The organism is Enterococcus sp. DIV1682a (assembly GCF_051711005.1).
Lineage (GTDB): Bacteria > Bacillota > Bacilli > Lactobacillales > Enterococcaceae > Enterococcus_B > Enterococcus_B hirae.
This window is the reverse complement of record NZ_JBIOLT010000001.1, coordinates 924,215-981,885: the sequence shown is the minus strand read 5'-3', so window position 1 is coordinate 981,885 and position 57,671 is coordinate 924,215. Positions and strand designations below refer to the sequence as shown.

The 57,671-nt window shown below is 38.1% G+C and carries 48 protein-coding genes (2 of these 48 running past the window's edge); 6 read left to right on the top strand and 42 right to left on the bottom strand.

Annotated elements, in window-relative coordinates; all coding sequences use genetic code 11:
- Window positions 1-108 carry the 3' end of a LysR family transcriptional regulator gene (locus IGJ23_RS04550; RefSeq protein WP_053765615.1) on the top strand. 795 nt of this gene lie to the left of the window's left edge, so only the last 108 of its 903 coding nucleotides appear in the window; the start codon falls outside the window, past its left edge; the stop codon is at window positions 106-108.
- A gap of 255 nt (window positions 109-363) precedes the next feature.
- Here the strand turns inward: IGJ23_RS04550 and pyk are convergent, their stop codons facing one another.
- The 3 genes from pyk to dnaE all read right to left on the bottom strand — a co-directional run bounded on the left by pyk (window position 364) and on the right by dnaE (window position 6,713).
- Window positions 364-2,148 carry a pyruvate kinase gene (gene pyk, locus IGJ23_RS04545; RefSeq protein WP_010719640.1) on the bottom strand — a complete coding sequence of 595 codons (1,785 nt, stop codon included), beginning with the start codon at window positions 2,146-2,148 and terminating at the stop codon, window positions 364-366.
- 120 nt (window positions 2,149-2,268) lie between these two features.
- Window positions 2,269-3,231 (bottom strand): 6-phosphofructokinase, encoded by a 963-nt coding sequence (gene pfkA, locus IGJ23_RS04540; RefSeq protein ID WP_010719641.1) that lies wholly within the window; start codon window positions 3,229-3,231, stop codon window positions 2,269-2,271.
- Window positions 3,232-3,398: 167 nt separating this feature from the next.
- The gene (gene dnaE / locus IGJ23_RS04535; protein ID WP_207433211.1) at window positions 3,399-6,713 is read right to left on the bottom strand and encodes a DNA polymerase III subunit alpha; all 3,315 of its coding nucleotides are present in this window, start codon (window positions 6,711-6,713) and stop codon (window positions 3,399-3,401) included.
- Between the two features lie 224 nt (window positions 6,714-6,937).
- Here dnaE and IGJ23_RS04530 point away from each other — a divergent pair, with 224 nt between their 5' ends.
- The gene (locus tag IGJ23_RS04530; protein ID WP_010719643.1) at window positions 6,938-7,126 is read left to right on the top strand and encodes a YjzD family protein; all 189 of its coding nucleotides are present in this window, start codon (window positions 6,938-6,940) and stop codon (window positions 7,124-7,126) included.
- 272 nt (window positions 7,127-7,398) lie between these two features.
- On the opposite strand, the gene IGJ23_RS04525 is transcribed toward IGJ23_RS04530, so the two are convergent.
- Window positions 7,399-8,595: a multidrug efflux MFS transporter gene (locus tag IGJ23_RS04525; protein WP_010738119.1), complete on the bottom strand. Its 1,197-nt coding sequence runs from the start codon at window positions 8,593-8,595 to the stop codon at window positions 7,399-7,401.
- Window positions 8,596-8,947: 352 nt separating this feature from the next.
- On the bottom strand, window positions 8,948-10,384 hold the full coding sequence (locus IGJ23_RS04520; protein ID WP_178286489.1) for an NCS2 family permease: 1,437 nt from the start codon (window positions 10,382-10,384) through the stop codon (window positions 8,948-8,950).
- Window positions 10,385-10,694: 310 nt separating this feature from the next.
- Between IGJ23_RS04520 and IGJ23_RS04515 the strand changes: the two genes are divergently transcribed.
- A complete protein-coding gene (locus IGJ23_RS04515; RefSeq protein ID WP_010738121.1) occupies window positions 10,695-11,504 on the top strand; it encodes a Cof-type HAD-IIB family hydrolase in 810 nt (269 codons plus the stop codon).
- Between the two features lie 71 nt (window positions 11,505-11,575).
- Here the strand turns inward: IGJ23_RS04515 and IGJ23_RS04510 are convergent, their stop codons facing one another.
- The 6 genes from IGJ23_RS04510 to IGJ23_RS04485 form a co-directional block, all read right to left on the bottom strand.
- Window positions 11,576-13,729, bottom strand: coding sequence for a peptidoglycan D,D-transpeptidase FtsI family protein (locus IGJ23_RS04510; RefSeq protein ID WP_010738122.1), 2,154 nt, complete (start codon window positions 13,727-13,729; stop codon window positions 11,576-11,578).
- Window positions 13,730-13,988: 259 nt separating this feature from the next.
- On the bottom strand, window positions 13,989-14,837 hold the full coding sequence (locus IGJ23_RS04505; protein WP_034700537.1) for a MurR/RpiR family transcriptional regulator: 849 nt from the start codon (window positions 14,835-14,837) through the stop codon (window positions 13,989-13,991).
- A gap of 360 nt (window positions 14,838-15,197) precedes the next feature.
- On the bottom strand, window positions 15,198-16,052 hold the full coding sequence (locus IGJ23_RS04500) for a hypothetical protein (RefSeq protein WP_438774654.1): 855 nt from the start codon (window positions 16,050-16,052) through the stop codon (window positions 15,198-15,200).
- A 274-nt stretch (window positions 16,053-16,326) separates the two neighbouring features.
- Window positions 16,327-18,267, bottom strand: coding sequence for a threonine--tRNA ligase (gene thrS, locus IGJ23_RS04495; RefSeq protein WP_034700539.1), 1,941 nt, complete (start codon window positions 18,265-18,267; stop codon window positions 16,327-16,329).
- A 326-nt stretch (window positions 18,268-18,593) separates the two neighbouring features.
- Window positions 18,594-18,773: a 2-hydroxymuconate tautomerase gene (locus IGJ23_RS04490; RefSeq protein ID WP_002287649.1), complete on the bottom strand. Its 180-nt coding sequence runs from the start codon at window positions 18,771-18,773 to the stop codon at window positions 18,594-18,596.
- 113 nt (window positions 18,774-18,886) lie between these two features.
- A complete protein-coding gene (locus tag IGJ23_RS04485) occupies window positions 18,887-20,680 on the bottom strand; it encodes a heavy metal translocating P-type ATPase (RefSeq protein WP_207433207.1) in 1,794 nt (597 codons plus the stop codon).
- A 198-nt stretch (window positions 20,681-20,878) separates the two neighbouring features.
- Between IGJ23_RS04485 and helD the strand changes: the two genes are divergently transcribed.
- Entirely contained in the window at window positions 20,879-23,158 is a 2,280-nt protein-coding gene (helD, locus tag IGJ23_RS04480; protein ID WP_010738125.1) for an RNA polymerase recycling motor HelD, read from the top strand.
- A 111-nt stretch (window positions 23,159-23,269) separates the two neighbouring features.
- Here the strand turns inward: helD and IGJ23_RS04475 are convergent, their stop codons facing one another.
- The 25 genes from IGJ23_RS04475 to fabT all read right to left on the bottom strand — a co-directional run bounded on the left by IGJ23_RS04475 (window position 23,270) and on the right by fabT (window position 47,973).
- Complete coding sequence (locus IGJ23_RS04475) at window positions 23,270-23,908, bottom strand: hypothetical protein (RefSeq protein WP_010719653.1); 639 nt, start codon at window positions 23,906-23,908, stop codon at window positions 23,270-23,272.
- A 295-nt stretch (window positions 23,909-24,203) separates the two neighbouring features.
- Complete coding sequence (locus IGJ23_RS04470; protein ID WP_063626840.1) at window positions 24,204-24,923, bottom strand: YebC/PmpR family DNA-binding transcriptional regulator; 720 nt, start codon at window positions 24,921-24,923, stop codon at window positions 24,204-24,206.
- A 282-nt stretch (window positions 24,924-25,205) separates the two neighbouring features.
- On the bottom strand, window positions 25,206-26,360 hold the full coding sequence (locus tag IGJ23_RS04465) for a nucleotidyltransferase (protein ID WP_207433203.1): 1,155 nt from the start codon (window positions 26,358-26,360) through the stop codon (window positions 25,206-25,208).
- 373 nt (window positions 26,361-26,733) lie between these two features.
- Entirely contained in the window at window positions 26,734-27,474 is a 741-nt protein-coding gene (locus tag IGJ23_RS04460; protein WP_010719656.1) for a class I SAM-dependent DNA methyltransferase, read from the bottom strand.
- Window position 27,475: 1 nt separating this feature from the next.
- A complete protein-coding gene (gene rsfS / locus IGJ23_RS04455; RefSeq protein ID WP_010719657.1) occupies window positions 27,476-27,799 on the bottom strand; it encodes a ribosome silencing factor in 324 nt (107 codons plus the stop codon).
- 56 nt (window positions 27,800-27,855) lie between these two features.
- Window positions 27,856-28,443, bottom strand: coding sequence for a bis(5'-nucleosyl)-tetraphosphatase (symmetrical) YqeK (gene yqeK, locus IGJ23_RS04450; protein ID WP_096709466.1), 588 nt, complete (start codon window positions 28,441-28,443; stop codon window positions 27,856-27,858).
- On the bottom strand, window positions 28,433-29,080 hold the full coding sequence (locus IGJ23_RS04445) for a nicotinate-nucleotide adenylyltransferase (protein ID WP_126344383.1): 648 nt from the start codon (window positions 29,078-29,080) through the stop codon (window positions 28,433-28,435). The genes yqeK and IGJ23_RS04445 overlap by 11 nt, the downstream gene beginning before the upstream one ends.
- A 12-nt stretch (window positions 29,081-29,092) precedes the next feature.
- The gene (gene yhbY, locus IGJ23_RS04440; RefSeq protein ID WP_010719660.1) at window positions 29,093-29,404 is read right to left on the bottom strand and encodes a ribosome assembly RNA-binding protein YhbY; all 312 of its coding nucleotides are present in this window, start codon (window positions 29,402-29,404) and stop codon (window positions 29,093-29,095) included.
- Window positions 29,405-29,419: 15 nt separating this feature from the next.
- On the bottom strand, window positions 29,420-30,529 hold the full coding sequence (gene yqeH / locus IGJ23_RS04435) for a ribosome biogenesis GTPase YqeH (RefSeq protein WP_207433201.1): 1,110 nt from the start codon (window positions 30,527-30,529) through the stop codon (window positions 29,420-29,422).
- A complete protein-coding gene (locus IGJ23_RS04430) occupies window positions 30,526-31,053 on the bottom strand; it encodes a YqeG family HAD IIIA-type phosphatase (RefSeq protein ID WP_010719662.1) in 528 nt (175 codons plus the stop codon). Before IGJ23_RS04430 ends, yqeH begins: the two co-directional genes overlap by 4 nt.
- A 276-nt stretch (window positions 31,054-31,329) precedes the next feature.
- Window positions 31,330-32,064, bottom strand: coding sequence for an amino acid ABC transporter ATP-binding protein (locus IGJ23_RS04425; RefSeq protein ID WP_278250439.1), 735 nt, complete (start codon window positions 32,062-32,064; stop codon window positions 31,330-31,332).
- A 13-nt stretch (window positions 32,065-32,077) separates the two neighbouring features.
- Window positions 32,078-32,767 carry an amino acid ABC transporter permease gene (locus IGJ23_RS04420; protein WP_010719664.1) on the bottom strand — a complete coding sequence of 230 codons (690 nt, stop codon included), beginning with the start codon at window positions 32,765-32,767 and terminating at the stop codon, window positions 32,078-32,080.
- A 12-nt stretch (window positions 32,768-32,779) separates the two neighbouring features.
- The gene (locus IGJ23_RS04415) at window positions 32,780-33,607 is read right to left on the bottom strand and encodes a transporter substrate-binding domain-containing protein (protein WP_207433199.1); all 828 of its coding nucleotides are present in this window, start codon (window positions 33,605-33,607) and stop codon (window positions 32,780-32,782) included.
- A gap of 981 nt (window positions 33,608-34,588) precedes the next feature.
- Complete coding sequence (locus IGJ23_RS04410; protein ID WP_438772353.1) at window positions 34,589-38,257, bottom strand: immunoglobulin-like domain-containing protein; 3,669 nt, start codon at window positions 38,255-38,257, stop codon at window positions 34,589-34,591.
- Between the two features lie 1,030 nt (window positions 38,258-39,287).
- Entirely contained in the window at window positions 39,288-40,073 is a 786-nt protein-coding gene (locus tag IGJ23_RS04405) for an acetyl-CoA carboxylase carboxyl transferase subunit alpha (RefSeq protein WP_010738133.1), read from the bottom strand.
- Window positions 40,066-40,935, bottom strand: coding sequence for an acetyl-CoA carboxylase, carboxyltransferase subunit beta (gene accD, locus IGJ23_RS04400; protein ID WP_010738134.1), 870 nt, complete (start codon window positions 40,933-40,935; stop codon window positions 40,066-40,068). Before accD ends, IGJ23_RS04405 begins: the two co-directional genes overlap by 8 nt.
- Window positions 40,936-42,315, bottom strand: a complete 1,380-nt coding sequence (locus IGJ23_RS04395; RefSeq protein ID WP_010738135.1) for an acetyl-CoA carboxylase biotin carboxylase subunit — start codon at window positions 42,313-42,315, stop codon at window positions 40,936-40,938. It lies immediately after the preceding gene.
- Between the two features lie 7 nt (window positions 42,316-42,322).
- Complete coding sequence (gene fabZ, locus IGJ23_RS04390; protein WP_010719672.1) at window positions 42,323-42,742, bottom strand: 3-hydroxyacyl-ACP dehydratase FabZ; 420 nt, start codon at window positions 42,740-42,742, stop codon at window positions 42,323-42,325.
- A 23-nt stretch (window positions 42,743-42,765) separates the two neighbouring features.
- Window positions 42,766-43,260, bottom strand: coding sequence for an acetyl-CoA carboxylase biotin carboxyl carrier protein (gene accB / locus IGJ23_RS04385; RefSeq protein ID WP_010738136.1), 495 nt, complete (start codon window positions 43,258-43,260; stop codon window positions 42,766-42,768).
- Between the two features lie 2 nt (window positions 43,261-43,262).
- On the bottom strand, window positions 43,263-44,498 hold the full coding sequence (gene fabF, locus IGJ23_RS04380) for a beta-ketoacyl-ACP synthase II (protein WP_010719674.1): 1,236 nt from the start codon (window positions 44,496-44,498) through the stop codon (window positions 43,263-43,265).
- A gap of 17 nt (window positions 44,499-44,515) precedes the next feature.
- Window positions 44,516-45,253 carry a 3-oxoacyl-[acyl-carrier-protein] reductase gene (fabG, locus tag IGJ23_RS04375; protein ID WP_207414787.1) on the bottom strand — a complete coding sequence of 246 codons (738 nt, stop codon included), beginning with the start codon at window positions 45,251-45,253 and terminating at the stop codon, window positions 44,516-44,518.
- Complete coding sequence (gene fabD / locus IGJ23_RS04370; RefSeq protein WP_438774653.1) at window positions 45,244-46,179, bottom strand: ACP S-malonyltransferase; 936 nt, start codon at window positions 46,177-46,179, stop codon at window positions 45,244-45,246. The genes fabG and fabD overlap by 10 nt, the downstream gene beginning before the upstream one ends.
- Before the next feature lie 110 nt (window positions 46,180-46,289).
- Window positions 46,290-46,514 carry an acyl carrier protein gene (locus IGJ23_RS04365; RefSeq protein WP_438774652.1) on the bottom strand — a complete coding sequence of 75 codons (225 nt, stop codon included), beginning with the start codon at window positions 46,512-46,514 and terminating at the stop codon, window positions 46,290-46,292.
- 46 nt (window positions 46,515-46,560) lie between these two features.
- On the bottom strand, window positions 46,561-47,523 hold the full coding sequence (locus IGJ23_RS04360; protein WP_438774651.1) for a beta-ketoacyl-ACP synthase III: 963 nt from the start codon (window positions 47,521-47,523) through the stop codon (window positions 46,561-46,563).
- Window positions 47,524-47,532: 9 nt separating this feature from the next.
- Window positions 47,533-47,973 carry a fatty acid biosynthesis transcriptional regulator FabT gene (gene fabT, locus IGJ23_RS04355; RefSeq protein WP_010719678.1) on the bottom strand — a complete coding sequence of 147 codons (441 nt, stop codon included), beginning with the start codon at window positions 47,971-47,973 and terminating at the stop codon, window positions 47,533-47,535.
- A gap of 345 nt (window positions 47,974-48,318) precedes the next feature.
- Between fabT and IGJ23_RS04350 the strand changes: the two genes are divergently transcribed.
- The gene (locus tag IGJ23_RS04350; protein ID WP_438775068.1) at window positions 48,319-49,191 is read left to right on the top strand and encodes a GIY-YIG nuclease family protein; all 873 of its coding nucleotides are present in this window, start codon (window positions 48,319-48,321) and stop codon (window positions 49,189-49,191) included.
- A gap of 343 nt (window positions 49,192-49,534) precedes the next feature.
- Here IGJ23_RS04350 and IGJ23_RS04345 read toward each other — a convergent pair whose 3' ends face one another.
- The 6 genes from IGJ23_RS04345 to IGJ23_RS04320 form a co-directional block, all read right to left on the bottom strand.
- Window positions 49,535-49,765, bottom strand: a complete 231-nt coding sequence (locus tag IGJ23_RS04345) for a YkuJ family protein (RefSeq protein ID WP_010719680.1) — start codon at window positions 49,763-49,765, stop codon at window positions 49,535-49,537.
- A gap of 86 nt (window positions 49,766-49,851) precedes the next feature.
- Window positions 49,852-50,739: an NAD(P)-dependent oxidoreductase gene (locus tag IGJ23_RS04340; protein ID WP_088775583.1), complete on the bottom strand. Its 888-nt coding sequence runs from the start codon at window positions 50,737-50,739 to the stop codon at window positions 49,852-49,854.
- A gap of 89 nt (window positions 50,740-50,828) precedes the next feature.
- Window positions 50,829-52,052, bottom strand: a complete 1,224-nt coding sequence (locus IGJ23_RS04335) for a glycosyltransferase family 4 protein (protein WP_010719682.1) — start codon at window positions 52,050-52,052, stop codon at window positions 50,829-50,831.
- 17 nt (window positions 52,053-52,069) lie between these two features.
- The gene (locus IGJ23_RS04330; RefSeq protein WP_438774650.1) at window positions 52,070-53,113 is read right to left on the bottom strand and encodes a glycosyltransferase; all 1,044 of its coding nucleotides are present in this window, start codon (window positions 53,111-53,113) and stop codon (window positions 52,070-52,072) included.
- A gap of 173 nt (window positions 53,114-53,286) precedes the next feature.
- The gene (ptsP, locus tag IGJ23_RS04325; protein WP_010719684.1) at window positions 53,287-55,014 is read right to left on the bottom strand and encodes a phosphoenolpyruvate--protein phosphotransferase; all 1,728 of its coding nucleotides are present in this window, start codon (window positions 55,012-55,014) and stop codon (window positions 53,287-53,289) included.
- Window positions 55,014-55,280 carry a phosphocarrier protein HPr gene (locus IGJ23_RS04320; RefSeq protein ID WP_010719685.1) on the bottom strand — a complete coding sequence of 89 codons (267 nt, stop codon included), beginning with the start codon at window positions 55,278-55,280 and terminating at the stop codon, window positions 55,014-55,016. Before IGJ23_RS04320 ends, ptsP begins: the two co-directional genes overlap by 1 nt.
- A gap of 553 nt (window positions 55,281-55,833) precedes the next feature.
- Between IGJ23_RS04320 and IGJ23_RS04315 the strand changes: the two genes are divergently transcribed.
- Window positions 55,834-57,671: the 5' portion of an ATP-dependent Clp protease ATP-binding subunit gene (locus IGJ23_RS04315; RefSeq protein WP_034867873.1), read on the top strand. The gene runs 400 nt beyond the window's last position; 1,838 of the gene's 2,238 nt are visible here — the first part of the coding sequence; it begins with the start codon at window positions 55,834-55,836; the stop codon falls past the right edge of the window.

The window sequence follows — 57,671 nt, the reverse complement described above, 5'->3', positions numbered from 1 at the left end:
CTGATTTCACTCGCTAAGCGTACTCAGCAAATCCCGACTCCTTTACAAGAAAATGTGGTTGAGGTCATCCAACAATTTATGAAAACTCAAAAGAAGAACAAATCTTAATTGAATGGCTATTAATAGAAATGAATAATAATTAACACTTTTGAATAAACAATAAATAATGGTTGTACGGTAGTCTGCTCGTTCCCCTCTAATTGACACTTTAAGAACATCAGAAAAATTTCGTTTTAAATCCGTAGACTAAACACTACGACGATCATTCTGCCACAACGAATGTTATCTCATGATTTCTCTAAAAATCAACAAAAAAAGGATAAGACCTAGGTCTTATCCTTTTTTGATGATCAGCGAAGCCAATTAGATTGCTGTTGTTTCGCCACGGTATACAATACCACGACGTGAGTCTACAGTTACTAACTCGCCATCAGTGATTGTTGAAGTTGCATCTTGTGCACCAACGATTACAGGAATGTCTTGTGCAATTCCTACAACTGCTGCGTGTGAAGTCAATCCGCCTTCTTCAACGATAACTGCTGCTGCTTTTTCAATTGCAGGCATATATTCTTTATCAGTTGTTGGAACAACTAAAACCATGCCGTCTTTTGCTTTTTTGATTGCTTCTTCAGCTGATGAAGCAACAACTGCATTTGCAACGACTGATTTTTGACCAACGCCTTGAGCTTCTAATAATTTTGAACCAATCATTTGAATTTTCATTACGTTAGTTGTTCCACGTTCACCAACTGGTACACCAGCAGTGATCAAGATCAAATCGCCTTCTGAAGCAAAGCCTAAGTCAACTGCTTTTTGAGCAGCTAATTCAAACATTTCGTCAGTTGTTGTTGGTTTTTCAGCAACTGTTGGGTAAACACCCCAGTTAAGCATCAAACCACGTTTTGTACGTTCGTCAAAAGTAACAGCCAAGATGTCAGCATCTGGACGGTATTTTGAGATCATTTTAGCTGTATAACCAGATTCAGTTGCAGCTACGATTGTTTTAACGCCTAAGTTTTTAGCAGCGCGTGCTACAGATAGACCGATTGTTTCAGTCACATCAGTTTTATCAAATTCGTTTAATTGGAAAGTACCTAATTCTGATAATGCATTTTCAGCTTGTTGGTCAATACGAGCCATTGTTGCAACAGCTTCTACAGGGTAGTCACCGTTTGCTGATTCTCCTGATAACATTGTTGCATCAGTTCCGTCAAATACGGCATTGGCAACGTCAGAAGCTTCTGCACGTGTTGGACGTGGGTTTTCTTGCATTGATTCCAACATTTGTGTTGCTGTGATTACTGGGATACCAGCTGCATTACATTTTTTGATAATACGTTTTTGAACCATTGGAACTAATTCGGCAGGAATTTCAACACCCATGTCACCACGAGCGATCATTACACCATCAGAAACTTTGATGATTTCGTCGATGTTGTCGATTCCTTCTTGTGATTCAATTTTAGGGAAGATTTGAACGTGTGTCATATCTTTTTCTTCTAAAATTTCACGAATATCTAAAACGTCTTGCGCTTTACGTACAAAACTTGCAGCGATAAAGTCGATATCGTTATCTAGACCAAAACGAATATCATCTGCATCTTTAGGAGTAATCCCTGGTAAGCTGATTGAAACGCCTGGTGCATTAACCCCTTTACGAGATCCTAGCATTCCAGCATTTTTCACTTCTACAACTAATTCACGAGTTGCTTCGTCTTTTTCAATGATTTCCATATCGATCAAGCCATCATCGAATAAAATGTGTCCACCTACATGAACGTCTTCAAATAGTCCAGGGTAAGTAACAGCGATTTTTTCTTTTGAACCTACATGTTCAGGATCCATTGAGATACGAGTTTTATCTCCTACTTCAAATTTGATGTATCCTGCACGACCAAAATCAGCTTCAGTTGTGCCTTGAACAGTTGTACGAATTTCAGCACCTTTTGTATCTAAAAGGATACCTACATCTTTACCTGTTTTTTTAACTGCTTCACGGACCATTGTCATACGTGATAATTGTTCTTCATGATCACCATGTGAAAAGTTAAAGCGGAAGACATTTGCCCCAGATTCAATCAATTTAGAAATAGTTTCTACTGAATTACTTGCTGGTCCTAATGTACTAACGATTTTGGTTTTTTTCATTTTACAAAACTCTCCCATTCAATTTTGTTTATTTAAAGCTGGTTAAAGCCTAAATACAAAGATAACAAGCTATACCTATTTTTAACTATAGCTTAAATTTCAAATAACAGGCTTTCAATCTTAGAATGAAAGTGAGTTATTTAAGTCATAAAGTGATAAGTCTGGTTTGTGTTTGTTGCTTTCTAGTGTTTCGATGATATCTGCAGCGACCATTTCATTGTCGCGGATACCCACACATAGACCACCTTTACCTGCACGAAGCAAGTCAACAGCATAAGCACCAAATTTGCTTGCTAACACACGGTCACGTGCGCTAGGTGAGCCACCACGTACTACGTGTCCTAAAATGGATACACGTGTATGGTAATCACCATATTCAGAAAGTTTTTCGGCAAATTCATTTCCGCCCATTACGCCTTCTGCTAAGATGATCAAGCAATGTTTTTTACCACGATCGCGGCCTTCTTGGATTTTTTTAGCCACAGATGCCATATCAAAATCATGTTCAGGAATGATAATTTCATCTGCGCCACCGGCAACACCTGACCATAATGCGATATCGCCAGCGTTACGTCCCATTACTTCAATAACAAACGTACGAACGTGTGAAGTTGCTGTATCACGAATACGGTCGATTGATTCTAAAACTGTGTTGATTGCTGTATCAAAACCGATTGTGAAATCAGTTCCTGGAATATCGTTGTCAATCGTTCCTGGAACACCAACAGCTGGAAATCCACGTCTTGTCAATGCCATTGCTCCATGGTAAGAGCCATCTCCACCGATAACAACTAAACCTTCGATACCGAATTTTTTCAATTGTTCGATCCCTTTTAATTGACCTTCTTCAGTCGCAAATTCAGGGTAACGTGCAGAGTACAAGAATGTCCCACCACGTTGGATTTTATCACCCACATCTGCAACATCTAGACGACGAATATCTCCTGCAACTAATCCAGCAAATCCATAGTTGATTCCATATACTTCGAGCCCTTCATAAATCCCTTTACGAACAACGGCACGAATAGCAGCATTCATTCCAGGTGCGTCTCCGCCACTGGTCAAAATTCCAATGCGTTTCATAATAATCATTCACCTCATTAAAATACTTTATCCTAAGCAATGCTTAGGTTAATAACCTTCTTTGCGTTAACCACGACTAACATTCTAACATTATTTTTAGCAATTGTCTTGATTTACTGATAAAAAAATGAAAAAAAATGAAAGCAAATAGTATATTTTACCGTAAGTTATTTGAAAACAACATTTTCTGGTTGGAGCAAGTAAGCTAATTGACTCTTCAAGCTCTTACTTCCATCGACCCAATAAGCTTCTGCCAGCACTACTTTCCGTTGATTCTTTTCATGATACATCACGACTGGAATGTACCCAGAATGTTTCTGAAAAATAGTTTGCAATTGTTTCATCGTTTGCGGATCATCAAATTCTTCTTTGATTCGTAAGTAGCAAGTCTGATCTTGATATTGTTCTTCTAATTCTACAGGATCAGCAAAATTTTCGCCAATCAATTGCAACTCTTGGTTGTATTTACTCGTTTCTGTTCGTCCTTGAACAAAGATCACTTTATTCAACTCAAACAATGAACGAAATTGTCGATAGGATTTGGGGAATACAGTGATCGTGATTTCTCCACTGATATCTGTTCCTTCAACAAAAGCCATCAACTCCCCTTTTTTAGTTCTGATTTCACGGATATTTTTAATCATCACTAATACACTGACTGTTTGTTTCGGAATAACTTCAGTAATTAACCGGATTTTTTTAGCTAATTTCAAGCGTTCATAGCCTTCTGTTGGGTGCCCTGAAAGATAAACGCCTAAATATTCCTCTTCTAATTGCAGCTTTTCTTCTAAAGAATAGTCAGCCACTTCTTCTTCTTTTAAAGCCATGATCCCTAGGAGATCTAAGCTTCCACCACTATAAATGATGTTTTGTATTTTTCCTTCTAAATCGAGCATCAATTGTTTTCGGTTTGGTGCCAATTCATCAAACACACCTACTGCTACTAATGACTGGATCAACTCTAATTTTAGCCAGCGTTTATCTAAACGAATCAAGAATTGATCCACTGATTGATAAGCGCCATTTTCTTTTCGATCTTTTAAGATATCCTCAATGAAGTCTTTTCGGACACCTTTGATCGCAGTTAGACCAAAACGAATCTCTTCTGGATTAATCAGCTCAAAGCCATAATAGCTCTGATTAATGGAAGGTGCTGCTAGTTTTAATTTTTTCTTTCTTGCCTCAGCGATGTATTCTTTTAATTTGGTCGTATTGTGTCGAACCGAATTTAGTAAACTAACAAAAAATGCGCCTGGATGGTGGGCTTTGAGGTACGCCATTTGAAACCCAACAAATGAATACGCAAACGCATGCGAGCGATTGAAACCATAATTGGCAAAACGTTCGATATAGTCATAGACTTCGACCGCTTTTTCTTTCGAATAGCCCTGACTTACTGCCCCACTGACAAAGTGTTCCCGCTCTTTGTCAATCACTTCTTTTTTCTTTTTACTGATTGCTCGACGCAAAATATCCGATTGGCCCAAAGAAAAACCAGCCATCTTTGCAGCGATTTGCATAATCTGTTCCTGATACACGATGACACCATATGTGTTTTTTAAAATAGGCATTAAGGAATCATCAGGATAATGGATCGTTTCTTTTCCTTTTTTGCGTGAAATAAACGTATCGATATTTTGCATTGGTCCTGGACGATATAACGCATTGACCGCCGCAATATCTTCAATTGTTTCTGGTCCTAATCGGCGTAAAACATTGCGAATACCTGCCGATTCAAATTGGAAAACCCCTGTAGTGTCTCCTTGCTGAAAGAGAAAAAGTGTCTTAGGATCATTTAAAGGAATTTGTTTCAATTGAATTTCTTTCTTTTCTACTTTTTTAATAGCTTTCAATGCGTAATCAATGATCGAAAGATTTCGCAATCCTAAAAAATCCATTTTGAGTAGTCCGATTGCTTCCACGTCATTCATCGTATATTGAGTTAAAAATGCTTCATCTGATCCTTTTTGTAATGGAACCAGATCTAATAGATTCTTATCACTGATCACAACACCCGCTGCGTGAGTCGAGACATGTCGAGGCAATCCTTCTAAAATCGAAGCTGTTTTAAATAGTAATTGATTTTTTTCACTTAACTGAACTAACTCCACTAAGGGTTTCGATGTCCGATATGCTTCGGGTAAGGTAATTTTCAACTGATTAGGGATCGCCTTTGACCATCGATTGGCTTCGCTTTGTGATAAACCAAAGACACGAGCCACGTCCCTTAACACCATCTTAGCCGCCATCGTCCCAAACGTTGCAATTTGCGCCATATGGTATTGTCCATATTTTTCTCTCACATAATTCAAGACTTCTTCTCTACGATTATCAGGGATATCCAAATCGATATCTGGCATCGTATAACGTTCTGGGTTTAAGAAACGCTCAAAAAGCAAATCATATTGCAACGGATCGACATCGGTGATCTCCAAGATATATGCAACTAATGAACCAGCCGCTGATCCTCGTCCAGCGCCAGTCACGATTTTTTCTCGATGAGCAAACGCCATGACGTCCCACACGATCAAGAAATAATCATCAAAGCCCATTTGATGGATAATCGACAACTCATATGCTAGACGCTCTTGATATTCAGGAGTGATTTCTTCGACTCGCTCTGCTAATTTTGCGTGGCACAATTCATCAAGGTACTGACCAGCACTTTTTTGATCTGGTACTGGGTAATGAGGCAGCAGCTTTTGATGAAATTGAAATTCAAAGGAAACCGATTGAACTAAACGTTGCGCACCCTCTAGCGCATCAACCAACTGTGCTTCATTAAACCGTTGGATCATTTCATTTTCAGCAAGTAAAAAACCTGTTTTCGTTTCTATCTTTTGTTGGTTGATTGCTTCCATAGAAAGTTGGCTCCCAGCTCGAAGATGTTTCATCGTCTCAAGCGCAAACAGTTCTTCTTGTCTTAAGCTGGCAATAGGTTGTAATGCACATAAGGAATAATTGTTTTCTGCTAGGAACGTTACCCAACCACTTGGTAGTTCTGAGAAACTTTCAGTGATTCCAACATAAAAATCTTGTCGACCTACTTTTTCTTTGAGTGCTTGCCAATGGACAGTAAAGGTCTCCGTTTGATTAAATTCAGCTACCACAGAATGTTTTGGAGGAACGACGAAAATCAAATGATCTGATTCCGTAAATTCTGATAAGGCGAGACTTTCTTGAATCATTTTTTTACTCGACAGCTTCATCAATTGCTGGTAGCCAACGCCATCTTTAGCATATACCAATAAATCAAAAGCTTGGGACTCATAAGTATAAGTAAGGAGCATGCCGACAATTGGCTTTATTCCTTCTTTGATACATGTTTGATAAAACTCAGGTATCCCATACAGTACATCTTGATCAGTTATTCCTAGGACTGTATAACCTAGTGCTTTTGCCTTTTGGACATAATCTTGGATCCTGATCGTGCTTTGCAACAGCGAATAGGAGGTTTTTGTATATAATTGTGGGAAAAACATGATCATTCCACCTTTTGTATAGTTAGACAATTAATCAATGCATTCATTTATCTACTATGAATATAGGATAAACGACAACGCATTTGTAATCATTCTCTTTGATTTGCATTTTTATTATTTTATCACATGGACTGGTTAAATCATAAAACTTGTTTTTTTACAACTAGCTTTCTTTACATTCAGCAAAATTCTGGTAAACTAAGCTTAGAAAAGAGGTGTTCTTTATGCGATATATCGTCACATTATTTTGGTCATTTGTCTTAGGTCAAGTCGTAGGTTACATTGGTGGGGCTCTTACAAGCGGTGGCTATGATTTTACTTTAACAACGATTATTTCATTGGTTGCAGGCGTTGTTGTCATTTTACTTGGTGCATTGGCAACTCCTAGAAAAGAAGCCTCATCACATTCATAAAAGCCAAATGAGGGTGGGACGCAGTCTCATCCTTTTTATGTATTTTGATAAAATCATTTCGCTTTCCATTAACTTTTTGGAGTGGAAAAGTTAAGCCTGGGACAAAAGGTCGTCCCGGGCTCTTTATCATGCACAAAAATGAATAATTGTTGTTCCTTGAAATAAGCCTGAATTTCTCAAAACATGAGCGGTTATTTCAACAAATTCTTCCCTAGTGTCATCGGAGTTGCGAGGTTTTAACGAAAGCGACACACGATCTTTTCATCATCTGATCAGAAGCGTTGTCGAAGAACTTTTCTGAAGTTAAATAAAGATAATAAGATATTAGATAAAACAAAGAGGCTTGTAGCAATGAACACTGCGCGATAGTTAAAGGCATGCGCAACCGTCGAGCCCACCATCGGTCCAAAGACTTGTCCAAAATTACTACACATTTGATTGTAACTATAGATTCGACTCACTCCTTCTGGCGGCGTGATCTTACTGATGAGTGTATTGATGGATGGCATTAACGCTCCCGTTGAAAAACCAAGAATAAACCGTAAGATCCCCAACTGTAAAGGGGTCGCTACAATAGCCATGGGCAAGTAGCAACAAAAAGATAAGGTTAGCCCTGCAAGCAGTACTTTTTGGTTCCCTATTTTATCCCCTAATTTCCCTAGTTTAGGAGATGAAAAAACTGCAGACACACCTGAAATCGAAACGATTAACCCACTAACAAATAAAATATTTCCTGAATTCCCGCTTAGCTCACGAATATATAGGGTCAAAATAGGACTGATAGTTGTGATACCAATTTGAAGGATCAAAGTGGTCACAAATAATCCGATCAGAATGGATAAATGATCCATTTTGGCAAAGATTTCTTTTGTACTGATCATATCATTTTTTTCTACTGGTTGAAAATCTTCTTTTACCAAGAAAATGGTTAAAAGTGTTGTCACAAGTAATAATACCCCAGTAATCAAGAAAACATTCTCCATACCAAACCACTGCGCCAACGCACCTCCCATTGATGGTCCGATCAAACTGCCGGCAATCGCTCCAGTCGATAAAGTTCCTAATGCCCAACCACTTTTTTCTTTTGGCGCTTGTGAAGCAATCATCGCAGTCGCGTTAGGAATATAACCTGATAAAATGCCATTTAAAAAACGCATGACCAGTAACCAATACGCATTGGGAACAAAGGCCAACGATCCCATCGTTACCGTCATCCCTGCGGCAGCTCGGATCATCATGAGCTTTCGCCCTTTACGATCTGCCAAATTCCCCCATATTGGCGCTACGATAGCTGAAGCAAAGGCAGTAACAGATATCGCTAGACCGGAAAACAACTCAACTTGATCACTTGGTGTACCCAATTGTTCTACATATACAGGAATAAATGGCATAACTAAACTAAAACTAGCCCCTGTAAAAAAGCAGCCGATCCAAGCCACGAATAAATTTTTCTTCCATTGTATCTTCATTGATCATCCTCATTTCTTTATGTTTCTTTGCAAAAAATTTCTTTTTGAAACAGCATAAATTATGTATTGTTACTATATAGACGAAAGGTTTTGTTCCGAGCAGTACTATCTTCTACTTATTTACTATCTTAACAGTGAAAATCTTATGTTACAAAAAAACACTCTTAACAACTATATAAAATCGTTAAGAGTGCAAATACTACTTTTTTCGAATCATTCAAATGGTGATGGCAAAAAGCGTTTTTTCTTATTAAATTTGTGCTACTTTTTATTGTAAACTTACTCATGTTGCTGTTTCCTGACTTTTTAGCTGGTTCTTTAAGAAAATAGTTCAGCTACCAGTTAGGCTGGTTTACATCGTTGCTAAAATAATAAAGTTAAGGATAAACAAGACCACAACGATCCATAATGGGATTGAAATTTCTTTGAATTTCCCTTTGATTACTTTGACGATCGTGTAAAAAATGAAGCCGACAGCAATCCCATAAGAGATGCTATAGCATAATCCCATAAAGATTGAAGCAAAGAATGCTGGTAGTGCTTCTTCCAGGTCAAGCCAATTGATATCTGTGAATGAAGCCATCATCATCACACCAACTAAAATCAATGCAGGTGCAGTTGCTTGAGTTGGAACGATAGAAATCAATGGTGAAAAGAAACTACTTAATGCAAATAAGACTGCAACCACTACTGAGGTCAAACCTGTTCGTCCACCAGCACCGATACCTGCAGCAGATTCTACATAAGTCGTCGTATTTGATGTTCCAAAGATTGCTCCTACAGATGTCGCAATGGCATCGGCAAAGAGCGCTTTATCCATTTTTGTCTTGAAACCTTTGCCATCTTCTAATGCTTCTTCATCTTCTTTTGAGAAGATCCCCGTACGGCGACCTGTTCCAATGAACGTCCCAATCGTATCAAATGTATCCGATAAACTAAACGCAATGATCGTCATGATTACTTGTGGAATCTTTGAAGAATCACTAAATAATGATTGCATCCCCTCTGGTCCAAAAGCAGCACCAAAAGTCGTGCCTAATTCTTTGAATGAACTTCCTAATGAATTGGCTTGCCAATCAATCGTACTTAAATCAACAACCCCCATCATAATCCCTAAGACAGTGGTTGCCACGATCCCGATCAACATCGCACCACGAACATTTTTTACCACCAGGATCGCTGTTAAAATCAAACCGATCACAGCTAATAAAATCGGTGCATTATTGAAGTTGGCTAAAGCTGGAACGATCCCACCATTGATTGTGACATTCGTTGCCTTGCCTCCGTCAACCACCGAACTAGTGATTGCTGCCTGATCAGCTGAAAAAGAGAGAAATCCTGCATTTTTGATCCCAACATAAGCGACAAAGATCCCGATCCCGCCTCCAATCGCATGTTGTAGACTTTCAGGAATGGAATGAATGATCAATTTTCGTATTTTGGTCACAGTAATAAAAATGTTGACCATCCCACAAATAAAGACCATCGCTAAAGCTTGTTGCCAAGAATAACCTAATCCAAAAACTACTGTAAAAGTAAAAAAGGCATTTAATCCCATTCCAGGTGCTTGCGCATACGGTACATTTGCAAACAACCCCATTACCAAAGTACCAATGATCGAAGCGATGATTGTTGCTAAGAACACTGCCTGAAAAGGCATCCCTGATGCTGACAAAATGGTTGGATTTACAAATAAGATATAACTCATTGCAAAGAATGTCGTAACCCCAGCCATGATTTCTGTTGGTACATTTGTCTTATTTTTCTTTAATTGGAAAAACTTTTCCATAAAAAATTTCCACTCCCTGAATTTTTTTGACGTAAAATCAAATAATAAAATAAAATAAGTCAACTATTCCGTTTACGTCGAACAATTATTGATTATAATTATAGTTCGTTCGCTTTTCAATAAAATCATTAAAAAAAGCAATAAAAAAATGCTTAATGTTCGTGTTTTACCTTATAAATAGTTATTGAACAAAATGTATCCGTTCTCTTTAATTTAAAAAAGACTTCTTTTTCCCTTACATTTGCACCTTGTTAAAAAAAATATATGTGCTAGACTGAAACACATACTAGCATTGAAAGGAATGACATTTTTGAATAGAAAGCTCATTGCCATTGATTTAGACGGAACAACTTTAAATCCGGATTCAATCATTACTTCAAAAACTGAAGAAACATTAAAAAAAGCGATTAACGCTGGTCACCATGTCAGTATTGCTACTGGGCGTCCCTTCCGAATGAGTTATCATTATTATCAGCAATTAGGATTGTCTACACCGATGGTCAACTTTAACGGTGCTTTAGTACATATCCCTAATCAATATTGGGCTCATGAAAAAGAAACATCGATCGATAAACGCATCGTATTCGAGATTTTAGCTCAAAAACGCCAATTGAATTTAGATTTCATTGCTGCAGAAAATCGTGAAACTTATTTTATTGACAGCTTTGATTTTTTTGATGAAAAAATTTTTGCTGCATCAAATCCTAGCCCTCAAAATTTATTATCGCCTAAAAATCTGACAACTGATCCAACCTCTTTACTGGTTCGAACAGAAAAATGCTATGCTGAACAAGTTTCAGCTGAATTAACCCGCCAATTCGGTAATTTTGTTGATGTTCGTACTTGGGGAGGACCAATGGCTATTTTAGAAATCGTTTCTAAAGGAATTGAAAAAGCCAAAGGCGTTCATCGCATTGCCAATTACCTTGATATCGATCAAAAAGATGTCATTGCTTTTGGTGACGAACATAACGATTTGGAACTATTAGAATATGCTGGCTGGGGAGTTGCAATGAAAAATGGTACCGATCAATTAAAAGGCGTTGCTAACGATGTCACTGAACACACCAACCAAGAAGATGGCTTAGCTACGTATTTAGAAGACTTATTAGCCCTTTAAAATCAAAAAAGACCGTTCCAGAGAAAACAAATTGTATTTCTCTGGAACGGTCTTTTTAGTTGTTGGTCTTTTTATTTTGCCATGAACATATCGTAGTAAGTGTCCATGATTTCTTTTGCAATGACTAGATTCATATGATCTTTTTCATCTAATAAGTTCGGTAGAACGACACTAATTGCAATTTGTGGGTTATCACTCGGACCATAGGCCACGATATTACTATTTACTGTGGTAATATCTGGATGACCTTCAGCTACAGTTTCGGCTGTACCAGTCTTAGCAGACAAATCCATTTTTGCACTAGCTAAAGGTTTAGCTGTCGTATACGCATCTGTTCCATGAACAACTTGATGGAATCCTTCACGAAGGATCGACATATCAGCTGGAGAAATATCAACGGTATCTTCGACTTTTGTTTCCAGCTCTTTTTTCACCGGACCAAGGTTCCCATTTTCATCATTTCCATAGATTCCCTTGACTAAACGAGGTTGGATTCTCTTACCACCATTGGCTACAGTTGAAGCATATTGCGCTAATTGGATCGGTGTATAGGTATCAAACTGACCAAAAGCTAAGTCAGTAAAGTTACCTGGTGTGTACCATTGAGCGCCATTATCTGCATTAAATTTCTTCATAAAATCAACAGAACGAGAAATCCCTGGTGATTCATTTGGTAGATCAATCCCAGTTTTTGTTCCTAAGCCAAACTGTTTGAACGCTTTACGTAATTCTTCATAGGCTTTTGACTCTTCATTTAGTGAAGGAAGTCCCATATTTGGTGTATATTCCAATCCCAGCATTTTCAACGCAACTTTGATCATATACGTATTCGATGATAGTTCAAGTGCTTTGACTGCATTGATTGCAATACGCCCGCTTCGATTAAAGACCGAACTCTTTTCAGAAGAGCCTTGTAATTTGATTGGCTCATCGACTAACACTTGGTTACCTGAGATCACATTCGTTTGCCAACCAGCAGTTAACGTACCTGCTTTGACTACTGACCCTGGAGTAAAGGCGCTAGTAATATTACCCAAAGCATTTTCTGTCAACTCTTTGGACCCTTCTTGGTGACTAAATCCTGTCATAGCCAATATTTCACCGGTTTGTGGATTCATCGCTACTGCATACGCCCCTGGCGAATAAGTCGCTTTTCCACTATCCACTAATTTTTGGTAGTTTGTCTTTAAGATATTTTCGACTTTGGCTTGGAAATCAGCGTTAAGAGACAACATGAGGTTGGACCCTTTTTCACCAGCAAAGATTTCTTTTTGATTCGTTACATTCCCATTACTATCGAGGGTTACTTCATATTGGGTTTTTGTTCCTTGTAACACATCTTCATATTGCTTTTCAAGGTAACTTTGTCCCACACGATCATTACGAGAATAGCCTTTAGCTAAGTATTCATCTACTTCATCAGCTGGTAAACCTTGTTTTTCTGTTGTCACACTACCTAAAATACTTTTGATTGAGTCAGCAGCCGTGTATTGACGTGTCCAGTCGGTTCCTGTGGATACTCCAGGTAGTTCTGAAGCATGTTCGGAAACAACCGCTAATTCTTGATCAGTCACACCTGAATTTTTGATAAATACCGTGTTCAACTCATACGCACTATTCATGCGTTTAAAAATCGTCGCGATTTTTAATTGTTCTTCATTGAAGTTGATTTCACTATCGGTTACTTTATCAACTAACGCTTTGTATTGATCGCTGGAATCAAGTTGTTTTTCCTTTGCTGTTAAGCGTTCCGTTGCTTCTTTCAAATGCTTAGGATCAGCTAACCAAAAGTCTTTTTTATCTCGTTCAGTTAAATTTTCATCAACTGGCACATTGATTAATTGATTTAGTCTTGTCGCTACTTTAAGCAGATCCTCTGCCGTCATTTTTGTTCCTCTGGTGAAAGTAATTGCTTGATTCGCTTGGTTCGTCACCAATGGTTTACCTGTCGAATCGTAAATCATCCCCCTCGGAGAACTGGTTTGGATCGTTAGTGTCGATGATGATTTCACTTTGGCTTCCATTGCTTCGCCATTAACGATTTGTAGATAACCTAATCGTGCAATCAATGCGACGAATAATGTAAATATGATGAAAAAAAGAAAATTCAACCGAAAAGGGACATGTGAACGTCGAAATGTTTTGTTTTTCGGCTCTTGTGCACCTTTTTTCAATTTATCCATCCATGAATTGTTTAATAGTTTTTTCATAAACTCTCTCATCATTCCTATCTTTTTCCTACTTACTGTTATGTTTCATTGTACCTAAATTTCTTGAAATAAAAAAGAAGAAACGAAAATCACTAATAAATTCTTTAACTTATTTCAAGTTGATATTCTTTTTTTGTTTCACAGGATAAAATCGTGTCAAGTTTTCAAACAATTCAAACCTTTAAAAAATAAAGTTTTTTATTTAATTTATCATTTTCTTATCGTGAAACACAACAAATGATATTTTTACTGTGGAAAACTTTTTATAATGCTCTTACCGTTTTGAACCAAAGTATCCTTTAATTACTTGTCTGGTTTCACGAACTTTTTCCCCCAACTGTTCATTCTTTGTCATATATAAATAAAAAATAATATCGATAGTAACAAACTGAGCCAGCAAAGAATTTGTAGCAGCGCTTCGATTGGTAATTTCCTTTGGACGTGAGGTTTGTACAACAACATCCGCCAACTTACTTAAAGGATTATTTCCAAATTGCGTTAAAGCAATTACCTCAATGCCTAAATCTTTTGCGATTTCTCCAACTGCTACGACATCCGCGCTACTACCAGAATTGGAGACTAACCATAATACTTTTTTGGTTTCATTGCTTACTAATTGAGGAAGTAAAACATGGATATCTTTTTCAAAAATAATGGGTTTGCCTACTCTAGACCATTTTTGCAAAATGTCTTCCACCACTAAAGATGAAGCGCCCACGCCATATAGAAAGACTGTTTCAGCACTTTCTAGAGTCTCAACCACTTCTTGAATTTTTTCTTCATTTAAAATGTCCACCGTTTCTTTGATTGCCACTTGCGCATTATTTCCCAAAATGTGTTTGATCGAATAAAAAGATTCGTTTGGATGAATATCACTGAAGCCTTCAACGATACCGGTTTGTAACTCGGTCGAAATATTTATTTTGAAGTCAGTCAAACTTTGAAACCCAATTTTTTTAGAAAATCGGACAACTGTGGGCGCACTTAACCCAGCAGCTTCTGCTAACTCGTTCGCAGTCATCGTGGGAATTTTTTCTACATTTTTGATGATATAATCAGCGAGCTTTTTTTCAGTTGAAGAATACTCCTCCATCATGCTCTCAATACGGCTAATAACGCTCATTTGTCTCACTTCCTTTTTCTCTTCCAGTCTAGCTAAGTATACCATATCCCACTAATAAGATCGTGACGTCTGACAAGAAATTTTGTCATCATCTGTAAATAAATGTTGGAGAAAAAGTATGAGGCTAAAAAATAATTGATGAGGTTCGGCTACAGCAATAGAGCCCAAGGCAAGCCTAGGACTCTTAGATAAAAGCTTAATTTTTCAAGAAGAATGGACGATTGCAGCTCCTGGTTATCCTATCATTCATATGATAGTTGCACTCTTTATCATGAAAATTTTGTTGTCTCACGTTGAATACTTTTGATAGAAGTCACGAGTATTGAACTCCAATTTATAAATGATGTCATGACAGAACTTTTAGAGTTGGTGTTCCGCATGTGCTGCTCCTAATTGATTCCTAGAAGTTGAGAAGTTCATAGCATGTTGGATTTTCTCACTTATTTGTGCTAGTCTTTCTTCCTTAGTATTCTCGAATGGTTGTATTGATCGACTGAAAAGTTGTTTTGGCATATCATTTCTATTTGACGATCTTGCTAATATTTGTTCCATTGTTAACAACACTTGTTTTTCTTCATATTTTTCTTGCTGTATTTTTTCTACTACTATTTTGTTTAGGTCTTGATTCCTCATTTTTTGGCTATTGGAATATAACAGTCGGTTGAAAAACTGCTTAAACAAATTTTTTCTGAGACCAAGTTTAGTCTGCTCTTCATTTCTTTGTTTCATTTTAATTTTCGTTATAGGTAAAATATTCTCCATTTCATTCTTAGCACGAGGAGCTATTTCGATTTGATTCGTAAAATTACTTTTATGAGGAATCAAAGTTGTTTTGAACGCACGAATTTTTGTTGCCATTCTTTTCCGATCGTTTCTTATGTAACTGATCATTTTTGTTCTGAAAGAGCGGTCAAGCTTATGGATTTCCTGGTAAGTATTATTTAGTACTTTCTCAAGCATAGAAAAATCTCGCCTAATCAATTCCAACATTCGTTTAGCGGGACCAACGGACTTCGAATTTTTTTGATTCGTGGATTTATGTTGACTCCTTTGTTTAATCGCATGTTCAATTTTTACGATTAAATTTACTGCTAAGTTCTTTTTTTTACGATTGGCTTGTTTTGACTGCATTTCGTTTGTTTGCTCGCTTAACTCATTTTGAGCTACGTTATTTCCTTTTTTATTTAGCCTTTTATTTGTAAAAAAAGTTCCCATTTTCAGCCCTCCTTTTTTCCTTTTCAACCTAATAATAGCATAAGATGAAAGGCTTGCTTATTCATCTTTTCGTAATTTCAGAAAAAAAGATTCTCATTATCGCTTTGTTGTTTCAAATTGCACGATTTAGCTTTAACTCTTAAAAAGATATGGGAGAAGCGTAACAATTCACTTAGTAAAAAACCGATGGTATCAAAAATCGTTTTCGATTTTCGATACCATCGGTTTGATCTTACATTCTAGGGTAGTCAGGTCACTTTTTCGACTATTGAAATTAACCTTGTCTACTATAATTTTGGACTTCAGCAACCATCGCATCAACGAACATGTTGAGATCTTCTACTGAAGTTTCTTTGCTACCATATCGGCGAATATTGACCGTTGCATCAGCCACTTCTTTATCACCAACGACTAGTTGATATGGTATTTTTTGTGTTTGTGATGCACGAATCTTATAACCCATTTTTTCATTGCGGTCATCTACTTCGACACGTAGACCTTTCATTTGTAGACGTTCCTTGATTTCATAAGCATAGTCACTATGCGCTTCAACTGAAACAGGAATGATTGTTGCTTGGATCGGTGCTAACCAAGTTGGGAAAGCTCCTTTATAAACTTCAGTTAAATAAGCAACAAAACGTTCCATCGTTGAAACGATCCCACGGTGGATAACTACTGGACGATGTGTATTTTCGCCATCTTCACCAACATAAGTTAAATCAAAGCGTTCTGGAAGCAAGAAGTCTAATTGGATCGTTGATAATGTTTCTTCTGTTCCTAAAGCTGTTTTGACCTGAACATCCAATTTTGGACCATAGAAAGCAGCTTCTCCTTCTGCTTCGAAGTAATCCAATTCCAATTCATCCATTGCGGCTTTTAACATCACTTGCGCTTTTTCCCACATAGCATCATCATCAAAATATTTATCCGTGTTGTTCGGATCGCGATAGCTCAAACGGAAACGATAGTCTGTAATATTGAAGTCAGCATAAACTGCGACCATCAATTCCAACGTACGTTTGAACTCATCTTTGATTTGATCAGGACGTACAAAGGTATGCCCATCGTTCAATGTCATTTCACGAACACGCTGTAAACCTGATAGCGCACCTGATTTTTCGTAACGGTGCATCATGCCTAGTTCAGCGATACGGATTGGTAATTCGCGGTAGGAATGGATCGCATTTTTATAGACCATCATATGATGCGGACAGTTCATCGGACGAAGAACTAACATTTCACCATCACCCATATCCATTGGTGGGAACATGTCTTCTTGGTAATGATCCCAGTGACCTGATGTTTTATACAATTCTACATCTCCCATGATTGGTGTGTAGACATGTTGGTAACCTAAGCTGATTTCTTTATCAACGATATAACGTTCAATTGTTCGACGAATCGTTGCACCTTTAGGTAACCAGAATGGTAAGCCTGAACCAACTTGTGGTGATACCATAAATAGATCTAGTTCTTTTCCTAATTTACGGTGGTCTCTTTCTTTTGCTTCTTCACGTAGACGAATAAATTCTTTTAAGTCTTTTTTATCAAAAAATGCTGTCCCATAGACACGTTGCATCATTTGATTGTTTGAATTTCCACGCCAGTAAGCTCCAGCTACAGATAATAGTTTGAAGACTTGGATACGACCGGTTGATGGGACATGTGGTCCACGGCATAAATCGATAAATTCTCCTTGTTGATAAGCAGTGATTACTTCCTCATCTGGTAATTCACTGATCAATTCTACTTTATAAGGATCACTTGCAAAGATTTCCAGAGCTTCTTCTTTAGAAAGAACTTTACGTTCGATCGGTAAGTTTTCTTTCACGATTTTCATCATTTCTGCTTCGATTGCTGGAAGATCTTCGGCACTGATTTGGTTTTCACCGTTGTCTGTGTCATAGTAAAATCCTGAATCGATTGCTGGTCCGACACCGAAATGGATATTTGGGTACAAGCGTCTCATAGCTTGTGCCATCAAGTGTGCGGTTGAGTGACGTACCAATGCTAATGCATCTTCGTGGTCAGGTGTAACGATCTCGATTGACGCATCTTCTTCGATGCCACGATTCAAGTCAATCAACTGACCGTTCACTTTACCGGCTAATGCTTTTTTAGCTAAACTTTTGGAAATACCTGCAGCAATCTCAGCAGTCGTGATTCCCGCATCAAACTCTTTCACTGCGCCATCTGGAAAAGTAATTTTTATCATTAAAATAGCCTCCTTTGATTTTTTGATTGAATGAGTTGACACCAATAAAAAAGTCCCAGCACCTCATAAAAGAGATACTAGGACGAAAGATTCGTGGTTCCACCTAATTTCGAACGTTTACACGTTCCTTGAGCGTTATAACGGTACGACCGCCTTTGTTTCAACAAAGGTTTCGAAAGTGGTCATCCTTTGGTTTTCTTCTGGAAAAGTTTCAGCCTGGCTTTTCCTCTCTTATCGAAGACTCTCAAATTCAGTTGTCTTTCTCATCAATCAACTATGTGTTTATTTAACCACTAATAAAAAGAAAAATCAAGTGTGGGTGTGACTTATTTTTTCCATTCACCATTTACACCATAAGTGCCTTTTTTCATTTCATTGATAATCACATGGATATGTTCTTTTGGTGCTTGGGTATTTTTATGAACAGCTTCTGTAATATCTTTCATCATATTTTCTAATTGTTCTGGGCTACGTCCTTCAACTAGTTCTACGTGTACAAATGGCATTGTCTCGTCTCCTTTTAATGATTGCTATCTTAAATGTAAGTGGTCTTTTCAACCCTTCTTCTATGCTATGATCATACCGCAAAAAAAGCAAAGAGAAAAGGTCTTTTCTGATGTTACGTGTGGGATCGCTCATTTTTAGCCCGCAATGCACTTAAAATCGAAACAGTGTCTACCACTTCTTGGAGAACCGCTCCAAACAAAGCGGGGATTACCCCCGTACTAGCAACCAGCATTAAAAAAACACAAATAAAAATACCGATTAAAACAGATTGTTTCGCTACTTTCATCGTATCTCTGGAAATCGTTATAGCAGTAGCAACTTTTGTCAAATCATCTTTTAGTATCACCGCATCAGCACTTTCGCTAGCTGCCGTTGATCCGTGTGCGCCCATGGCTATTCCAACATCTGCGATCGTCAAAGCTGGAGCATCGTTGACCCCATCGCCCACCATCGTTACGGGACGTTCACTTTCGGGAATACTCTCAAGGATATTCAATTTGTCCTGCGGCAAACAACGAGCATGAACAGCCGTGAGCCCAACCTCCTTTGCAATTGATTCAGCGATAGCCGGTCCATCCCCTGTGATCATCATCAAATCCGCTACACCCATTGTTTTCAATTGTTCAATCGTTGCTTGTGCTTCTGGACGCAGCACGTCTGAAAATAAGATCGTACCCGAAAAATGGTCATCAATTGCAACATAGATAGCTGTTTTAGTAGATTGGCTTTCTTTGGCACCGACAAATGAAGCTCTGCCAACTTTAACGAAACGTCCATCTACTCTAGCTTGTATTCCTTGCCCCGTGATCTCTTTTAATTCATTCACTGGCATTAACTTTTCGTTATCGACTTCATGGACTAGTGATCGGGCTAAGATATGACTTGATTCTTGTTCGGCACTTGCCGCATAGACCAAGAGCGTTTCTGATGTTACACCAGCTTCTGGGTGAATACTTGCTACTTCGAGGACCCCTTTAGTGATGGTACCCGTTTTATCAAATGCAACTGTCTTGGTTCGTGCTAATTTTTCCAAGGCGGTTCCTGTTTTGATGACGATTCCGTTTTTACTTGAACGACTCATTCCAGCCACTAAGGCAATCGGTGCAGCTAAAATCAAAGGACAAGGTGAAGCAACAACGAGAACTTCTGCGAAACGAACAGGATTCTTCGTGACCCACCAGGAAATACCTCCGATCAAATAAGCTATCAATGTAAAAGGCACCGCATAACGATCCGCTAAGCGTACAAAATGAGCTGGTTTTTCTTTTGATTCTTCGACCAATTTAATAATTTGTTGGTATTGGCTATCAGCTGCTCTTCTTTCAACGATCATTTGAACGGAACCGTCCCCATTGACTGAGCCAGACATCAGTTCATCGCCTGCTTTTTTTAATACAAGTTTGGCTTCACCTGTTAATGAAGACTCATCAAATTGCGACTCACCTTTCACTACTTTTCCGTCAACGGGCACTAATTCTCCTGGTTTCACCACTAATAAATCATTGATCTCAACAGCTTCTACTGGAATATCTTTCAATTGGTCATTCATCAATTGATGCGCTGTGCGTGGTGTATTGTCCAATAACGTTTGCAATTCTCGACTAGCTTTTTTATTGGCATAGTCTTCCAAACTGTCTCCGCCAGTCAACATGATCAGGATCATCAAACTGGCCCAGTACTCTCCTACCACTAATGTCGCAACAATCGCTGTGATAGCAAGAATGTCCACACCATATTTACCTGAACGTAATGTTTTAATCATCTCAATAAACATAAAGAAAGCCAAAATACCACCCGTGATCGCGATAATCAGAAATGCAAGTGTGGGTCGTTTAAAAATAAATTCGCAAATAAGTGCCGTCATTCCTATCAAAACGGTGATTGAAAATTTTTTAAAATGTGTCATATTGTTCACTCCCTACAATTTTAGGATACTGACTTAGAACTAGAATGAAAATTATTTACACTTAACTGAAAACAACTCTCACTCTCATTGATTTTCTTCTTTCACTTTCCTTCAAACGAATAGTCAAAGATACCTTTTTCTCACTTTTTGTGCTATACTTTTAATTCGTTATTTACGGCGGAAGGAGTAATATACGCAATGAATGAAAGACAACTAGAACAACAACACGTGGATGAAACCATTCAGTTGATCCAGCTTGAACAAAAGCTATTAAACACTAAACAACAATCTCTTACCCAAGAGATGCAAGATTCTACGAAAGACACCGCCAGCCATAAGATCAGAGGTGGGTCTAATGAATCCTTTTATGAATCAGCTGTCGAATACCGCCAACATGAGCAAGAATTGCTTTTAAAATACCATACGCTTGAATCGCAGCAAAAAAGGCTCCAAACGTTAACAGTTATGGAAGACAACCCTTACTTTGCCCGAATCGATTTTAAAGAAGAAACAGACGCAGAGACACTTTATCTAGGAATCGCTTCTTTAAGAGATCTCTCTGAAGAAACAATCGTAATCGACTGGCGTGCCCCAATTGCTAACCTTTATTACGAAGGGGAAATTGGACCAGCCTTCTATGAAACAGATACTGAAAAAATCAATGTTGAATTACTGCTGAAACGTCAGTTTAAAATCTTAGACGGAAAAATTATTTCGATGGTGGATACTTCTGAAGTGATCAACGATGATTTCTTACTAGAGATCCTAGACGATGCCTCAAGTGCGCATATGAAAAATATCGTCTCTACGATCCAAAAAGCCCAAAATGCCATTATTCGTGATACAACAAGTCAAGTGATGTTGATCGAAGGAATCGCTGGTAGTGGAAAAACATCCGCTTTATTACAACGGATCGCCTTTTTACTTTATCACAATCGAAAATGGTTAGATGCCGAGAACGTTTTACTTTTTTCTCCTAATCATCTTTTCTCTGACTATATTTCGACTGTTTTGCCTTCTTTAGGTGAAAGTGGTGTACCTACGCAAACCTTCAAGTCTTATTTGGAACAGTTATTACCTGAATTTTCATTGTTAGAAGAAGAGCAACAAGAAGTTGGTTTTTTATCTGGAGACAAGGACCCGATCCAAACCTTCAAAAGCGGTCTTCAACTAATCCATCAGATTGATCGTTATATCGATCATATTACTGGTTTTGGTCCCTTGTTTAGAGATATGAAAATTAACGGTCGGACGATTTTAGCAAAAGAATCGATCCGCAAATGGTATCAAGAAACCAATGAACTCTTACCGTTACATCAACGTCTCTCCTTGTTGCAAACAAAATTATTAAAAAAATTGGGTGGACTCCAAAAAGATGAGATGCGTCAAAAATGGGTCAAAGAATTAGCAGAAGAACAATTGCAAGACTTATATGCGAATGATCCGAACCTTGAGTATACGGAGCAAAAAGAACAGTCTTTACGGAAAAAACTAGCGAATCAAATCGTGAAGAAAAGATTCCGTCGAATCTACCGCGGTATCAATCAGTTTCAATTTGTCAATTTGACCAAACAATACCTTCACTTTTTACAAACCGTACCTCAGGCGCTGTTGGCTAAAAATGACATTAGCGCAACGATGTGGAACGATCATTCAGCCTTATTAAAAGAGAAGCTTCGTCAACGAGAACTACGACAAGAAGATGCAGTATTATTCTTCTTGCTGATGCGTCGCATCCATCCAGTGTCTGTGATGCAAAAAGCTCGCTATATCTTTATCGATGAAATGCAAGATTTCGCTCCCGCTCAGGTAGCTCTTTTACAAGCGATCTATCCAAAAGCTAATCTCACTTTTTGTGGTGATCTAAATCAAAATGTTTTCGGCAATGAAACGATTACTGGCTCTTTGGATCAACTATTCAAAGACCAAGAAATCACACACTTCCAGTTAACGACCAGCTATCGTTCAACAAAAGAGATCACGGATTTTGCGAATCATTTTCTTACTGAGGAAAATCAAGTAGAAACGACGGCTCGCAAAGGTACGCTTCCTTCTATCGTGAAAGGTTCCTCCTTAGAAGAACGATTAAATTGGTTAAAAACTACGCTTGAAACGACTCAAGAAAATACCCGTTACTGGCGTACCGCAATCATTGGTAAAACACAGACTGAGTGTGAACAACTCTATGAACAGTTGCCCGAATACTTAAAAGATCGTGTCCAATTGATTTCTGATGAAACAGATTTTATGAAACGACAAATCGTCCTACTACCAGCATTCTTGGCAAAAGGGCTCGAGTTTGATCGCGTTTTCTTATGGGGAATCGATGATACAAACTTTGCCACTGACCAAGATCAATTAGTTCTTTACACCATGTGTACAAGAGCCATGCACGAACTCGTTTTAGTTACTTCTGAATCTGAAAGTCCTTTGATTGAATCCATGGACCCAGCATTATATACCACTATCAATATATAAAAATAAAGGGTTGTGACAAAATTTTTGTCACAGCCCTTTATTCTTAATAAACGGTGTTAAAGAAGTAGCTTCAAGAATAAGAAGCTAACCACTTAGTCACAACCTCGCCTTTTAAACAAATGATTCAGTATCTGGATACTTTAATTTAACTAGTGAAATAATCATTCGCAATTCTTCTATATTTTCAGGATACTCAGGATCAAAGACTTTACTATGACGCCCAATCCCCCCGTTATCTATCAGCCGATAAATTCGATTCCAATCAATAAACTGTTCGATTGATCGGAAGTTACTGATCGGATAGCCTCCACTATCAAGGATTTCTGATAAACGAAAAGCTAGATAAGCACTGTCGATCACTTTTACTTTTTTAGAATCATATTTTTCATTTTTTTCAATTAAGATTTTTGTTGGTTGATGTTTTAAGCTCCATTCTAACAAACGAAAGAAAGCTTCCATACGATAATTTTCTTCAAATAATCGAAAGGTTGAATCTGAACGTCTAAAAAGTAAAGGGATTAAATAATTTCTTTTGTAAATCAACATGGGGACGCGATCAACCATACATTCCAAATAGCGATTAAGGTAACCAGTACCTACGTAATTTCCTAAACGATAACCTTCTACACCATAATGGGCATATTTTTTTGCTAATTTTGAACAGTCTGTGATATTCACAGCTAATTCTTCGATCTTTTGGTAACCGCTTAAAATACGTTCAAAAGGCTCTAAACTAATTTTTGCTTCCATAAAATTTCCCCGCCTACATCCACATTCCTATGTATCATTTTTTCAATAATACGTCTATATCAATAATAACACAGGACGAAACAGAATAAAAAATAAAACATACGAAAAAAAGATAAAATCATTGATTCGTCATAAACTACTGTTTTTTCAGAACGAATGATCTTCTTTTAAGCGTAAAAAAATAGTCTGAGAGACGAATCGTCCCAGACTATTAGCAGGTGTAAAAACGAAAAACGGATAAATCGCAAGTCGAAAGCTATCCGATGCTTTCACAACCTTCATTCGTTTTTATCGTTTAGTCTTCCAATGCTACATTATGGAAAACATGTTGAACATCTTCCAACTCTTCCAACGCATCAATCATTTTTTCAAATGTTTCTTGGTCTTCTGGTGAAAGTGTCACTTCATTTTGAGGAATCATTTGGATCTCAGCAATTGAAAAATCAGTGATTCCTTTTTCTTTCAATGCTTCTTGGATACTATGGAAATCAGCAACTTCACCATAAACGATGATTTGTCCATCTTCTTCCATGACATCACGTACATCAATCTCTTTATCCATCAAATATTCAAGGATCTCATCTGCATCTTCGCCGGCAAAACCAAAAATCGCTGTATTGTCGAACATGTAAGAAACAGCTCCAGAAACACCCATATTTCCGCCGTTTTTACCAAAAGCAGCACGTACATCAGCAGCTGTACGGTTCACGTTGTTTGTTAAGGTATCAACGATGACCATTGAGCCATTTGGTCCGAATCCCTCATAACGTAATTCAGAATAAGTTTCATCTCCCGCACCTTTTGCTTTTTCAATTGCACGGTCAATAATATGTTTAGGTACATTATAAGTTTTCGCGCGTTCAATGACGAAACGTAGTTTTTGGTTAGCGTGTGGGTCTGGATCACCTGATTTTGCTGCTGCATAGATTTCAATCCCGAATTTCGCATAAACTCGGCTATTATTTGCATCTTTTGCGGTTTTTTTCGCTACGATGTTTGCCCATTTACGTCCCATATTCTCACTTCGCTTTCTAATTTTGATCGTTCATTTCTGATAGTGGTTAAGCACAAAAACGTCCTGTTCCATTATACTTGTGAATCTGGATTCTGTGAAGTATTTTTTCTAAATCTAGTCATTTTTTAGGGAGGTGTTTCCTTGTATGATCGATTATAGTCGTCTCTTGGAATAGCTACTCAACAAGCTAGACAAAGAATTTTTTACAAAGCGATATATTCAAAATATTGAACTAAACTTTCATTCAGGTTAGTCATTTCACTTTGTTCCCACCAACCAGGTTTATTTCGAAACATAAGGTCTTCTTCCAAAATTTTGTTCAGGTATCGCCCCACCGAGTTGATAGATTTGATCACTCCGAACCAAAAGATGTGCCAATTCTGCTTCTTTTTTGCCGATTTTTGAGATCAAGGGTATCTCTTTCTTTTCTTTTAAAAACTGTTGTCCTGCCTTGGTGAATCCTAAAATATTCAAGTAACATTTGTCTTGTTGGTCATGGATTTCCTCATGATGGATGTTCAATAATACGTAACAAGCTAAACGTTGGATTCTCGTCCAAGTATATCTTTTCGTCTTGACTAAAGTGACAAATTCCTCGAAAGAAGTGGCTTTCTTCGCAGCCGATTGCATTCTCACTTCAAGTCCTTCCGTCATCTGATAGATAGTTTTCAAATTGGCTAGCTCCGTAGAAAGCAAACGATAACGTAACAAGGGCCAGTAATTCGCCCATGTTTGTTGCGAACCTGCTTCGATCATCGCTGCGGTGGCAGCAGGTATAAAATTCGTTACGGAGCGTTGTTCACTGAGCGCTTTGCGAATAGCGGTCGCACTTGCGATGGAGGAACTGCTCCATTCTTCATCGTGATAACCAGCACTTTTTCTGGTAATCGGTACTAATTTCATTGGCTGGGCATACTGGGCATTTTCTTTCGCATAGCTTAACCCTAAAATGTGATTAGGAGAAGAAAAATCGAGAGCGATTTCTGGATAAAGTGTGTTGAACACTGCTGTCATCTTCTGCGGATAGCTCATTCCTTGGTCAGATAAACGTTGAAATTCACGGTCAATCCTTAATTGGTTTTGCTGTACAAATTTCCCAAAAGCTTCGTAATTAAATGTCGACTCTTCTTCTGTACCAAAACAAAGATGTGTACAGCCGAGCATCTGTAATAATCGCACAGCTCCTTTGGCAAAGTAATCTGCTGATTGCACAGACCATTCTATCGGTAGTTCAATGACCAAATCCACTCCGTTTTGGAGGGCAGCAGTTGCTCTGGACCATTTGTCGATAATTGCAGGCTCACCACGCTGTAAAAAATTTCCACTCATCACTGCTATCACGATATCTGCGCCCGTTTGTTCACGAGCCATTTCCGCATGGTAGCGATGCCCATTATGGAAAGGATTATATTCAACAATAATGCCACAAATTTTCATCGCATTTCCTCCATTTCTTAATAGGAATAAAACAAACAGTTCATTCTTTCGGTCAATCCCAAAATGATCAATTCGGTTTTTAACTGTAAAAAAATAAACAGGAGAAATCGAAAAATCGTTTCTCCTGCTTTTCAAATGACGCTTCAGCTTATTTTTCATCAAGATATTTCTAAAGTATTTTTTTCGTTTTTTAGCAGAAAAACGTCACTATTTGGCGTAGACTTTGTTGATGATTTACTCGTCTCGGCCATTATTCGTTACTTTTAAACTATTATAATACTATCTGAAACAACGCGATTCACGGCAGTTTTTTTGCGATTACACCTCGCGATAAGGTAATATTTCGTATTCAGCAAAAGACTTTTTTCGTGTCCTATTCCTTATATGCCACAAAAAAGAGACGTTTTGTATCTTCTTTTGGTTGTTCATCGGTGAAATCACCAAACGCTTCTACCTTAGAAAAGCCACTGTTTTCTAACATTCTTAAATAATTATCCAAAGAATAAGTTTGCTCTTGATGCAGTTCGTCTTCTCGAATGAACTTACCTGCTTCTTCGGGATCTTCCACGAAGAAAGTCAAGAAATGTTCAATACTATGCTTTTCCTTACCTGGGTAGCTATCCCATAAAAAGGCAAACTGATCATTTTGATAATGGTAACTGTATTCAGGAAACACCGTGTCGATTTGATAGATAGAATGAACATCGAATATAAAACGTCCATTTTCTTCCAACGCTTGATACACTTCGTCAAATACTTGCTGCACTTCTTGCTCATTCTTCATATAGCACAAAGAATCTGAGAAACAAGTGATTGCTTGGTATTGACCAATTTCTGACAGATCAAGCATGTTTCCTTCAACAAATTGGATTGGTGTTTCCTCTTCAAACGCACGTTGGCTAGCAATCATCAACATCTCTTCTGAAAGATCTAACCCTGTGACATGGTACCCAGCTTTAGCAAAGGCAACAGCTAGAGCACCTGTTCCGCAAGCTAATTCTAAAATATTACATGTTTCACTTGGTAAGTGTCGTTTTGAGAAATCTAACCATTGTTGATATAAGGTTTCATCCATTACCTCATCATAAACGAAAGCAAATGTTTCGTAAGCCATATTAATCGATCCATTCATTTAGGTCAACAAGTGGTGCATCTGACCATAATTTTTCTAAATTATAGAAACTTCTTTCTGGCGCATGGAAAACATGGATGATCAGATCTCCTAAGTCGATCAGGATCCATTTTCCGCCTTCTTTTCCTTCGATACGTTTTACTTCGTAATTGTTTTCTTCTTCTTTTTCAATGATTTCTTCTGTAATTGCATTTAGTTGTCGTTCACTGTTTGCCGAACAAATCATGAAGTAATCTGCTAGTAAAGATACTTCTCTCACATCTAAAGCAACGATATCTTCTGCACGTTTTGAATCGGCAGCTTGCACTGCAATTTGTAGTTGTTCTTTGCTATTTATAGTAATTTCCTCCTAATGGGTAGAGATTATTTTTTAGCTACCCAATGATTATATGTTTCAATTGTTTTTGGATAAATCTGTTGTTCTTGTTCAATCAAGTGAGCTAATGTGTGCTTTGTCTCAAAAGCTACCGCTTCGTCTAAATCGATCAACGCTATTTCACGCGCATCTTGGACTCCAGGAAACGAGCGACCAGGTTCAATATAATCTGCTACATAGATGATTTTATCTAATAAAGACATTTCAGCCGCACCAGTGGTATGAACCCGAATGGCATGAAGGATCTCTTCATCTGTGATACCAAGCTCTCTTTCAACAAAAGAGGCGCCAACTAAACCATGCCAAATCGCATTTCCATAATGAAGAAGCGCTGGGTCATAGCCATCTCGCTTGATAACTAAAATAAATTCATCATCAGGCCGTTCTTTCGCATAATCATGTGTCAAAGCAGCAATACTAGCTTTTTCTAATGAACAGCCGTATTTGCCGGCAAGGGCAATCGCCGTCTCTTCCACACCAAGAACATGCTTGAAACGTCGTTCACTCATTCGCATTTGGACTTTTTGCATCAACTCTTCTCTTGAGTAAGTTGTGTATTTATTACTATAGTCCATCTTGATATAGCCCTTCTTTCTCGATATACTCAATGACCTTATCAGGTACTAGATAACGAACGGAACAACCTTGCTGGATCTTCTGCCGTATTTTAGTTGAGCTGATATCAATGGTTGGCACATCGACCCAAATCACTGGGTAAGGCGTTTCGGTTGAGTAACCTGCTCGACGAATACCAACAAAATTGACCATTGTCATTAGTTCATCGATTTTATACCATTTTGGTAGATATTCTACCATGTCGCCACCGATAATAAAATAGTAATCGGTATTAGGGTTGTTTTGTGTCAGAGCTTTCATCGTATCATAAGTATAGCTTTTGCCTTTTCGAGATAACTCGATCGGTTCAATAGCTAAAAAAGGATTATCTGCTATCGCAAGTTCAAGCATGTTTAAGCGATGATTGGCAGCGATTGTCGTTTTTTCATCCACATGTGGTGGTTGATAAGAGGGCATTAAATAGACCTCATCCAACCCTAAATTTTTCCCTGCCTGTTCTGCCATAACTAAGTGTGCCAGGTGAACTGGATTAAAAGTACCACCTAAAATCCCCACCTGTTTGCGTTTTTCAAAAATTTGAGGCATCTCTTGAGGAAATACTTGAGATTCGACAAAAGCTTCCGCTTGCGATTTCATATTAACCACTCCTTAAATTGCGTTTACTTCTTTAGAGATACGTTGATATTTTTCCTTTGAAGAGGGTTTATATAATACAAGAACTCGTCCAATGATTTGAACAACTTGACATCTGACTGTTTCTTCTAAAATACCAGCTACCTCTTCAGGAATCTCATCGGTATTTTGTAATAACGTTACTTTGATTAACTCACGTTTTTCCAGCGCTTCTTCAATCTGAACCATCATGGCAGAATTGATTCCACCTTTACCAATTTGAAAAATCGGTTGTAAGTGGTGTGCCTGGCTTCGTAAAAATCTTTTTTGTTTTCCTCTTAAAGTCATATTCTTCCTTCTTCCTTAAATCAAGGCCTTTCGTTTCATCACATTCACACCTTTTGGCGCCCAACCTGCTACGACTGCCGGTTGTGTCACTGTGATCCATCCTAAGCCAGCAAATACGATATCTGTTTTTTCTTTTACCGAAAATTCAAAACGAACCAATTCGGGAAATTCATTTACTTCATCGGGACGAGGTGGTTGTAATAATCCACCGACGTGTTTCACATAAAATTCATCGGCTTTTGCTAATTTCGTTCGATGAATAATGACATCATTTGAAACATAAGCAATAAATGAACCTCGTTGCCCACTGATAAAATCAAACCTTGCTAAACCGCCGAGAAAGAGTGTCTGTCCTTCATTCAATTGGTATCCTTTAGGCTTGATTTCTTTCGTTGGTGCAATGATCCTTAAATCTTTTTTTCCAAGATAATGCGCCATTTGATGTCGATGGATAATCCCAGGAGTATCAATCAAGAAGTGACCATCATCTAAAGGAATCTCGATCTTATCTAAAGTTGTCCCTGGAAATTGAGAAGTCGTAATCACATCTTTGACACCTGCTGTGTTCTTGATGATTTGATTGATCAATGTCGATTTACCGACATTTGTCACGCCAACGATATAGACGTCGCGACCTTCACGATACTCTTCGATTTTTTTGAGTAGATTTTCCATTTCATTCGCTTTTTTTGCGCTTGTCAATAATACTTCAACCGGACGCAATCCAGCTTCATGTGCACGCTCTTTCATCCATTGGATCATTTTTGGTTTCTTCAGTGATTTAGGTAAAATATCCACTTTGTTTCCGACCAAGAGCACTGGGTTATTACCTACAAAGCGATGTAGTCCAGGGATCAAAGAACCATTAAAATCAAAGATATCGACAACATTGACGATCAAGGCATCTTCTTGTCCTAGTTCATTCAGCAGGCGCAAAAAATCATCATCTGTCAGTGAAACATCTTGGATCTCATTATAATGTCTTAACCGGAAACAACGTTGGCAATAGACCTCACCTGATTCTAGTCCTTTTTCTAATGCTGCTTTTGGTGTATACCCTAATTCATTAGGATGGTCGGTTTGGATCGTTGCTCCACACCCAATACACTGTAGTTCTTCGTTCATTCAATTCCACCTCGCCAGCCCATATCAGGATTGTGTGCTAATAAATAGGCCATGATTTTGCGTTCCCAAAAACGATTGAATCGTGTTTTCCAACTATCCGTTTCAATAATTGGTTTAACCAAGATACTTCTGATACCCGAACGATTAGCTGCTCGGATATCTGTCATGATTTGGTCACCGATCATCACAATTTCATCATCTGAAAGATTCAACATTTTTTTTGCTCGATTCATTCCTACGGCTAAAGGTTTTAATGCCCGAGCAACATACGTCAATTCAAATTTATCGATCGCTCGTGCTACTCGTTCAGAGCTATTGTTTGAAACAACCACTACTGGAATACCAGCATTTCTCATTTCTAAGATCCAGTCGAGTAATTCCTCTGTCCCATCAGGATTGTTCCAAGCGATCAACGTATTGTCCAAGTCAGTCAAAACTGCTTTAATCCCTAAGTTTTTTAATTGTGCAGGGGTTATCTTGTAGATGGCATCGACCATCCATGTTGGTTTATATTTTGAAAACATTTTGTCTCCTCATCTGCAAAAAATGAAGGAGCACGAAATGTACTCCTCAGCCCTATATTATACTTCATTCTTTCCAAAAAAACTACCTCTACACCTGAATCCTTCTGAATAAACAACTATTAAACTGAAATGATGAACAGACCGAAGTCACCAAACACTTTTAAAAGAGAAGAAATCATCCGTCTGACTACACTGATAAAATAAAAACTCTCCAAACACGAGAAACTGTTTCGAGAGTTTTCATTCGATTTTTTATTCTTTGGATGTTACTGACTTTTATAATATTTTGGATAAAAATGCGACTGTTCGTGGATGACTGGTTTGTTCAAAAATAGCCGTCGGTGTACCTTCTTCAAGAATGGTTCCTCCATCCATAAATAGAACTCGATCACTGACTTCTTTTGCAAAGCCTATTTCGTGAGTCACAATGATCATAGTCATCCCTTCACGAGCTAATTGCAGCATGATTTCTAACACTTCTCCGACCATTTCCGGATCAAGAGCTGAAGTCGGCTCATCAAATAGCATGACGTCGGGTTGCATGGCTAAAGCTCTCGCAATGGCGACCCGTTGTTGTTGTCCCCCAGATAAAGACTGAGGATAAGTATCGGCTTTTTCTAGCAGACCTACTTTCTTTAGCAGATCTCTAGCAATCTTTGTTGCTTCTTCTTTTGATTGCTTTTTGACTTTGATTGGTGACAAAGTGATGTTTTCTAAAACCGTCATATTAGGGAATAGATTAAACTGTTGGAAAACCATTCCCATTTTTTCTCTTGTTTTAAAAATATCATTTTGCTTGTCGGTAATTGTCATTCCTTCAAACTTGATTTCACCAGAAGTTGGTATCTCTAATAAGTTGATGCATCTTAGTAAAGTGCTTTTTCCCGAGCCTGATGGTCCTAAAAGTACCACGACTTCTCCTGGATAAATTTCAGCGGAAACGTCTTTCAGTACTTCCTGTTCACCGTATTTTTTATTTAAATGTGTAATTTTGATCAATGATTTGGCCATTTATTTTCACCCTTCATCCTTGGTATCCTTTACCTAATTTTTTCTCCCAGCGATTTAGTAACCGAGAAGTAGCAAACGTCATGATGAAATAAACGGCTGCTGCTATAAAATAAGGCTCTAATGGAACATACGAATTGGATATGACGATTTGCGCCGCTCCCATCAGTTCATTGATTCCGATCGCAGTCAATAGGGAAGAATCTTTAATCAACGTAATAAATTCATTGCCTAAAGGAGGCAAAATATTTCTTAATGCTTGTGGTAAAATCACGTAACGCATCGTTTGTGCTGGACGCAACCCTAATGAATAGGAGGCTTCTGTTTGACCGTTGTTCACTGCCAGGATCCCCCCACGGATGATCTCTGCCACATAGGCACCGGAATTTAAAGATAACACGATCATTCCTGGAAGCAGGCGGCCAAGATCAACAGTTAAAACACCTACTTCTAGATCTTTTGAAGGAAAAAATCCTTGAAGCAATAAAAAGCCGATCATGATTTGTAGAAGCATCGGTGTTCCTCGTAACACTTCGATATAGACATTAGCTAAAACATTCAACGGTTTCTTTTTGGACAATTTTAGTAACGCCATCAGTAAACCGATACCCGTTCCCAAGATCACTGTGACGATCGAAATCATGATTGTTATTCCTGTACCTGATAAAAAATAAGGAAAATATTTATCTAAAAAAGAAAAATCCACTCTGACTGACCTCTATTCTGCCGCTGTTTTTTCAGCTAATTCGTTATTTTTTTGAATAAATTCCTCAATTTTTCCTTCGTCATTCAACTTTTTGATGATTTGGTTTAATTCTTTTTGTAATTCACTGCTTTCTTTAGGTAACGCAATAGCAAAGGCTTCATCAGGAGCTGGCTCAAGTGAAATATCAGCGATCATCAGATCAGGATTTTGGGCGATATATGATTCGGCGATCGTTTTTTCAACGACTGTCGCAGCTAATGAGCCTTGGTTAACTTCAACGATCATGTTGGGAACTTTGTCGATTGTCACAAGCTTCGCACCTTTCAGTTGCGTCTTAACTAATTCCTCTTGAATTGATCCCTTTTGAGCACCCACATTTTTATCTTTTAGGTCATTCGCATTGCGATAGATTTCTTTATTTTTTTTGTTGATGATCACCACTTGTGGTGGGTTGTAATAATTGTCTGTGAAGTCTAATTGTTGTTTTCTTTCATCTGTGGCAGAAATCGCAGAGATAGCGAGATCTGCTTTCCCTTCTTTTAAGGAAGCTAAAACGGTATTGAAATTCATATCTGATACTTCAGCTTTTACTCCTAGTTCTTTTGCGATTGCTTTAGCTAAGTCAATATCAGATCCTACGATTTTATCTTTCCCGTCAACCATCGTATGAAACTCAAACGGCGCGTAATCAGCCGACGTAGCTACTTTTAGTACCCCGCTTTTTTTAATCGCTGCTAACTGATCCTTTTCCTGACCTTGAGCAGTCGTATTGCTGCTGCCACATGCACCTAAAGTCGCTAGTGTAAACAGTACCGTTAACATCCCAAAGAATTTTTTCATGTCATTTTCCTCCTACGTTAAAACTTTTGTATTAAGTGAAGTAATTATAGCATGAAACTTTCAAAAAAAAAGCATTTTTTGTATATTTATTTAAAAAAATGTATTTTAAGGCGAATATATTGTATATAAAACAAATAAAAGAATAATTATTTTAGAATAGTTTTCAATAAAATGAAAAAGAGCCAAGAACGAAAAAGTCATCCTTAGCTCTTTTACAGATGTAACCACAGATAAGATTAGTTAATCTCCCGCAAGAAGACAAAAGTCATCAAACATTCAAGAAGGAAATTTTGGAAATTCTACTTCTTGATGCGAAACACTCTTTATGTGCAAATAATATTTATCAGAGTTCAATTAGATCTGGGAATCAAATTCCATGTCTGATTACTAGTATTTTTCATTGTTCTACTGATAATAGGATTAAAATCAGTTAGATTATTGTCTTCTAGATCCTATCTACACTCACATTAGAATCCTTATCTTGATAACAAAAACAGCGGGAATCTAGTCCGTTATAACCGCCGTTCACTCTGAGTGTATTCTAGTCTGCAGTTGGATTGTTTGCGCAAAATTCATTCACACTATTGGAATGCTAGTAGAACCTTGCACTTATCCAAAGAAAAGAAACGGAGACAAAAGCAGCATCTTCGGAAAATTAGTCGGAATTAATTGATACTAAACATGTTTGTTTCAACCCCTTCTGTGCTCAACTAAGTTTCCTATTCTAAGTAATTCTCAATCAGCTTGTTTGACCAACTAATTATGCAGCTGATTAATTCTAAATAATCTTAGAATCATCGTATGGTCTCTAAACAGATCTTATTTTACTAAATATAAACCTCTGTACACATTCCGGTATTCCTCATTTAGCTCAACCTGTTTGAATTTTGAGCGTATCTTAAATCAAGAAAACTGAGACATTGATCAGATTTTTTCTAATCAATGCCCCAGTTTTTAGACTTACATTAATTTGTTTTTTCCTTAATTAACAGAAACTGTTTGGTTTTCAGCCAATAAGTTGCCACTGCCATCATAGAAATTCATTGTTACTTGATCATCAGCTTTGATTAGGTCTGGCTTCACATAATAACTGATTGCCCCATCCTTAAAGCTCCCACCTTTACTGATCAGTTTACCATTGACAAACAAGTGCCCTTGGTGAACTTGAGTATCAGAACCATAGGCTCCTTTGATCGTTTGTGTGCCGATTTTATAAGTCAATTCGTTGATTTCAGCTGTTGGTGTTTGAATAGTGACATCAATCTCTGATCCTGGAATTTGCTGTCCTCGATTGTTGGCACCCATCAAGACTACTTGATCATCTTCTGACACTTTAAGGTTTCCTACATAATAACTGAACTTGCCATCTTTGAAGCTACCGCCTTGACTAACTTTTTCGCCATTGGCCAACAAGATTCCTTGGTAAACATCGCCTGTGTAGTTTCCTTCGATCACTGTACTGATTCCCACACGATGGGCTTCTGTTAATTGACCCAGTTGTTCTCCTATAGTCACTGGTTGTGGGTCCCCTAGTGGTGTATCGAATTTATCATAGCCTTGAATCGTTGCTTGATCCCCTGCTTTGATGATTTGAGAGTTCACATAATAGCTAAACTTGCCATCTTTATAGGTTCCGCCCCAACTAACGACTTCTCCATTTACTACTAATTTCCCTTTATGGATATCCCCCGTGTAAGTTCCAGTAATGGTTGAATCACCCAACTGATACTCGTCCACTTGATCAATTGATCCTGAAGATTCGGAAATCACTTCAATCTCTTTGGAATCTATCAATTTCTTCTCTTTGTTGTAGCCATCTAATACGACTTTGTCGCCGAATTTTAATTTGCCAGCACCAACATAATAGCTGAATTGACCATCCTTGAAGCTACCGCCCCAGCTGACAACTTTGCCATTAACGGTTAATCGGCCGAGAGACATATCCCCTGTGTAGGTTCCAGTAATATTGACATCTCCTACATGATATTCTTGTGGTTTCAACTCACTTTTCACTAGTTCTGCCACATAAGTTCCTGCCGTTAAATCACCAGTGCCGTAATTTGCCATAAAGTCAGCAGGTGAATAGCCTTTGGACTGACCATCTTCACGAATCCAATTTCCTGTCAGCTGATCTCCATCGTTCAGTGCTTTCGGTGCTGATAACTTAGTGTCTTCAACCGCTTTAAAGTGATCACCTAGAATTAATTTCTTAAGCGGAACTATAAGAAACATATCACTCATATCTGTTACTTTGCTGGTATCAAACCCACTTAAATCTAAACTTGTTACGCTACTCATACCTTCAAACATATAACTCATATCTGTTACTTTGCTGGTGTCAAAGTTGCTTAAATCTAGACTTGTTAAGTTACTCATATCGTAAAACATAGCATACATATCTGTTACATTACTGGTATCAAACCCACTTAAATCTAAACTTGTTACGCTCCTTAGTCCTCCGCCAAACATCCACTTCATATTTGTCACGTTACTGGTATCAAACCCACTTAAATCTAAACTTGTTATGCTGTTCATACCACGAAACATTTCACGCATATCTGTTACGTTACTGGTATCCAGCTGACTCAGCCCATCGATTTCAGTTACATTTTTAAGGTACGAATAAGAAAATAGGTTGCTAGAATCTTCTGGCGCCACTACTTTTCCAGCCAAGACAATTTTCTTGATGGCTTCACTATCTACTTTGTCGCTGTTCCAAGGTGATTCTTCATAGCCACTTAATTCACCTGCTTCGATCGTCAATACCCCTGTATTTTCATCAAACATATACGGACTAGTGCCCCACGTGCCTGTTTCAACGGAAACATACGTGCCAGCAGTCAGATCACCGGTGCCATAGTTTTTCATGAAATCTTCTGCTGTATAAACCTTCCCTGTGCCATCTTCTCGCTTCCAGGCAGAAGTAAGTTTTGCATTTTCGGAGCCTGATTCTACAAATTTAAAGGTATCTCCTAGAATTAATTTCTTAAGTGGAGTATCAACAAACATATCACGCATATCTGTCACTTTGTGAGTGTCAAAGTTGCTTAAATCTAGACTTGTTACGCGACTTAAACCTTGAAACATCATATACATACCTGTTACATTACTGGTATCAAACCCACTTACATCTAGGCTTGTTATGCTACTCATATTTTTAAACATATAATTCATAGATGTTACGTTACTAGTATCAAACCCACTTACATCTAGATTTATTACGCTACGCATATCGGAAAACATACAACGCATATCTGTTACGTTACTGGTATCTAGTTGACTCAACCCTTCGATTTCAGTTACATTCTTAAGTTGCTTACCAGTGTAAGTTGAACTAAACAAATAGCCAGAATATTTTGGAGCCACTACTTTCCCAGACAAGACAATTTTTTTGATTGCTTCATAATCCACTGTTCCGCTGTTCCATGGTGATTTTTCATAGCCACTTAACTCACCTGCTTCGATCGTCAATGTCCCTGTGTTTTCATCAAAATTATACGGACTGGTACCCCACCATCCTGTAGCAGAAACGTACGTGCCAGCAGTCAAGTCACCGGTGCCATAGTTGTTCATGAAATCTTCTGCTGTATAAACCTTCCCTTTACCATCTTCTCGCTTCCAGGCAGAAGTAAGTCCTGCTTTTCCGTAAAATGATTCTACAAATTTAAAGGTATCTCCTAGAATTAATTTCTTAAGTGAAGTATCAGCAAACATATCAGCCATATCGTTTACTTTACTGGTATCAAAGCCACTTACATCTAGACTTGTTATGTTACTCATATCTTTAAACATATAAGTCATATATGTTACGTTACTGGTATCAAAGCCACTTACATCTAAACTTGTTATGTTACTCATATCTTTAAACATAAAACCCATATCTGTTACTTTGCTGGTATCAAAGCTACTTACATCTAAACTTGTTACACTGCTCATACCATAAAACATATTACTCATAGTTGTTACGTTACTGGTATCCAGTTGACTTAACCCTTCGATTTCAGTTACATTCGTAAGATCCTTACCAGGGGTACCTGTACTAAATAAGTAGCTAGAATCTTCCGGAGCAACTACTTTCCCAGCCAAGACAATTTTTTTGATGGCTTCAAGATCCACTGTTCCACTGATCCATGGTGATTCTTTATAGCCACTTAACTCACCTGCTCCGATTGTCAATACTCCTGTGTTTTCATCAAAAGTATACGGACTGGTACCCCACGTGCCTGTTATCTTAGAAGCAGCTGCCACATTCGCTTTTTGCGCTACTTTTGGTGCTTCAACTGTTGGATTAGTTGCATCCCCTTCGCTGTCGGCAGTCGGTGCTGTTGCTTGCTCTTGTTCTTTTGCTTGGTCTTGGGTGTCATCCGTTGTTTCATCAGCTGCTTCATCGGTTGTTGCTAACGAATCACTAGCTGTAGTGGTTGAATCCGTTGGGTTTACTAACGGATCTGTGACGTTTTGTATCGTTTGATCGATGACTTCTTTTGCTTCATTCGCCTGTGTTTGTTCAGTAGCAGTTTCAGCTGTTGGTGTCAAAGTATCCGCTAATGCCATCGTTGGTGCGATCCCGGTATTTCCCATCACACCAGCCACCGCAAACATCGTTAATAGCTGTTTCTTACGTTTTGCTGTTAATTTTTTCTTACTCATATTTACTCCTTTTTTGCTCTTATTTTTGATCATTATTTTCTCGTCAATACCACTTCATCAGCTTTAGGTGTTTCCCCTGTTTTCAATTGATGTCTCTTCCCAATGTCCATTTTGTTACGAAGCTGACAAAATCGTATGGATCATCTCCCCTGTAGCATTTATTTTACTTGTTCTAATCAAGAGTAAACGCTCAATATAACTAATTAATATTCTTGAATTTTGATCGTTTACCATAACTGTTTTGTTGTATGTATTTTTTTCATTGATTGAGGAAATCATTCAAGCTTTCTCTACTACTTATCATCTGAAGAAATTTTGCATCTACATGTTACGATTTATGTAAAGGTTCATAAGTGGCAGAATAACCTGCAACCTTTTAGACAGGAGAAAGATTTAAATATATCAAAAAAGGAAGTGGAGACAAAAGTAGTTAGCATCAAGAAATAAGAAGGGATTCCCGAAAATTGACAAGAAACACAAAAACTAGTTTTTTGCTGTTGATTGTTACCTACTTGGTGCTTCTCAAATTTTTCGTAAATTTCAGCAGATTTTCCGAATACGCTGCTTTTGTCTCATGTTTATTCGTTTTTAGAGATACTAGAAGCGACTGAGACAAGTTCTGTCCCAGTCTCCTTAAAAAATTATAGAGCCCATATTCATGCCAACCAAATGGTAGACACATAATTATATTCAACAGAGCGATTATCGCATTCCCATTTATGAAATCTCTGATGAATGATAGAGGATAATTTCCAATCCTTGTATTCCAATGTTTTTTAAAAAAGCAGACAGGTTAATAAAAAAACTATCAACGTGAACTAACAAAAAAATCTGAGACAGAATGAGATTCATTCTGACCCAGATTTGATTTCACACCATTCATCAGTCCTTAATGACAAAGAGTCGAAAAACTCAAAAAGCAATCGACCTCCAAAGCTACTCCTGTCATCTAACAGGAAACGGTGGGTAGGTCGATTGCTTTATTCATTCAATTTGGTGCATAACTGTTTGTTTTATTCTTTATAACTGTTTAAAATTTACGGAATCTTTGATAACGTCGTTCAAGCAACTCTTCAGTGGAAGTTTGACATAGTTCGGTCAATTTTTCAATCAATGATTTTTGTAACATTCGACTGACTTTTTCTTTACTTAAAGCTTGCCCATTTACTGTTTCCGGTATCACACGATCGATGACATCTAATTCTAATAATTCAGCTGCCGCAACTTTCATTAATTCAGCCGCTTCAGCTGCTCGACTACCATCTTTCCACAAAATCGATGCAAAACCTTCAGGAGATAAGACAGCATAAATCGTCTGTTCAAGCATCCAAACTTCATCAGCTAAGCCAAGAGCCAATGCTCCTCCGCTTCCACCTTCACCGATGATGATTGCAATGATTGGTACTTTTAGATCAGACATCTCTAATAGGTTTCTGGCAATCGCTTCTCCTTCACCACGTTCTTCTGCACCGACACCACAATAGGCACCAGCAGTATTAATCAGTGTGATAATAGGACGATGGAATTTTTCTGCCTGTTTCATCAGACGAAGTGCTTTACGATAGCCTTCTGGATGAGGCGAACCAAAATTTCTGCGAATATTTTCTTGAAGGTCTCGTCCTTTTTGGATCCCAATAACTGTGACAGGTTTTCCATCTAATTTGGCAACCCCACCAACGACTGCTTCGTCGTCTCCAAACAAACGATCGCCATGAAATTCTTGAAACCCCTCAAAGATATCTTCAAAAAAATCAAGACTCGTCCAACGATCCTTTTCACGCGCCAGTTGAACGATCTCATGTGCTGTTTTATCCATGATTTATCCAACCTTTCTGCGTATGCATTTCCAACAAATGATGGATCGTTTCTTTTAGTTCTTTTCTAGGAACGATTTGATCAACAAATCCATGGGTAAGTAGAAATTCTGCTTTTTGGAAATCTTCCGGTAATTCTTGTTTGATCGTTTGTTCGATCACTCGTCTACCGGCAAAACCAATCAAGCTTTGGGGTTCAGCCAGGATCACATCGCCTTCCATTGCAAAACTCGCTGTTACGCCGCCTGTAGTTGGATCGGTCAATACTGTTAGATAAAACAAACCGGCATTGCTATGACGTTTGACAGCTGCTGAGATTTTTGCCATCTGCATCAAAGAAAAAATACCTTCTTGCATTCTGGCTCCTCCAGAAGCAGTGAACAAGACAACGGGTAAGCCAGCTTTTTCAGCCCGTTCAAACAAACGGGTGATTTTCTCACCTACAACGGTTCCCATACTGCCCATGATGAAATTAGAATCCATGACACCAATCGCAAATGGCAGACCGTGAATCGTTGCTTTTCCTGTCAATACCGCTTCATGCAATCCTGTTTTTGCTTGCATAGTTTGGATCTTTTCTTGATAATCAGGGAAGTTCAAGGGATCTTTCGTTACTAAGTCCGTGTCCCATTCTTCTAAACTTTTTTCATCGATGATCAATGCTAATCGTTGCCAAGCACCAATACGAAAGTTATAACTACAATGAGGGCAAACCTTCTCATCACCAATATCTTTTGTATAAATGATGTGTTTACAATTAGGGCATTTAGCCCACATATTATCTGGAATAGACGGCGCATTCGTTGGTTGTTCTGCTCGATTAGGATTAATTCGAATGTATTTTTTCTTTTTGAATAAAGCCATCTACTCTTCTCCTATCTCTGTTTCAGGTGTCCAGTTCGGTAAAAAATCTTCTTGTAAAAAGGCGGTACTATAGTCCCCTGCGATGACTGCTGGATGACTGATTAAATCCATTTGGAACTCCGCGTTCGTGATCACTCCATCGGTAACCACTTCGCTTAACGCTCGTTGCATTTTCATCAATGCCTCAAAGCGAGTGTCTGCATGAACGATCACCTTAGCAATCATTGAATCATAATAAGGTGGAATCGTATAGCCAGAATAAACGGCACTATCAACTCGAACGCCCATGCCTCCTGCTGGTAACAAAAGGTTTTTGATTGTTCCAGGTGATGGTGCAAAATGAAAAGCCGGATTTTCTGCATTGATTCGACACTCAATGGCGTGACCAGAGAATCGCACATCTTCTTGTTTGATTTCCAACGGTTGTCCCGCAGCAATTTCAATTTGTTTTTTTACCAAGTCAATGTTTGTAACCATCTCAGTTACCGGATGTTCGACTTGGATCCGCGTATTCATTTCCATGAAATAAAATTCTCCCGCTTCATCCATTAAAAATTCAATCGTTCCAGCATTTTCATAATTAACCGCTTTGGCTGCACGAACTGCCGCAGCTCCTAATTCTTCTCTTTTATTCTGAGAGATGACCACTGAAGGGGATTCTTCTAATACTTTTTGATTATTTCGTTGAAGAGAACAATCTCGTTCGCCTAAATGAAGGACATGCCCATAATGATCACCAAGGATCTGTACTTCAATATGTCTTGCTGGATAAATGATTTTTTCTAAATACATTTCATCATTTCCAAAAGCCGCTGCTGCTTCTTGCTGCGCAGAAGAAAAATGTTGCGGTAATTCTTCTTTTGATAAAACTTTACGAATCCCTTTTCCGCCACCGCCAGCGGCAGCTTTAAGCATGACCGGATAACCAATCTTATCCGCTACTGTTAGTGCTTCTTCAACTGTTGATAATACGCCATCACTTCCTGGAATAACAGGTACATTGGCTTCTTGCATCAAGCGACGTGCATTGATTTTATTCCCCATCGCATCGATCGTTCGACTCTTTGGACCAATAAAAGCAATATTACATTCTTCACACATAGAAGCAAAACGGCTATTTTCAGATAAGAACCCAAAACCTGGGTGAATCGCTTCTGCTTTGGTCACGATGGCTGCACTCAAAACTGCTTGGACATTCAAATAGGAGTCCGTCGCTTTTGCAGGACCAATACAAATTGCTTCATCTGCCAATTGAGTATGCAATGCGTCAGCATCTGCTTGTGAGTAAACAGCAACAGTCTGAATACCAAGCTCACGACAAGCGCGAATAATTCGTACGGCGATTTCGCCACGATTAGCTATCAAAACTTTTGAAAACATAACTCACCTATCCAATCATAAAAGTTAATTCAGCTTCAGCAACTTTTTTGCCATCCACTTTTGCAATTCCTTTACCAATACCAGCAGAAGATTTGATTTTCGTAATTTCTACTTCAAGATACAGTGTATCCCCTGGAGTGACTTTTCGACGGAATTTTGCTTTGTCTAAACCACCAAAATAAGCAGTCTTTCCTTTAAATTGTTCCAAGGATAATAACGCAACTGCTCCTGCTTGTGCCATCGCTTCAACGATCAAAACACCTGGCATCACAGGTTCTTCTGGAAAGTGACCTTGGAAAAATGGTTCGTTGATCGTCACATTTTTCTTTGCAATGATTCGTTCGCCTTCCACCATTTCTTCGACACGATCAATCAGCAATAGCGGATAACGATGTGGTATGATTTCTTTAATTTCTTGAATGTTCATATTGCTCCTCTTTCCTCTTTTGCTTAATTTGGTTGAATTCTAAATAGTGGTTGATCGTATTCAACAACCGCTTCATTTTCAACAAGAATCTCAACGATTTTCCCATCGACTTCGCTTGTGATTTCATTCATCAATTTCATTGCTTCAATGATACAAATCACTTCACCTTTTTTGACACTATCTCCCACTGACTTAAATTGTGGTTTATCAGGGGCAGGTTGTAAGTAGACGATTCCAACAATCGGTGATTTTACCTCGACACCTTCGAAACTTTCTTGTGATGCTTCGACAGATGCTTGAGGTGCTTCACTAACTGGCGTTTGTTGGATTGGTGTTTGAGGTACTACCGTATCTCTAGGCGCTTCTGTAGCTACTGGCATTGGAGCCATTGTTCCCATTCCACGACTAGATTCATTTTTATTCATATATAATTCAAATTGACCTTCTCTTAAATCAAATTCAGTTAAAGTAGATTGATCGAATTGACTGACTAATTCCTTGATCTCATTGATATTCAAGATTATTCCTCCCAGCGTTTCATACACAAGACCGCATTGTGACCACCAAAGCCTAACGAATTGCTCATTGCATAAGTCAATTGCGCTGGTTTGCTTTCGTTGATGACAACGTTCAAGTCAATTTCCGGATCTTGTTTTTGGACATTGATGTTTGGTGGAATAAATTGATGTTCCAGCGCCATTAAAGTAGCTAACGCTTCAATCCCTCCAGCTGCACCTAATAAGTGTCCAGTCATGGATTTCGTACTGCTGACATATGTTTCTTTGAATGAATCACCTAATGCTAGTTGGATCGCTTTTGCTTCTGCTTGATCATTAGCGGGTGTACTTGTCCCATGGGCATTGATATAGCCAACATCTTCTGGCTTAATACCCGCTTCATCCATGGCTAATTTCATTGCTTTGGCAGCGCCTGAACCATCTGGTGTAGGAGCAGTCATATGGAACGCATCACAATTAGCGCCGTAACCAACGATTTCTCCATAGATTTTTGCACCACGAGCTTGAGCATGTTCTAAAGATTCGATCACTAAGATACCCGCTCCTTCGCCCATCACAAAACCGTTACGTTCTTCATCAAAAGGAATCGAACCACGAGTAGGGTCTTCAGCATTCGATAGAGCTGTTAGTGCAGCAAAGCCAGCAATTCCCATTTCACAAATTGTTGCTTCTGCCCCACCAGCTAGAATGACATCTGAATAACCATGTTTGATATTGCGGTAAGCTTCACCAATAGCATTCGTTCCGCTCGCACAAGCAGTAACGATTGCTGTACAAATCCCTTTAGCACCTACACGTAGTGCAATGTTGCCGGCAGCCATATTTGCAATAGCCATTGGAACAAACATTGGTGAGACACGTTGCGCGCCTTTTTCGTGTAATCGGATCACTTGGTTTTCGATCGTTGGCAATCCGCCGATACCGGAACCAACAATGACACCAAAACGATCTTGATCGATTTTCTCTTTATCTAGACCGCTCATCCCTAATGCTTCTAGTGCTGCATAGATCCCATAAATCGAGAACATGTCCATCCGTTTGCTGTCTTTTTTTACAAAATATTTATCGTATGGGAAATCTTTGACTTCACCTGCTAGTGTGATTCCAGTTTCTGTGGCGTCAAATTTAGTAATGGGAGCAATCCCATTCGTTCCTTTTTGCAAACTATCTAAAAAGCTTTCAGCATCATTACCGATTGGTGAAGTGACACCATAGCCTGTAATTACTACTCGATTCATTATTGTTTTCCTCCTTTTTATCCGTGCATCACGAGACCGCCATCAACATTGATGACCTGTCCAGTGATATAAGGACTCTCTGCTAAGAAAATCGCAGCATTCGCAACATCTTCCACGCTGCCAAAACGTTGCAGTGGAATTTGTTTTACTACTTGCTCTTTGACTTTATCAGATAACACTTCGGTCATATCCGTAGCGATAAAACCAGGAGCAATGGCATTACATGTAACACCGCGTGCTGCCGCCTCACGAGCAACAGATTTTGTAAAACCAACGACACCTGCTTTGCTTGCTGCGTAATTTGCTTGTCCGACGTTACCAATCAAGCCTGAAACACTTGACAAGTTGATAATTGCACCTTCACGTTTTTTCATCATTTTCTTTAAAACGTGTTGTGTCATATTGAATGTTCCTGTTAGATTGATATCTAAACAAGCTTTAAAATCTTCTGCTGACATGCGCATCAATAATTTATCGTTCGTAATCCCTGCATTATTGATTAGAATATCGATTGATCCTAATTGTTTTTCTGCTTCTTCTACCATCAAACCAGCTTTTTCATAATCTGAGATATCGCCAGAAACACCGATGCAGTTCACACCTTGAGCTTTGATCTCATTGATTTTTTCTTCTGGAATTGCTTTTCGTCCATTTAAAACGATGTTTGCGCCTGCTTTTGCAAAAGCTAGCGCCACAGCGGCACCAATTCCTCTTGTGCTACCTGTAATAAATACGTTTTTTCCTGTTAGCTCCATAACATGCCTCCGATACTTGTCATTGTTTCTTCTAAAGTTTGTTGATTTTCTACTCTTAAAACCGGAATCGTTTTATCGATTTTCTTCATAAAGCCACTTAATACTTTACCTGGTCCAACTTCGATCACGCGTTCCACACCAAGTTCTTTTAATTGATGGATGCTTTCATAAAAATGTACCGGCTTCATCACTTGTTGTTCAAGCAGAGTCGGTATCCGATCTTTGTTCATGATTTCAGTTGTCGTATTACTGATGACAGGAATTGTTGGCTCATTAAAAGTGATCGCTTTTAGCTCAACGGCTAATTTTTTTGCTGCTGGCGCTAAGATTGCTGTATGAAACGGACCACTCACATTAAGTGGAATCATTCGTTTGATGCCTTTTTCTTGCATGATTCTTACTGCTTCATCCACTGCTTGTTCTTCACCGCCAATTACGATTTGTTGGGGTGTATTATAATTTGCAGGCGAAACAATTCCTAATCGTTGAGCTTCCAAACAGCTTTCTTCAATCACTTCTACAGGTGCATTCATAACAGCTACCATTTTCCCACTACCAAGTGGTGCAGCTTCAGTCATATAAGCCCCTCGTTTTGCCACTAAAGCGACTGCTTCACTAAATGACAAAGCTCCACTAGCTACTAAAGCGGAATATTCGCCTAAACTTAATCCTAGAGCAGCTTGAGGTATAATCCCTCTTTCTTTCAACAAACGATAAAAAGCAATGCTGACCGTTAAGATTGCTGGTTGTGTATAAGCGGTTTGATTGAGTCGTTCATTTTCTGAAAAACACAATTCCGCCATATCATAGCCTAGAATATCACTTGCTTCATCAAACGTTTCTTTGACGATAGTTTCTTGATAGAGATCTTGTCCCATGCCTGGATACTGAGCGCCTTGTCCGCTAAATAAAAATGCTGTCTTCATGTATTTTCTCCAATATTTTTAGGATATATGCTCATGTCTTGATTTATTAAAAAGGACCAAGACACTCCTATTTAAGGAAAATGTCCCAGCCCCCAACCTAATCTTAATGATTATGCAGTTTGTTTTTCAACATAAGTTACTAAATCTTGAACTGTTTTGATGCCGTCTTCTGTTTCGATTTTCACGTCAAATTCGTCTTCGATTTCATTAATGATTTGGAATAAATCCAAGCTATCAGCTTCTAAGTCTTCTTGGATGTTTGTTGTTAATTTGATTTCTTCTGTTTCTTTTCCTAACTCTTCTGCAATAATTTTTTGAATTTTTTCGAATACCATACTATATATTCCTCCGATATTGTTTACAATTTTATGTTTTATCAGCTTACATTTCCATGAGGATACTTCCCCATGTTAAACCTCCACCGTAACCTGTAAATACTACTTTTTGTTTTTTTCCTAAAGTGATTTGCCCACTAGCTACCGCTTCATCTAATAGGATTGGAATACTTGCAGCAGAGGTATTTCCGTATTTATCCATATTGGTTAAGAATTTTTCTTGCGGTATTTTTACCTTGCGTGCAATTTTCTCAATGATTCTAAGATTTGCTTGATGTAAAAGCAGATAATCAACTGACATATTTTGAGTGATGTCTTTAATGTTTTTTGCAACGTCTCTTACAGCAAAATCAAAGATATCTCTTCCTATCATTGATAAATAAAAAGAGCCTTTTGCATCCTTTACATACACCGGTGATCCGTTCGAATGATAGCCAGCTGTGAGTGACGATCCTCGAGTGCCATCTGCTTCCAGATGTTCTGCAATTATTTTCTGCTCTGTACCAGCTTCAAGTAACACACCACCAGCACCATCACCAAACAGGACAGCCGTTGAACGATCAGACCAATCGATTAATTTGGATAATGTCTCGCCACCAATCACTAATCCTTTATTTGAACCGCACCGAATCATTTTCTCTGCCATGCTTAAAGCATAAACAAAGCCTGAACATGCTGCACTAAGATCAAATGCAATTGCATTTGTTGCACCAAGTTTACCTTGAACTTGGACAGCCACAGAGGGTGTCGTAAAATCAGGAGACATGGTTGCTACAAGAATGAAGTCAAGTTCTGTCGGATCGATGTTCTTTTTTTTGATGAGCTTTTCTGCTACTAAATAGCAAAGATCAGAAGTTTCTTGATCTGTGACGCAACGCCTTTGTTTGATACCTGTTCGCGATGAAATCCATTCGTCTGAAGTGTCCATCATTTTGGAAAGATCATCATTGGTAATGATTTTTTCGGGAAGGACACTAGCTGTTGCTGTGATCGTTCCAAATTGTTCCATTAAAAATCCTCACTTGTAATCTCGCAAAAAATCATGCAAGTTTTTCAATGCAGCCAGTAAAGCTTGCTGTTCGTCGGTAGCCATGCCATCCAAGATATTTTTGACCATTTCACGATGAAAGTGCTGATGGACACGATATAAAAGTTTGCCTTTTTTTGTCAGTCCTAATTTCACCACTCGTCGATCATCTTCACTTCGAATGCGTTCAACATAGTCTTTCTTTACTAACTTATTGATAGCAGTGGTCAAGGTCCCAACAGTAATCGACAGTTCTTTGGCTACTTCTGAAGTCGTTTTTTTCTTGTACATACCGATTGCCTCGATCGTATGCATCTCTGTAATTGACAAATCTTTGAACTGAGATTTTTTTAATTCAGATTCTTCGATTGTCAAAATATCATTGAAGACACTAACAAGATAATCATTTACTGTTTTCAAATCTGGTTCCATGTTCCACCATCCACTAATTAGTTTGATTATCAAATCATTTGATGTTCAAACTATATCTTAACTTTTTTCAAAATGCAACCTAAAAAGCTCATTTTTTTCGATTATGAACTTTTTCTAAGAAAAAATTCATTTTAAAATCCTATTAAATCAACAATCACCCATTTAAACATTAAAAATATTTCTCAAATAAATATTTTGATTATCAAACTATTTTTACTTAAGACTCAGCAAACGAAAAGGTTGTTCCTTTGCCGTAAATTTGATATAGTATTTTTTGATAAAAAAGGAGAAAGAACGTTGAAAGAAAAAGTAAAAAAACTCCCCTTGCTTCCTGGGGTATACTTGATGAAAGATCATACCGGAACTGTGATTTACGTGGGAAAAGCGAAACAATTAAAAAATCGTGTAAGTAGTTATTTTCGTCATAGTAAACAACATTCAAAAAAAGTTCGCCGATTGATTCATCATATCGCTGACTTTGATTTTGTCGTCGTGGATACTGAATTAGATGCACTATTGTTAGAATGTCAATTAATCCAGTACTACCGCCCTTTTTACAACCGTCAAATGAACTATTTTAGTAACTATAATTATTTACATATTACAAATAATGGTTTTTCCCTTTCGGATATGCCACTTGCCCGTACTTACGGTCCCTTTCGACTTTACAAAAAAATGCCGGCTATTTTACGCATCATTGAAGAAACCTATCAGATGCCGTGGCTGTCTGAAATCAGCCTTTTAGCTTTAAATACACAATTACCGAAAATGAATCAGTTGTCATTTGAACAAAAGAAAAAAGAGATTCAAAACCTGCTGCAAGGGCGCAATAAAAAACTAATCACTTACTTGAAGAAAAGGCAAAATCATTTTATCGAACAATTGAATTTTGAAAAAGCTGCCCAAATCCAACAAGATATTGAGTTATCCACAGCTTTCATTAAAAGAATACAGGCGCAGAAACTATTTCTAAGGACGCCTAAAATCACTTTCCATCTACCTCTGGCAGCGGACGAAACGAAACAAAAACATTATTTAATTTGTTACGGTCAACTGGCTGAAACGGCCATTACGTCTAATGATGAATCTCCTTATTTTTATTATGAAAATGCAAAAGCTGGTTTGTCCTTGAAGCGACAGTTGCAAAAAGAAGAAATTGACCCCGTCCTTATACTAATGAGTTACCATAAGAAAATTCTCGCCCAAAATGAATTGTAAAATAAAAAGAAACCTTGAACTACCAAACATTGGTCTACAGTTCACGGTTTCTTTTCGTTGTTTTATCCATTTAACCAATTATTCCCCCTAATCTTCTCACTAGCCGAAAAAAATCTAAGGAAAAATAGGCGTCACACTTTTTCTTCTGTTCATCGGAGCAATCTCTTGCTGATACGAACGCTTGTGGATAGAACACGCCCATCCTGGTCACTTCAAGAAGACTTCTTACGAACGAAGCCTGATCCATTAAGCCATAAAAAAAGCAGCTCTAAAGCACCAAGAGAAAATTTTCTAAAAAATCCTCTCTTGGTTGCTCAGAGCTGAACGCTTCTGTCATGATCTTTTATTGGATCAAGTCATAAATTTCCATTGCAACGATATCGATATTGTCAAATTCATATTGTTGATGTGAATCTGTTTCAGTTAATTCAAATGTTTCAGTTGCTTTGTCATAAGTAACTGTACATTTTTCAACGCCCTCTTTTTCAAAACGACGGACTTGCAGTTCATTATCTGCTGATTCGACCATTGCCTCCAGTCGTTTAATGATTGCAACTAATTGTGAATGTGCCATCGGAGGTCCTCCTTTTCTTATTTCTGTTATATTGTAACAAAAGCACAGACGACTTGCATTGATTTTCTCCAAAAAAAGCGAGTTTTTTAAGATTTTTTTTCTGGGTTCTTTCCTTCAGGCCACCAAAGCTTAATCAATGCTTGAGTACCGTCATTTTCAAATCCCTGATCTGCTAATTGTTCATATAATTTTAAAGCTTGCGTTGTCGCTGGTAACTTCAATGCCATTTTATCTGCTTCATCTAACGCAATTTTCAAATCTTTAATAAAATGTTTAACAAAAAATCCTGGCGTATAATCCTCTTTTAAAATACGAGGAGCATAATTACTTAATGACCAGTTTGCCGCACTGCCTCCTGAGACTGTTTCAATGACTTTTTCAAAGTCAAGTCCTGCTTTTGAAGCATAAGCAAGTAACTCGGTCATGCCTGTCATAGTCCCTGCAATCATGATTTGATTTGCCATTTTCGCATGTTGTCCTTTTCCTGCTGTCCCATGTAAAGTAAAAGTGGATCCCATCACTTGAAACAAAGGTAAAACTTTTTCATAGACACTTTTTTCACCACCAACCATGATTGTCAAAGTGGCATTCTTCGCACCCAGATCTCCACCTGAAACTGGTGCATCTAAAGCAGCTGCGCCTTTTTCTGTGGCTGTTTTTGCAATTTTTTCTGCAAGCGTTGGGGTACTAGTTGTTAGATCAACCAAAATTCGATCTTGGACATCCGTTGCAAAGATCCCATTTTCGCCATAGTAAATTTCTTCTACATCTTTGGGATAACCAACCATCGAAAAGATGATCTCACTATTTTTAGTGACATCTTTAGGTGTTTCAGCCCAAATGGCTCCCTTTTTGACTAGCTCATCCGTTTTTGCTTTTGTTCGATTATAGACAGTTACTTCATGTCCTGCGTTCATAAGATGCTCAGTGATTGCGCGTCCCATGACTCCTGTCCCGATAAAACCTAATTTCATATTCGTGACCTCCTAAAAATCAAAAAATCTTTGTCTCTATGCTAAGTATACGCCAGAAACAAAGATTTTTTTAGGATAAATACCTAAATTTATCGTTTAAATGAATTTAATTTGATTTTTATTCTTTCGATGGATGCCTCTTCTTCTTTTCGTTGCATTTCTTTTTCATGATAGATAATCATATCTTCATAAAATTCAATCATCGCTTCGCCAAAGTGCGTAGAGGAAATATCATATAATTTTGATTCCAATACTTTTTGGTCACGAGGGACTTCACTTTTTATATAATCAATAAGTGCTGGTGCGAAATCCTCATCGGTTTCAAATGTTTTCCCAAGGGAGGGATGATCAAACAAACGATTAAGATAAGCATTTCCCTCAATTACACAAGGTGTCCCTGAAGCCATTGCTTCCGTATAAGTTAAACCTTGTGTTTCTGAAGTTGAGGCACTAACAAAGTAATCAGCAGCTTTATAATACAATGCCACATCTTCGTTATCGACTTCTCCAGTAAATTGGACAAATTCATCCAATGCTAGTTCGTTGATTAGCTCTTGCAACTCTTCAAGGTAAGGCCCTTTGCCAACGATCACCATTCGTGCATTGGGATACGCTTTTAGAACTTGGGGAAACCCCTGGACCAATGCTTGAATATTTTTTTCATAAGAGATACGACTTAAAGATAAGATCATTAACTCATCATCTTTGATATTCAGCGATCCTCTGATTTCTTTGATAGCTTTTTGCGTGATTCCTTCCCTTTTAAATTTCTCAATATCGATCCCTGTAGGAATCACTCGAAGTGGTGCGACAACACCATAACTTCTTAATGTATCAATTACTCGTTCACTGGGACAGACAACCCCGGTTGTATGGTTAACAAATAAGCGGGAGAGATATCTGACATGAGATTGACGTATTACTTTGCCTTTAGCAATATAGTGTAGATAATCTTCATACATCGTATGATACGTATGGATCAATGGTATTTTCAGCTTTTTAGCAACCATTTTACCTAAAATCCCTGCACCAAATTCTGTATGAGTATGAATCAGTTCTAATTCAAGTTCCTTCGCTACTAAATAAGCGTACCACATACCTCGTACCACTATTCGCCGATCTTTAAAGGAAACGAATGGAACACTCGGCATACGAATGACGTCTTTTTCTATTTTATCAGCATTTGGATCGGTTGTCGTAAAAATATAGACTTCATGTCCATGTTTTTCTAGTTCATTTTTTAAGGTTTTGATCGATGTAGCAACTCCGCTTACCTGCGGAAAATAGGTATCGGTAAAAAAGCCAATTTTCATGATTTTTTGCCTCCAAACTACCCTTTATTATTTTGTCTTTCATTTATGGAAGAATCTGCTTCTTTTAACACTTGTGTATACACCAGTTTCAGTTGCTCACCAATTTTCTCAATACTTCGTGCTTGGGCAGTCTGATAACCAGCTGCCACTAGACTAGGGACTTCTTCTTCCACGATCTTTTTGATCAATACGGTAAATTCTTCATTAGAGCGACCCATGTAACAATTTTTTTTATCTTCTAACCAGCCATCATAGACTGGAATGTCTCGTACAAGAACATTTTGCTTACTTGCTAGTGCCTCTAATACTACAATTCCTTCTGTTTCTTCATAAGATGGGAAGAAAAAAAGGTCAGCGCCTGAGTATGCACCCTCAATAATTTCTCCCCGAATATATCCTGGAAAGATCACATTATCTGGGTGTTCTTCTTTCACAATCTGTCGGATATTTTTTGGGATCGAATACATAGGTACATGTCCAAACCAAATAAATGTATATTCTGGAAGTTTTTTTGCAATTTCTACAAAATCAATGATTCCTTTACGAGCAAAAAAAAGGCCAACACAGATAATCACTTTCTGATCTGGTGATAATTTGAAATAGTCGCGAAATTTTTGTTCTTTGATTGGATCTGGTTGATATTTTTTTAGATCAATCCCATTTGATATCGATTGGATCGGTAAATCTATGCCGTAACTTTCCAGTAATCTTTTAGAATATGGCGTAGGTGTGATGAGATAATCCGCCTTTTGATATAATCCCACTAAATATTTTTTTACTAATGGCGATAATTGATTAGAGCCAATAAATGAGTTACGAAAATCTTCCTCTGTTGAGTGAGCATGATAGACGATCTTCTTGCCGTCTTTTCTTGCTTTATTGACCATATTGTGACTATTGATACCATATGTATTGATGTGTAAGATATCATAGTCATCTTTACTATCTAGCGTGTAGGGAATCCCCATTTCTTTTAGAGCACGTTTTTGGTGGTCAAGCGCTCGTCCAATACCAGATTTCGCAAGTATTTTTTCACTTTCAAAATATAATAATACCTTCACCTTACGTCCTCCTTCATTTATATAGTATAACATAGCGCTGAACCTGTCACTCAAACTTAAGCCCTATTTTAAAATAACTCTATTTTTCATTCCTTATTTTTACCTATATGTAAAAATCCCATTGTAAAAAGCTGATACAGCTACTATCGCTGTACCAGCTTTTACTCGTAATATTATTTTACGTATTCATTTACAAGTTCAACGACTTCTTCCATCGTGTCACATTCTTTCAAAGCACGATCAGCAAGTTCAGCCATCTTCGTTGTATCTAAACGTTTCATTAAACTACGTGTTTTCAAGATTGATGTTGCACTCATTGAGAATTCATCTAATCCCATACCTACAAGTAGCGGAACTGCGGTTTGATCCCCAGCCATTTCGCCACACATACCAGCCCATTTACCTTCAGCATGCGCTGCATCGATCACGTTTTTAATCAAACGTAGGATTGATGGGTTGTAAGGTTGATACAAGTATGAAACACGTTCGTTCATACGGTCAGCTGCCATAGTGTATTGGATCAAGTCATTCGTTCCTACTGAGAAGAAGTCAACTTCCTTAGCAAACTTGTCAGCTAAGACAGCAGCTGCTGGAATTTCGATCATGATGCCGACTTGGATCGTATCAGATACTTCCACGCCTTCATTCAATAATTTTTGTTTTTCGTCTTCAAAGATTGCTTTTGCAGCACGGAATTCTTTAAGAGTCGCTACCATTGGGAACATGATACGTAAGTTTCCATGAACAGATGCACGTAATAATGCGCGCATTTGTGTACGGAACATTTCGTCACCTTGTTCTGACAAGCTGATTCGTAATGCACGATAGCCTAAGAATGGGTTCATTTCATGAGGCAATTGTAAGTAAGGTAATTCTTTATCGCCACCGATATCCATCGTACGCACGACAACCGGTTTACCTTCCATACCTTCAAGAACTGCTTTATATGCTTCATATTGGTCATCTTCAGTTGGGAAATCAGGAGAATCCATGTACAAGAATTCTGTACGGTAAAGACCAACCGCTTCCCCGCCGTTATTATGAACACCAACTAAATCTTTTGGTGTACCAATATTTGCTGCTAATTCAAAATGTTTGCCATCAGCAGTAACAGTTTCAGCATTTTTTAATTTTTCCCATTCTGCTTTTTGAGCAGCGTATTCAGCACCGATTTTTTCAAATTCAGCTTTTTGTTCAGCTGTAGGATCAACGATTACATCGCCTTCAATCCCGTTAACAGCTAACATGTCGCCTTCTTTGACTTTAGCAGTGATTTCTTTTGTACCTACGATCGCTGGGATTTCTAAAGAACGTGCCATGATCGCTGAGTGTGAAGTACGTCCGCCGATGTCAGTTACAAACGCTTTAACAAAATTGCGATCTAATTGAGCAGTATCACTTGGTGTCAAATCATGAGCAACAACAACTACTTCTTCGTTAATCATTGATGGATTTGGTAATGTCACACCTAGTAAATGCGCTAAAATACGTTTCGCAACGTCGCGGATATCAGCCGCACGTTCTTGCATATAAGCGTTGTCTTCCATAGCTTCGAACATACTGATATACATATCAGTTACTTCTTTTAATGCTGATTCAGCGTTTACGCTGTTATCATTAATGTTTTGTTTAATTTGACCAACCATTTCTGGATCAGACAGAACCATCAAGTGTGCGTCAAATACTTGCGCTTCTGCTTCACCTAAGCTTTGCGCTGCTTTTTCACGAATTTGTTGCAATTCTTCAGTAGATTTTGCTAAAGCATCATCTAAACGAGATGCTTCAGCTGCTGTATCTTCTACTGTTGTCTTACTGAATGTTAAATCCGGTTGAACTAGCAGGTAAGCTTTTGCAACGGCAACGCCGTCACTAGCGGCAATCCCTTTTAGCATTTCAACCATTATTCAGATAATCCTTCTTTCTTCATTGTATCAACGATAGCTGCCATTGCGTCTGCTTCGTCAGCACCTTCAGCTGTGATTGTAACGTCAGAACCTTGACCTACACCTAAAGACATAACGCCCATGATAGATTTCAAGTTTACTGATTTACCTTTATACTCTAAGTTTACATCAGAGTTAAATTTGCTTGCTGTTTGTACTAATAATGTAGCTGGACGTGCGTGGATTCCAGTTTCTGCTACTACGTGAAATTCTTTCTTTTCCATATTAATCGGTCTCCTTTAAGTGAGTGTTGTTTTTATGTGAGGGTTTTCTTTTTTAGCAGTTTACTAAGAACACTAATAAGTAGTACCCTTTCATTTGTAAAGATTACCATTTTTTCCCGATAGATACAACAGTTTTCATTTAAATTCAACTAAAAGTGTGGAAAATAATTAGCACTACTTTTAAAAATATGAATACATAGGATAACAACCGTATTCATTCTACCTCACTTCTTTTTTTAGTAGCTTTGATTCTCTTTACTGATCCCTCAGTAAACAAGCAAACAAAAATAGACTCTGCCAAGTGAAATATCTCCTTCTATTTATCATTTTTATCGAAGAACGACTTATTCATTTCTTCATTTATTTTGAAAAACTAAATACTTGCACGCGTCCTAAAATTTAGTATAATTATAGCCAAAGGTCAATAATGGTCAATAACATTTTTTACCTTTTCAACTTTTGAGTAAATGAGGGTTATTCTTTTACCTTCGTAGTCACGCGTTGTAAAATAGAATGGAAACATGTGAATCATGTGAAAGGACGTGAATCATTTATGCTTTGTCAAAATTGTGGGAAAAATGAAGCAACGATCCACTTATATGCAACAGTAAACGGACAGAGAACGCAACTTGATTACTGCCAAAGTTGCTATCAAAAAATTAAAAATCAACAAAATGGAGGTCTGACTAGTATGGCTCAAAATGATCCTTTTGGTTTTGGCAGCTTGGACGACTTATTCCGCTCCATGTCCCGCCAAATGCAACAGCAAGGAAACTATGAACAAACTCCTCCGACCCAATTTGGTGGTAACAACAACTTTAACGGCGGTCAACCACCGCAACAAGGAAATTCCGAAGGTCTTTTAGGAGAATACGGAATCAACATCACCGAACAAGCTCGTCAAGGTGACATTGATCCTGTGATCGGCCGTGATGATGAAATCAAACGTGTGATCGAGATTTTAAACCGTCGAACAAAAAACAATCCGGTATTAATCGGTGAGCCTGGTGTTGGTAAAACTGCCGTAGTTGAAGGACTTGCACAAAAAATCGTAGATGGCGATGTGCCGCAAAAATTAATGGATAAAGAAGTGATTCGTTTAGATGTGGTTTCTTTGGTTCAAGGAACTGGTATCCGTGGACAATTTGAAGAACGGATGCAAAAATTGATCGAAGAAATTAAGCAGGCTGAAAATGTCATATTATTCATTGATGAAGTCCATGAAATTGTCGGTGCTGGTTCTGCCGGTGATGGGAACATGGATGCGGGAAATATTTTAAAACCAGCTCTAGCTCGTGGCGAACTACAAATGGTTGGTGCCACTACATTAAATGAATACCGCATCATCGAGAAAGATGCAGCTTTAGAAAGACGGATGCAACCGGTTCGGGTCGTTGAACCTTCTGTTGAGGAAACAATCAGTATCTTAAAAGGATTGCAAAAACGCTACGAAGACTACCATCACGTCAAATATACCGATGAAGCAATCGAAGCTGCAGCTATTCTCTCAAATCGTTATGTTCAAGATCGTTTCTTACCAGATAAAGCGATTGACTTGCTTGATGAAACTGGCTCAAAGAAAAACTTAACGATTCAAATCGTTGATCCTAAAACCATTGATAAAAAACTTGAAGAAGCACAGGAACAAAAAATCCAAGCTTCTAAAGAAGAAGACTTTGAGAAAGCCGCTTATTATCGTGACCAAATCAGTAAATTAGAAAAGATGAAAGAACGTCAATTAACAGATGAAGAAACGCCTGTTATCACAGAAAAAGATATGGAAAAAATTGTGGAAGAACGTACGGGCATCCCCGTTGGCGATCTAAAAGAAAAAGAGCAAACACAATTGAAGAATCTTGCAACTGATCTAAAAGCACATGTGATTGGACAAGACGATGCCGTAGATCGTGTGGCAAAAGCTATTCGTCGTAATCGGGTTGGCTTGAGCAAGAAAAACCGCCCTATCGGATCATTTTTATTCGTAGGTCCAACTGGTGTCGGCAAAACTGAATTAGCCAAGCAACTGGCATTTGAATTATTCGGTTCCGAAGATTCAATGATTCGTTTTGATATGTCTGAATACATGGAAAAACACAGTGTATCTAAATTGATTGGTTCTCCTCCTGGCTATGTGGGCTATGAAGAGGCAGGTCAACTTACTGAAAAAGTACGTCGTAATCCTTATAGCTTGATTTTATTGGATGAAGTGGAAAAAGCACATCCTGATGTGTTACACATGTTCCTCCAAATTTTGGATGATGGCCGTTTGACTGACGCACAAGGTCGGACAGTAAGCTTTAAAGATACGATCATCATTATGACAAGTAATGCTGGTACAGGTAAAGTCGAAGCAAATGTCGGTTTTGGAGCAGCTCGTGAAGGGGTTACTCG

Excerpts from the sequence above, each read along its gene's own strand:
- pyk (WP_010719640.1), bottom strand. The coding sequence starts at position 2,148 with ATGAAAAAAACCAAAATCGTTAGTACATTAGGACCAGCAAGTAATTCA.
- pfkA (WP_010719641.1), bottom strand. The coding sequence starts at position 3,231 with ATGAAACGCATTGGAATTTTGACCAGTGGCGGAGACGCACCTGGAATG.
- dnaE (WP_207433211.1), bottom strand. The coding sequence starts at position 6,713 with ATGTTTTTCCCACAATTATATACAAAAACCTCCTATTCGCTGTTGCAA.
- IGJ23_RS04530 (WP_010719643.1), top strand. The coding sequence starts at position 6,938 with ATGCGATATATCGTCACATTATTTTGGTCATTTGTCTTAGGTCAAGTC.
- IGJ23_RS04525 (WP_010738119.1), bottom strand. The coding sequence starts at position 8,595 with ATGAAGATACAATGGAAGAAAAATTTATTCGTGGCTTGGATCGGCTGC.
- IGJ23_RS04520 (WP_178286489.1), bottom strand. The coding sequence starts at position 10,384 with ATGGAAAAGTTTTTCCAATTAAAGAAAAATAAGACAAATGTACCAACA.
- IGJ23_RS04510 (WP_010738122.1), bottom strand. The coding sequence starts at position 13,729 with ATGATGAGAGAGTTTATGAAAAAACTATTAAACAATTCATGGATGGAT.
- IGJ23_RS04505 (WP_034700537.1), bottom strand. The coding sequence starts at position 14,837 with ATGAGCGTTATTAGCCGTATTGAGAGCATGATGGAGGAGTATTCTTCA.
- IGJ23_RS04500 (WP_438774654.1), bottom strand. The coding sequence starts at position 16,052 with ATGGGAACTTTTTTTACAAATAAAAGGCTAAATAAAAAAGGAAATAAC.
- thrS (WP_034700539.1), bottom strand. The coding sequence starts at position 18,267 with ATGATAAAAATTACTTTTCCAGATGGCGCAGTGAAAGAGTTTGATGCG.
- IGJ23_RS04490 (WP_002287649.1), bottom strand. The coding sequence starts at position 18,773 with ATGCCATTTGTACACGTAGAACTAGTTGAAGGACGTAGCCCAGAACAA.
- IGJ23_RS04485 (WP_207433207.1), bottom strand. The coding sequence starts at position 20,680 with ATGACACATTTTAAAAAATTTTCAATCACCGTTTTGATAGGAATGACG.
- helD (WP_010738125.1), top strand. The coding sequence starts at position 20,879 with ATGAATGAAAGACAACTAGAACAACAACACGTGGATGAAACCATTCAG.
- IGJ23_RS04475 (WP_010719653.1), bottom strand. The coding sequence starts at position 23,908 with ATGGAAGCAAAAATTAGTTTAGAGCCTTTTGAACGTATTTTAAGCGGT.
- IGJ23_RS04470 (WP_063626840.1), bottom strand. The coding sequence starts at position 24,923 with ATGGGACGTAAATGGGCAAACATCGTAGCGAAAAAAACCGCAAAAGAT.
- IGJ23_RS04465 (WP_207433203.1), bottom strand. The coding sequence starts at position 26,360 with ATGAAAATTTGTGGCATTATTGTTGAATATAATCCTTTCCATAATGGG.
- IGJ23_RS04460 (WP_010719656.1), bottom strand. The coding sequence starts at position 27,474 with ATGGCTTACGAAACATTTGCTTTCGTTTATGATGAGGTAATGGATGAA.
- yqeK (WP_096709466.1), bottom strand. The coding sequence starts at position 28,443 with ATGGACTATAGTAATAAATACACAACTTACTCAAGAGAAGAGTTGATG.
- IGJ23_RS04445 (WP_126344383.1), bottom strand. The coding sequence starts at position 29,080 with ATGAAATCGCAAGCGGAAGCTTTTGTCGAATCTCAAGTATTTCCTCAA.
- yhbY (WP_010719660.1), bottom strand. The coding sequence starts at position 29,404 with ATGACTTTAAGAGGAAAACAAAAAAGATTTTTACGAAGCCAGGCACAC.
- yqeH (WP_207433201.1), bottom strand. The coding sequence starts at position 30,529 with ATGAACGAAGAACTACAGTGTATTGGGTGTGGAGCAACGATCCAAACC.
- IGJ23_RS04430 (WP_010719662.1), bottom strand. The coding sequence starts at position 31,053 with ATGTTTTCAAAATATAAACCAACATGGATGGTCGATGCCATCTACAAG.
- IGJ23_RS04425 (WP_278250439.1), bottom strand. The coding sequence starts at position 32,064 with ATGGCCAAATCATTGATCAAAATTACACATTTAAATAAAAAATACGGT.
- IGJ23_RS04415 (WP_207433199.1), bottom strand. The coding sequence starts at position 33,607 with ATGAAAAAATTCTTTGGGATGTTAACGGTACTGTTTACACTAGCGACT.
- IGJ23_RS04410 (WP_438772353.1), bottom strand. The coding sequence starts at position 38,257 with ATGAGTAAGAAAAAATTAACAGCAAAACGTAAGAAACAGCTATTAACG.
- IGJ23_RS04405 (WP_010738133.1), bottom strand. The coding sequence starts at position 40,073 with ATGGATAAAACAGCACATGAGATCGTTCAACTGGCGCGTGAAAAGGAT.
- accD (WP_010738134.1), bottom strand. The coding sequence starts at position 40,935 with ATGGCTTTATTCAAAAAGAAAAAATACATTCGAATTAATCCTAATCGA.
- IGJ23_RS04395 (WP_010738135.1), bottom strand. The coding sequence starts at position 42,315 with ATGTTTTCAAAAGTTTTGATAGCTAATCGTGGCGAAATCGCCGTACGA.
- fabZ (WP_010719672.1), bottom strand. The coding sequence starts at position 42,742 with ATGAACATTCAAGAAATTAAAGAAATCATACCACATCGTTATCCGCTA.
- fabF (WP_010719674.1), bottom strand. The coding sequence starts at position 44,498 with ATGAATCGAGTAGTAATTACAGGCTATGGTGTCACTTCACCAATCGGT.
- fabG (WP_207414787.1), bottom strand. The coding sequence starts at position 45,253 with ATGGAGCTAACAGGAAAAAACGTATTTATTACAGGTAGCACAAGAGGA.
- fabD (WP_438774653.1), bottom strand. The coding sequence starts at position 46,179 with ATGAAGACAGCATTTTTATTTAGCGGACAAGGCGCTCAGTATCCAGGC.
- IGJ23_RS04365 (WP_438774652.1), bottom strand. The coding sequence starts at position 46,514 with ATGGTATTCGAAAAAATTCAAAAAATTATTGCAGAAGAGTTAGGAAAA.
- IGJ23_RS04360 (WP_438774651.1), bottom strand. The coding sequence starts at position 47,523 with ATGGAACAATTTGGAACGATCACAGCAACAGCTAGTGTCCTTCCCGAA.
- fabT (WP_010719678.1), bottom strand. The coding sequence starts at position 47,973 with ATGGAACCAGATTTGAAAACAGTAAATGATTATCTTGTTAGTGTCTTC.
- IGJ23_RS04350 (WP_438775068.1), top strand. The coding sequence starts at position 48,319 with ATGAAAGATCATACCGGAACTGTGATTTACGTGGGAAAAGCGAAACAA.
- IGJ23_RS04345 (WP_010719680.1), bottom strand. The coding sequence starts at position 49,765 with ATGGCACATTCACAATTAGTTGCAATCATTAAACGACTGGAGGCAATG.
- IGJ23_RS04340 (WP_088775583.1), bottom strand. The coding sequence starts at position 50,739 with ATGAAATTAGGTTTTATCGGGACAGGAGTCATGGGACGCGCAATCACT.
- IGJ23_RS04335 (WP_010719682.1), bottom strand. The coding sequence starts at position 52,052 with ATGAAAATTGGCTTTTTTACCGATACCTATTTTCCGCAGGTAAGCGGA.
- ptsP (WP_010719684.1), bottom strand. The coding sequence starts at position 55,014 with ATGGTTGAAATGCTAAAAGGGATTGCCGCTAGTGACGGCGTTGCCGTT.
- IGJ23_RS04320 (WP_010719685.1), bottom strand. The coding sequence starts at position 55,280 with ATGGAAAAGAAAGAATTTCACGTAGTAGCAGAAACTGGAATCCACGCA.